Raw genomic sequence first — 57,671 nt, 5'->3', positions numbered from 1 at the left:
TTAACTGCTGCCGGAAATTTTAATAGTGGGACTTCGATCAATGTAATTGGTTCAAAAGTATATGTTGGAGGAACGAAAGACCATTCAGGCTACTATGGGTTATTTCTGTGGACAAATGGCGTAGAATCCAGAAAGGCTTGTTGTCTTGCCTCATCCACTTTGACTTCCATTACGGAATCGAACGGTAAACCAGTATTGGCAGGTCGATTTAATAGTAATGCCCACATGTTCAAAGATGGTTATGCGATTGCGCTTGCTGGTCCAAATACCTATGCCGATTATGTCCATGCAATTGGTTCGGATATCTATGTGATCGGTAAAGAAAACTTTGCTAAGGACGGCGATGCGGCCATGGTTTGGAAAAACGATGTGCAGGTTTTTAAAATGCTATTGGGTGGTTCTGCTACGGATGTCATTGGTACGATGTCTGGTCAGGATTATTATTATGTAGCCAATTTTTACAACAACAATAAGGGTACTGCGGTAGTCTATAAAAACAGAACAAAACTCTATCAATTGAATCCTAACCAAAGTCTTGCCGCAACGGCGATTCAAGTTGTTGCTGGCAAAGTGTATGTGCTAGGGAATTATTTGAACGGTACGAAATCCACTGCTGTCCTATGGACAAACGGACAACCTAAGGTGCTTTTTGCAGAATCAAAAAAGATCTACCTGAATGATTTTGTGATAAGAAATTAGTGAAAATAATTAACGGGGCTACTTTGCATCGGTTTTCAAGCAAAGTAGCCCCGTTAAATTAAATTATAGCTCAGCTTTAGCTGAAAAAACTTAACTCAACAATTGAGGTTTCTCCTTGTATAATTTCCATAGCAACTCACCAAACAGCGTATTTGTCCACGCAAACCAATGTCTGGTAAATTTCTTAGGGTCATCTTTATGGAAGGACTCATGCATAAATCCAGTTCCACCATGTGTTTTCTTTAAGGTCTGAACACAGGTTCGGATCTCTTCATCATTCGAAGAAGTGAAAGCACGCATGATAATGGACATCGGCCAGATCATATCACGACCAATATGCGGTCCGCCGATTCCTTCTGCAAATTTCCCCTTAAAGAAGAACGGGTTTTTGTCCGATAGTATATACGCTCTTGTGCGTTGGTAAACCTCATCATTCTTATCCACTGCCCCCAAATAAGGTAAAGCCAATAAACTAGGGACATTCGCGTCATCCATCATCAGGTAACTTCCGAAGCCATCCACCTCAAATGCATATACACGCCCATGCGTAGGATGGTCGATGATACCATATTTCTTCACGGCAGCATCCACTTCATTGGCCAAAGCTTCCATTTTGGCCGCCAAATCGGTATTGTTCTTTACTTTCCTTAAAATCTCTGCCGATTGCCTCAAACTGGTAACCGCAAAAAGATTTGAAGGGATCAGGAATGGGAAAATACTGCAGTCATCTGAAGGACGGAAACTGGAAACGATCAGACCAACGGGATTGACCGGATAGCCATATCCATCTACCTGAAGGGTATCTGAACCACGGGAAGTCGTCCGTTCAAAACGATAGGGGCCAAGATTCTCCTTCCGTTGCTGTTCGATAAAAGTCTGCAAGGTTTTTTCCTGTGCTTGCACCCATACTTCATCAAATGGGGTATTATCATTGGTTTCCTTCCAATAATGATAGGCCAATCTAATAGGGTAGCAGAGCGAATCTATTTCCCATTTACGTTCATGCAGACCGGGTTTCATGTCGGTATGATCCTTGAACCATTCTCCTTTTTTGGTCGGATCATTATAGAAAGCATTGGCGTAAGGGTCTATATTGATACATTCCGATTGCTTATTGATCAATCCCAGGATCAGATCCTTCAATTTCGGATCCTTTTTCATGAATTGAAGATAAGGCCAAACCTGCGCACTACTATCGCGCAACCACATGGCATCGATGTCTCCGGTGATTACATAAGTTCTCTTGCGGTTGTCCTTGGTTTCATCATAGATGGTGGTATCCAAGGTATTCGGCAAACAGTTGTTGAACATCCAGCCCAATTCCTTATCGGCTACATTCTTCTGGAATTCCTTGATCATATCTTCGATCGGCTTACTTCGGAAATGACGGTCTTTTTCCGCCACCCGCACCACCGGAAAATCGGCTGGAGGCATGGCAAAGCTGAATTTACTAGCCAGCATACCGGCGCCTAACGCGGCCGAATTTTGTAGAAAAGTTCTTCGCTTCATATTTAGTTTATAGGGGTTTCACGATGATTTATTACCGCAATATACAAATTGTACTGTAAAATAAGAAGTTTGAATTAACGTTTTAGCTACTTATTGAACTTAAAATAGGGGAAGCTTAATTATTAAAAGTAACTTGCGGGATATTTAGGAATAGAATTTGATAGAATAGCGCAAATAAACGGAAATTTATTTATGAAACAGTCATTAACCTATGTGTTTGCTGGATTGTTGGGCATGGCCTATTTCAATACCTCGCAGGCACAAGTAAAAAATCAACCATACTCGTACCAACATTACCAAAAATACGACGAAGAGTTATATTCCGTAGATACCCGATACCATACGTCTTCCAAGCCTTATTTGTTCAAAGGCCGATTATTGGAGAAAATGGATTCCATTCAATCCCTGCATCCTGTCAATTCGGATAATTGGTTCATGCGTAAGGTCTTTAATGAACATTTGATAGAGGTGGAAAAAGATGACCATACTTTTTACCTGGATGTTCTACCGGATTTTATGATCGGTAAGGAATTGATCAACGCCGATAAAAGAACAACCTGGTTGAATACCCGCGGTATACAAGCTGGAGTAAATATTAAAGATAAATTTACCTTTTATGGTAATTTCTTTGAAAACCAAGCCGTATTCCCGCATTATATCGATGAGTATGTGCAGAAATCCATGGTCGTACCTGGCCAAGCAGCTTCAAAGAACCACCTCGGCAAGGAAAAGGATTGGATGTATGCAACAGCCAACCTGACCTATGATTTCAGTGATTACCTGCAGGCGACATTGGCCTATGATAAGAACTTCATCGGTGATGGTTACCGTTCCGTGTTATTATCCGACTTTTCCTCCAATTATGCTCATCTGAAATTAACCGGTAAAGTAGGAAATGTCCAATATACCTCCATTTGGGCGTATATGAACGACCCTCGCAACCCAAGGATTGATTCCATGAACTCTGGAAACCGTTATGGTGATGGCATCAAATGGGGAGCATTTCAATATTTAGATTATAACGTGACCAACCGTTTATCCATTGGTTTTTTCCAATCGGTGGTTTGGGCGAATAAAACACAGGCTGGAAAAAGAGGTTTTGATTTTAATTACCTGAATCCGGTCATGTTCATTAGAGCCGTAGAAAACTCCAACCGATCCTCACCAGATAAAATGTTCCTAGGGCTGAATGCCAAATACAAGGTGCTTAATAATGCAACCGTATATGGACAGTTTTTATTGGGTGAATTCACCGCTAAGGAATTCTTTGCCAATAATGGCTATGTACATAATAAATGGGGTGCTCAGTTAGGAGCTAAAGCCTTCAACATCTTTGGCGTACAGAACCTGAATATCTTGGGTGAATACAATATGGTTCGTCCTTATACTTACCAGCACTTTGTGTCCATCTCCAATTATTCCAACAGGGGAGAGCCATTGGCACACCCTCGGGGTGCTAACTTCCGTGAGCTCCTTGGTTTAGTGAACTACTCTTGGAACCGTTTCGATTTCTCTGCCCAAGGCTTATATAGCCGTTACGGTACAGACCCAGCAGACGGTATGGGTGGTTTTGTAAATTATGGTGGAGATATCTTCCAGAGCTATCAAACCGCACCAAATACCTATGGCAACAAAATCGGTCAAGGTATACAGAACGATCTGTTCTATGCGGATATGAAAGTTGCCTATGTATTGAACCCGAAATATAATCTTCGTTTTGAAGTGGGCTATACCCAACGATACAATAGAATCGAAGGCGCAGCAACACAGAAATCAGGCGTGATCAATGTAGGTCTACGATCTAGTTTCCGTAACTTCTATGGAGATATGTAGGGATTATAGTATCTTTAGCGCTTAACATTATCTTTAGAGCATATCTTCAATTCATGAAAAAAATATTAATCCTCAATGGTCCAAACCTAAACTTGTTAGGTGTCCGTGAAAAAGGTATTTATGGCGATCAATCTTTTGAATCCTATCTGGAGGAATTAAAAGCGAAGTTTCCAGGTTTGGAGCTGAGCTATTTTCAGAGTAATTCCGAAGGTGCGATCATCGATAAATTACACGAAATCGGATTTAATTTTGATGGGGTGGTGTTGAATGCAGGAGCTTATACGCATACTTCTGTAGCAATAGCCGATGCCATTGCAGCCATCACTACGCCGGTCATTGAGGTGCATATTTCCAATGTACATCAACGCGAAACATTCCGCCATCATTCTTATCTTTCCAAGAACTGTAAAGGTATAATCGTTGGTTTCGGATTGGATGGATACCGATTGGCCTTAGCAAGTTTCTAGGCCAATTCTGTATTTGTTTTCACAAACCTTCTTACAAACAGGTGCAATACTAGGGAAGCCACGGCCCCAAATGCCATCACCGATAGCATAGGCCAGGCTGTACTGTTATGCAATAGGCTCACCACCGCCGAAGCCAATGCGCCAATAGCCATTTGAATACATCCCAATAGTGCCGATGCACTGCCTGCTAAACCTTTGAATGGGGATAACGCGATGGCAGAGGTATTCGGAAAGATAAATCCATACCCGAACAGAAACAAAAAGATCAGGATCAACAGGGTCGGAAAGGTCAGCAGATTCAAGCTTAAGGCGATGACCATACAGATGCCGATACATGCCTGCCAGATATTAGCAATCAAAGAAATCCTCGCAGAGCTGTGTTTTTTCAATAACCAGCGGTTGATCTGGGTGGCAATGATCATGGCCGAAGCAATGAACGCAAAGGCCAATCCATATTGACTTTTGCTCAGTCCGAACAAGGTTTGCATGATGAAGGAAGAGCCTGCCAAATAAGCGTATGTTCCTGCGGAGGATATGGATCCGATCAAACAATAGGAGATAAAGGTATTATTGGAAAGGACCTGCCAAAAGTTGGAAAGGATGGATTTTGGTTTGAGGGACAGCTCTTTGTTCCCGGCATAACTTTCCGGTAAAAGGAACTTGGTACCCAATAAGATCACTGCCGCCAAAATGGTCAGGAATATAAAGATATAATGCCAATCCAAGTGTTGAAGCATAAAAGCACCTATGCTGGGTGCTAGGATAGGCGATACCCCGATCACCAACATTAATAAACTGAATACCCGTGCTGCTTCTCTGCTGGAATAATAGTCCGCAACCATCGCTCTGGCACCAACCATCCCCCCGCAAGAACCCAATGCCTGCAGAAAACGTAATAAGATCAAGTGATTGATGTCTCGGGTAAAGGCACATAGAATGGATGCGACTACATAAATACCTAAACCCACCAATAAAGGCTTCTTCCGACCGTACTTATCCAATAAAGGACCATATATCATCTGTCCGAAGGCAATCCCGATGAAAAAGGAGGTCAGGGATAATTGTACATTTTCTACATTGGTATTAAAATCTTGCGCAATGATATCGAATGCCGGCAGGTAAAGATCGATGGAAAAAGGACCTATTGCAGATAGAAGCCCTAGAATCAATAATGTTGTTTTTCTGTTTTTCAAGGTGTAATGAGCTAAAAAAGCCCTGCCTAATGGCAGGGCGAAGATTATCTTTTATTCTGAACTTTTTGCGGTTCTTTTGGTGTTCTCAATAAAAAGTAGAACCCTAGTAGGATGAATGGAATACTTAACCATTGTCCCATGTTCAAGGCCATGCCTGCTTCAAAATCCACTTGGTCCAGTTTCACAAATTCAATCACAAAACGGGCGGTGAACAATAGAATCAACATCAGACCGAATAGTTTACCAGGTTTTGGATGTATGTTTTTCTTATAGATGCCCCATAGGATCAAGAAACTGATCACGTAAGCAAGTGCTTCGTATAATTGCGCCGGATGACGTGGAATATTATCCTCATGGCCAAAAACAACTGCCCAAGGAAGGTCGGTTGGATTTCCGATCATTTCCGAATTGAAGAAGTTCCCCAAACGGATAAACGCACAGGCAACCGGGATAACCAAGGAAAGGCGGTCGGCCACCCACATGAAATTCGTTTTACTTTTCCGGGCGAATAACCACATGGCGGTCAAAATCCCTACGGCACCACCATGACTTGCCAAACCCGTAAAACCGGTCAATTGCCAAGAGCCGTTCACTTTCTGCATGGGAATGAAGATCTCAATGAAATGATCCTTAAAATATGCCCAATCGTAAAAGAAACAGTGTCCTAAACGAGCACCAACCAAAGTACCTATAAAAATATAGATGGTCAATTGATCTAACAGGTCCTGGGATTTTCCTTCACGTTTGAAAACATTCAGCATCAAGAAGTAGGATGCCACAAAAGCCAACAACCAACAAAGCGAGTAATAACGTACGCCAAAGCTTCCTATGCTAAATATTTCGGGTTTAGGCTCCCAATGGATAAAACTTAACAGGTCAATCATGTTGAATAATAATATGCGGTAAAGATAAGGTTTCGGATTTATTTTTGCGAAAATTAAGGAAATACTTATTTTGTGCAGCATAAACGAATACAAATGGCAAAAAAGAAAGTATTAGAGGAAGAAAGACCAAGTGTGGTAACCGCCGAATCACTTCAGTTTTTTGAAAAATATATCAATAATCCTTCCCCAACAGGTTTCGAATGGGCTGGACAACGTATGTGGTTAGATTACCTAAAACCTTATGTGGATGAAACCTACATCGATAATTACGGTACTGCAGTGGGGATCATCAATCCGAAGGCAACTTATAAAGTGGTCATCGAGGCGCATGCGGATGAGATTTCCTGGTTTGTCAATTACATCTCCAAGGATGGGTTGATCTATGTGATCCGAAATGGTGGTTCTGACCATCAGATCGCTCCATCCAAAAGAGTGAACATCCATACCGATAAGGGCATTGTAAAAGCAGTCTTTGGCTGGCCGGCTATCCATACCCGTTCGGGTGAAAAAGAAGAATCTCCATCGTTGAAGAACATCTTCCTGGATTGCGGATGTACTTCCAAGGAAGAGGTGGAAGAATTGGGTATTCATGTGGGTTGTGTGATTACCTATGAAGATGAATTCATGGTATTGAACGATCGTTATTATGTTGGTCGCGCGATGGATAACCGTGCAGGCGGTTTTATGATTGCGGAGGTAGCTCGTTTATTGAAGGAGAACAAGAAGAAATTGCCTTTCGGATTGTACATAGTAAATTCTGTTCAGGAAGAGATCGGACTTCGTGGTGCGGAAATGATCTCCCAATACATCAAGCCGAATGTGGCGATCGTAACGGATGTTACGCATGATACCAATACCCCAATGATCAATAAGATTACACAAGGCGATCTTGCCTGTGGGAAAGGACCGGTGGTTTCCTATGCGCCGGCAGTGCAGATCAACCTGAACAGGCAACTGATCGAGGTGGCTCAGCAAAATAATATCCCCATCCAGCGCCAAGCTTCCTCCAGATGGACAGGAACGGATACCGATGCCTTTGCCTATTCCAATGGCGGGGTTCCTTCTGCGCTGATTTCCTTACCTTTGCGCTATATGCATACCACGGTGGAGATGATCCATAAGGAAGACGTAGACAATGTCATCCGATTGATTTATGAAATGGTACTTTCCATTAAAAAGGATCAGGATTTTAGAACATTCAGCAAATAATTATTAACGATTTATAAACATGGATAACAACAATCAGAACTTACCCGAAAACCCAGAGATCAGTATTGAACTAACCGAGGAGATGGCAGAAGGGGTATATTCAAATTTGGCGATCATTACGCATTCGAATACAGAGTTTGTATTGGATTTTATACGTTTGATGCCTGGAGTTCCTAAGGCTAAGGTAAAATCGCGGGTGATTTTGACACCAGAGCATGCCAAACAATTATTGAATGCATTGCAGGAAAATATACAACGTTTCGAAGGGCAGAATGGACCGATCAATTCCAAGGATTTTCCATTCCCATTGAACTTTGGAGGACCTAAAGGCGAAGCATAAGCAGCCTTCTTGGTTCGCCCTGAAAGTATGGTGAAAGTATACCTAAAGTATGTTTTTCGTATGTTAGGTATACTAAATCATGCTTTAAGTATGCTAAGGCCTTGATTTTACCCCGAAAACATAGGTTTAGCATACATTTCGATCAATATTCTGAAAAGCAGAATTATTAGCTGTTGTTTGGTTTTTTGGAATAGGATTTGTTTTAGAATAGTATTGCCGTTTTCAGGCATTGAAAGCAAATAATATATGGATATTAAAGTAAGGAACCTTAGTAAGAAAGATTACAAGGATTTAAAAAACTCTATGACCGAGGCATACCAAGGGTTAGGGGATGTGTGGACAAAAGAGAATATTGTTGATCTGGTGGATATTTTTCCGGATGGACAGATTGCGGTGGAAGTGGATGGAAAAGTGGTGGCCTGTGCCTTATCCATTCTTTTGGATTCGCAAAAAACCAATATATACGATAAATACTACGCGATAATCGATGATGGTACCTTTGAGAAACACGATAATGAAGGGGATACCCTTTACGGGATCGAGGTATTTGTGCATCCGGATTTCCGTTCGTTACGTTTAGGCCGTCGATTGTACGATGCGCGTAAGGAATTATGTGAGGCGATGAACCTTCAACGGATCATTGCAGGTGGTCGTATCCCGAATTACCATAACTATGCGGATAGCATGACCCCGCGTACCTATATCGAAAAGGTAAAACGCAAAGAAATCTATGATCCGACCTTGACCTTCCAGTTGTCGAATGATTTCCACGTGAAGAAGATTTTGAAGAATTATCTTCCGGAGGATTCGGAATCCATGGAGGTGGCTACCTTATTGGAATGGAATAACATTTACTATGAACCTTTGTCCAAATCGTTTTCGGCCTCTAAGCAGACGATACGTTTAGGATTGGTGCAGTGGCAGATGCGTTCTTTTAAGGATCTTCAGGAATTTTATGATCAGGTAGAGTTTTTCGTGGATACGGTGAGTGATTATAACACGGATTTCATCATGTTTCCGGAGTTTTTCAATACGCCGTTGATGAGTCCTTACAATGAGCTTCCGGAGCGTTTGGCGATGGAGAAGTTGGCAGAACATACCAAGGAGATCATTGAGCGGATCCAGCAGTTTGCGGTTTCGTATAATGTGAACATCATTGCGGGATCCATGCCGATCATGGAGCGCGGAAAGTTGTATAATATTTCTTACCTGTGCCATAGGAACGGTAGTTTGGATTCGTACAAGAAGATCCATATTACACCGAATGAGTTTAAGTATTATGGCTTGGTAGGTGGAAGTGAAGTAAAGGTGTTTGATACGGATTGTGGTAAGGTGGGTTTATTGATCTGTTATGATGTGGAATTTCCGGAGGTGAGCAGGATCTTGGCGGATCAAGGGATGCAGATTTTGTTTGTGCCTTATATGACAGATACGCAGAATGGATATATTCGGGTGAGGTCTTGTGCGCAGGCTAGGGCGATTGAGAATGAGTGTTATGTGGCGATAGCGGGATCTGTGGGGAATTTGCCACGGGTAAATAATATGGATATTCAATATTCGCAATCGGCTGTTTTTACGCCTTCTGATTTTGCGTTTCCGAATAATGCGATCAAGGCGGAAGCAACACCGAATACGGAGATGGTGTTGATTGCGGATGTGGATTTATCAGCGCTGAAGGATTTGCATGAGTATGGGACGGTGAAGATCTTGCAGGATAGAAGGAAGGATTTGTATTCAGTTAATTTGTTGAAGTAGGCTGGGGTAATTTTTTAAGGCTTAGCGTCATTGCGAGGAGGTTTTTGCGTCATTGCGAGGAACCACGTCATTGCGAGGAGGTTTTTGCGTCATTGCGAGGAACCACGTCATTGCGAGGAGGTACGACGAAGCAATCTTTGGCCTTTGTCACGTTGCGCACCCTTTGTCATCCTGAATGCCCTTTGTCATCCTGAATGCCCTTTGTCATCCTGAGCATCGTCGAAGGATCTGTACGGTTACTAACGAACAGATGCTTCGACTACGCTCAGCATGACATGATGGAAGATTGCTTCGTTCCTCGCAATGACGAGGGTCCCTTCATTCAATTCCCCTCCATTCAATTCCCATCACTTCAATTCTCTTATCCAAATATTTCTAAAGGAAACCAAATCCCCATGATCCTGTAAAGCAATTGGCCCCCTTCCATGGGCTACCATTTTTGGCATTCCAATATACTCCGTTGTTCCCTGCAGCTCCGTATTATTCTGCACCAAAACCCCATTATGCAAAACAGTAACCATCCCCCGCTTAATCAATCTCCCATTTTCATTAAACCTTGGCGCCGAATAAATAATATCATAACTATGCCAACCATTTTCCGGTTTCCTGACTTCCACCAATGGCGCACTCTGCTTATATAAACTTCCAGCCTGCCCATTCACATAGGTCTTATTATCATCATTATCCAATACCTGCACCTCATACTTCCCCTGCAGGAATACCCCAGAATTACCCCGTCCCTGGCCTTCACCCTTTATCACCTCCGGACTCCGCCATTCCAAATGCAATTGAAAATCCTCAAAATCCCTTTTGGTCCTAATCCCTCCGGTCTGCGGTTTTACCGTCAGCATCCCATTCGATATAGTCCAAGCCGCAGGCGATTTCCCATCTTTCTCACTTACCCATTCCCCCAAATCCTTCCCATCAAATAAAATTATCGCATCACTGGGCGCTTTATTGGCAAATGTTTTTACAACAGGAGGTACAGGGCTATAAAACTCCGTATCCTGTGGTTGGAATTTTGTTTGGGCCTGGCAGATCCCTGCCATTCCTAACATCGAAATGATTAACGTTTGTTTGAGCATAGGTTTTAGATTTATTTGTGTTAATATAAGAATATTGATTAATTTTAAGCTATCCATCATTAAAACTTTACAGAAATGGCCCAAATCATCCAGCAAGTTTCCCTAGAAGACGTTCGATTTTATTCTCCCATTGGATTTTACGAAGAAGAACAGATTTTAGGAAATGAGTTCTTTGTTACCGTCTCTGTAAGTTTCCCTTTTAAAAACCCCGACTCGGAAGTCCTCGAGAACACCATCAATTACGAGGAAATCTATCGGATATTGGTAGAAGTGATGAGTCCACGCCGTAAACTTTTGGAATCCGCAGCGGAAGATATCCTTAATAAATTGGTAGAAACCTATTCTTCTGTACAAAAGATAGATGTTCGGATCCGTAAGTCCAATCCTCCTTTCGGTGGTGATCTAGCGAATTCCGTTGTTTCCCTGCATTACAGCAAAGATTAGTTGATTCTCCTGCAATACTGCAAAGGATAACACCCTTATCCCTACGGCTTAATCTCCCTTAAAATGTCATTTTGTCTTTTATTGCAAAACAATATCTGTCAATTTGTCCTTTAAATAATGAAAATAACACTTGGTACGTTCATTGAACAAGAGCTAGTGTATTTGAATTAAAAAAAATAAAAACATTACATTATTAATAAGGAGGAATTAAAACATGGCATTAATTAAATTACCTGGAAAATCGTACAATACAGACGCTGTAAACCCATTCGTTAACAACGTATTCGACAACCTATTCAATGATTCATTCATCAGTGATCGTTTGGTTACCCGCGTTCCTGCGGTAAACATCACCGAATCACCAGAGGCATTCCAAATTGAATTGGCGGCTCCTGGATTGAAAAAAGAAGATTTTAAAATCAACGTAGATAAGAATATCATCAGTATTTCCGTTGAGAAGAAAGAGGAGAAAGTAGAAGATGGAAAAACCTATAGCAAAAAAGAATTTAGCTATACTTCATTCTCCCGTTCATTTACCTTACCAGAGGTAGTGGATTATGCGAATATCGATGCGTCTTACGAAGATGGCGTATTGGCAATCAAAATTGGTAAAAAAGAAGAAGCAATTGTTGTTAAAAGACTTATAGAGGTGAAGTAAGATTAGTTGTGGTTAGTTGATGAAGGGTAGCTTAGGCTACCCTTTTTTGTTACAATTAAATTCCCTCCAAACTCGGTAATCAAACCGCTTTTTACCCCTATAATCAGTCATTTTTTTTCAGTTTTTAATTTTTTTTAAAAAAAATGACTGATTCTTCTTAAAAACTTAACGGTGTTAAGTAGTTTTGTTCTGTATTCACTAACTCCATGAAAAAACAGAAACAAAAAGAAGATTTAAAGGTATTGATCCTTGAAGCAGCAAAAAAATTGTTTGTGCAACAAGGATATGAATCAACCTCCATCCGTAAGATCGCCCAAGAGATTGGTTTCAGTCCGACCACGATCTACCTCTATTATAAAGATAAAAATGATTTGATCTATGCACTGCATCAGGTGGGTTTCACCATGATGCGTGACCGTTTTATGCCCTTGGGAGTCGTGGAAGATCCATTTGAACGGTTAAAGGCCGTTGGTAAGAATTATATTGAATTTGCCTTGGACCATCCTGAATATTACGAAGTTATGTTTATGATGAAAGAGCCCATGGATTTCCTGGACCAGCAATGTGGTAGTGAACAATGGCAGGAGGGAGAACGCGTGCTGGAATTTCTGAAAATGACCGTTGCCCAATGCCAACAGCAGGGCTATTTTAAAGGGATGACTGTAGAGGCAGTCACTATGCAGGCCTGGGCGGCGGTCCACGGACTGGTTACCCTACATGTTACCCAACATCTGGAAAAGATCATTGATGTGGTGGGATTTCAAGAAGGCGTAAAGGACATGATGTATGCCTCCTTTGAGGCTTTTGTTCAAATGATGGGAAGCACGAAATAAAAAATTTGATCACTTACTTAACACTGTTAATAATGAAAACATGTTTTAAATGCTTAATTCTTTGCCTCTTTTTAGTGGGGATTTCGGGCAGTAGTAAAGCCCAGAATCCTATATTGGATAGGTATGTGAAATTGGGATTGGATAGTAACCTCACGTTGGTTTCCAAGAACCTATCCCTGAAAAGGGCCATGAATGGTTTGGAGGCTGCCCGGACGATGTATTTACCCGACATCTCTTTCGAATTAACCTATACACATGCAGATGGTGGTCGTTCCATTGACCTTCCGGTTGGGGATATGCTGAACCCGGTGTATACCACACTGAACCAGTTGACACAGAGCCAGGCTTTCCCGCAGATCGAAAACCAACAGATTAATTTCTTGCCCCAACATTATTACGATGCCAAGGTGAGGACTTCCGTGCCGATCATCAATACGGATATCAAACATAACCGACAAATACGGGAAACGATGGTGAAGATGAACAAGCAGGAGCTTGAACAATATAAAAGGGAATTGGTGAAGGATATAAAAATAGCTTATTTCAATTACCTCAGCGCCCTAGAAGCGAAAGCTATTTATGAGAATGCGGCAAGCTTGGCTAAAGAGGGAAGAAGGGTAAACCAGAAATTATTGGATGCGGGGAAAGGACTTCCGGCCTATGTGGTTCGAGCTGATGCGGAGATTGCCCAACAGGAGGCAAAGATCGCTGAAGCGGAGCAGCAGGTTAAAAATGCGCAATACTATTTCAATGCCTTATTGAATCGAGATGCCGAAGCGCCAATAACAGAAAGTGAAGGGAAATCGGAGGCGGTTCAGACTATGGGTCAGCCCCTTCAAGTGGATATTTCTGCCCGGGAGGAATTAAAGTCCCTACAGGATAATATCCAGATCCAGGAGACCATGTTGGATATGAATAAGCAGGTGTACATCCCGAAATTGAATGCTTTTCTTGATCTGGGTTCCCAGGCCGAAGGAATGAAAGTAAGTAGTCAATCGCAATATTATATGGTCGGTGCACAGTTGAGCTTTCCGATTTTTGCCGGAAACCGGAATAAACTGAAGATCCAGGAAAGCCAGATCGCTGTTGCCGAAGCCCAGAACCAATTGGTACAAGCGAAACAGCAATTGGAATTAGTGGCGAGGATGTCGAAGAATGAAATGCTGGCCATGCAAAAGAATTATGAGAGCTCCAAGGTACAGCTGGAAGCTGCCGCCACCTATCAACGATTGATCCTTCGGGGATTTCAGGAAGGGGTAAATACCTATATCGAGACCATCGATGCCCGCTCGCAGTACACCAATGCCCAATTGGCAAATAACATTGCCGCTTTTAAGCTCTTATCGGCTCTGGCAAAATTTGAACGTGAAAATGCTTCTTACCCTTTAAACTAAACGATATGAAAACCTTATATACAGCTCTTATAGCAAGTGCAAGTTTAATCTTTTTTGTGGGATGTGGACCTTCGGAGCGGAAATCTGCATTACCTGTACAGGATACCATTCCCGTTAAATTAATCAGTTTACAAGCCTCCGGTGGGGTCAATGAAATTGAAGCAACGGGCGTTTTCAGCACCGATGATGAGACCATTCTGGGTTTTAAGAATGGCGGGGTGATCTCCCGAATTCTGGTGAAAGAAGGAGATCCGGTCCGGAAAGGGCAGTTATTGGCCTCCGTTCATAGCTCGGAGGTGGATGCACGTGCAGGTCAGGTCAACCTGTCGGTCGAGAAGGCACGGCGGGATTATGAACGCGCCAGCAAATTATACCGTGATAGTGTCGCTACGTTGGAGCAATTACAGAACGCCAAAACAGCTTTGGATGTAGCCTTGCAGGATGTGAAATCGGTGGGTTTCAATCAACAATATTCCAATATCTATTCACCCGTTTCGGGCTATGTACTGGCAAAGCTGGCGAATGATGGGCAGGTTGTAGGTCCTGGAACACCGGTATTACAGGTCAATGGCGCTAGCAATGCCAATTGGAAACTGAAGGTAGGTGTAGGAGATCAACAATGGGCGCAGATCAAGATCGGGGATCAGGCAAAGATCAGTACCGATGCGATGCCCAATGATACCTTGGCGGCGGTGGTTTCCAAGAAATCCGAAGGATTGGATTCGCAATCCGGTACTTTCACCATCTTCTTGGAGCTGCGGGAAAAGCCTGCCTATAAATTGGCATCAGGGATATTTGGCCGTTCGGTTATTCAATCGGTTCAGCCTTCCAAAGAACCTTATTGGAGGATTCCATACAGCGCCCTACTGGATGCCGATGGGCAGGACGGCTATGTGTTTGTCACCTTTGATGGCAAAAAAGCAAAAAAGCAGCCAGTGAAGATCGCCAGAATGGAAAAGGATGAAGTGCTGATCAGTTCTGGACTTGAGGGAGCTCAAGGATTGATCGTTGCTGGGAGTGCTTATCTCCAGGACGGATCACCTATCCAAATTCGTAAATAATCAAAAGCAAAGATCATGAGTTTAATAAAATATCCGATTCGGAATTATCAATTCACCCTGATCATGGTTCTGATGATTATGGTGGTTGCGGTGAGTTCGATCCTGACCATGCCCCGGGCAGAGGACCCGGACATGAAAGCGGTTAGTTTTCCCATAATTGTTATCCATCCGGGAACCAATCCAAAGGATATGGAGCAATTGATTGTAAAACCTTTGGAAACGCGGTTCTATTCCTTGGACAATGTTAAGAATATCAAAACTTCGATTAGCAATTCTGTAGCTTCCTTTTTTGTGGAGTTTGAGTACGGGGAGGGCTATGATGAAAAGTACCAGGAATTGGTGCGGGAGTTGAATGCCGCTCGTCCAAGTCTGCCGGACAATATTTACAGTATGGAGGTGATGAAGATTGATCCTACGAATGTAAGTGTGGTGCAGATGGCCTTGATCTCCGAGAGTGCTTCCCTCAGCAAAATGAAGGAATTATCCGACAAGCTGAAGCAGGAACTCGAGAAGGTAAAAGCCTTAAAAAATGTGGAAGTTTCCGGATTAGCCGATCAACAGGTTCGAATCGATATCGATCAGGCTAAATTAGCGGAATTAAAGATCCCCTTGAACCGCGTGATTCAGGCGGTGCAGACGGAGAACCAGAATATTCCTGCCGGAAGTATAAAGGCCGGTACGCAAACCTATAGCGTAAAAACATCGGGAAATTACCAGGCTATAGAAGATATTTCCAATACGATCATTTCCAGTAATGGTGGCAAGAATATCATGCTGCGGGAAGTGGCAAATGTATATCCGACCTTCGCGAGTGCAAGCCATAAGACCCGTTTGAATGGGTTCCATTGTTTATTGATCAATGCGGCCCAAAAAGAAGGGATGAACATTTCCGACACCCAAAAGGAATATTTGGCTGTCCTGGCAAAATTCAAGGAGAGCCTACCGAAGGATGTGGATCTGCAACTGAATTTTGATCAGGCCGAGAATGTGAACAAACGGCTGAGCGGCTTGGGGATTGATTTTGCCATTGCCATTACCTTGGTATTGATCACCTTGCTTCCTTTAGGGATTAGGGCATCAGCAGTGGTTATGATTGCTATCCCGCTTTCTTTGGGGCTAGGGGTAATTGCCATGAATTCCTTTGGTTATTCCCTTAATCAATTGAGTATCGTAGGTTTTGTGGTAGCCTTGGGTCTGGTGGTGGATGATAGTATTGTGGTGGTGGAAAATATTGAACGATGGATGCGGGAAGGATATAGCCGATTTGAAGCCTCCATCAAAGGAACAGAACAGATTGCTTTGGCAGTTGTTGGCTGTACGGTGACCTTGGTGATTGCATTTATGCCATTGGTGTTCATGCCGGAAATGGCGGGGGAATTTATTCGGAGTATGCCTATTGCCGTGATTTCATCGGTGGTGGGTTCCATGTTGATCGCGTTATTGGTGGTGCCTTTCTTGGCGAGTAAACTTTTGAAACCGCATGAACATGAAGGAGGAAATGCTATCCTAAGGGGGATGCAGAACATTATCCATAAAAGCTATGGGGTTTTCCTAGACAAAGCCTTGAAGCATCCGGGACGCACAACCTTGATTGCTTTGGCGATTTTCCTGGGATCTTTGGCGCTGATACCGGTGGTAGGCTTTAGCCTCTTTCCGCCTTCGGAGAAACCGCAGTTCATGATCCACATCAATACGACTTTGCAGGCAAACATACAGCAAACGGATAGTATAACCAAGCAGATCGAGGCGGAATTGAAGCAGATCCCTTCGGTCAAGTATTTTACGAGTAACGTAGGGAAGGGGAATCCGCGGGTGTATTACAACATGCAACAAGGGAGTGAGGATCAGGCCTATGCGGATATTTTTGTTCAATTGCATGAGGATGTAAAGTATAAGGAAAAATTGGCGCTGATTGAATCTTTACGGGCTAAATGGACACCTTATTTGGATGCTAAGATCGAGGTGAGGGATTTCGAACAGGGAGTTCCGGTTATTTCTCCGGTGGAGGTACGGATATTTGGGGAAAACCTGGATACGCTTCAGGCCTTATCCTATCGGGTAGAGGAATTGTTGAAGAATACCGCGGGTTCGGAATATGTCAATAACCCGATCAAAAACAATAAAACGGATATTAGGGTTGATATCAATAAAGAGAAGGCGATGGCTTTAGGTGTGCCAACTTCTTCTATCGACCAGACCATCCGTATTGCATTGGCGGGGTATTCGGTTGGAACTTATACGGATCCTAATTCGGATGATAATGAGTATGATATTCTAGTGACGGTGCCTCGGGGTAAGGAAGCTGATTTAAGTACCTTGGAGCAGGTTTTTGTGGATAATGTAGCGGGTACTTCCATTCCTTTATCGCAGTTGGCAAGCTTTAGCTTTGAAGTATCCCCGGCCAATATTTACCACCAGGATAAGATTCGGATGGTCGCCGTGAATTCCTTTGTTGCAAAGGGTTTTGGAAATGATGAGGTGATCAACGATGTGATCAAGCAGATGGATGAGTTTCCTTTTCCAGCTGGGTACAGCTATGAAATGGGGGGTGAGGTGGAAAGCCGGGAAATGGCCTTCGGTGGATTTGGAACCATCATCATGATTACGGTTTTTATGTTTATTGCGGTGTTGATCTTGGAATTCAAAACGTTTAAAAGTACCTTGATTGTCTTGTCGGTGATTCCTTTGGGAATTGTTGGGGCGGTAATTGCCTTGTTGGTTACTGGAAATACCTTGTCTTTTGTGGCTACGATCGGAATAGTTGCCTTGGCCGGGATAGAGGTGAAGAATACCATTCTTTTGGTTGATTTTACTAATCAGTTGCGAAGGGAAGGGGTGGAGTTGAACGAGGCGATCGAAAAGGCAGGGGAGTTGAGGTTTTTGCCGATTATCTTGACATCGCTTACGGCTATTGGTGGATTGTTGCCCATTGCATGGTCTTCAAATCCGTTGATCTCGCCATTGGCTATTGTGATGATTGGTGGTTTGATCAGTTCGACCTTATTATCGCGGGTAGTGACTCCGGTGGTGTATAAATTGATTCCACCAAAGATTGATGTGGAATCCGAGAAAACAATTTAGGGGTTACTGTGTTCTATGGATAAGAAATCTTATTCTATGTTAAAGAATAAGAGGTAATTAAAGAAAAAAAAGATGAAGTTACTTAGTGTTTTAGGATTCGCTTTATTGATGATATCCTGTAATAATCAGAATAGACAAGAAACGGTTACTACGACAGATCCGGCGGGTAATGTGGAGACAAAACCTGTTAACAGCAATGCTTCAGCGATGGATAATGGAGAGATTCCTGATGCGGCTAAAAAATTTATTGAGCAGCATTTTGGGACAACAGCTATTAGCAAAACCGAAAAGAAAGGGGTAGCTGATGCAGATGGTACTTTATATGAGGTTAAGTTGGCCGATGGAACAGAATTGGATTTTGATGCGGATGGTAATTGGATGGAGATTAGCGTAGAGGATCAGAAGAATGTTCCTTTATCTGCAATACCGACAGCTATTCAGGATTATTTAAAGACTAATCATGGAAATGTAGCCGTGCATATGATTGATAAGGAACCGACTGGTTATGAATTGGAATTGGCGAATGATGTGGATCTTTATTTTGATTTGAATGGGAAGTTTGTTCGGGAAGAGAAGTAGGTTTTTGGAGGGATAAGAAATTAGATTGTTGAAAGAATTTAGATTTTTAAAAGAATAATTAGAATTTAGATTATTGAATAAATTTAGATTGTTGAAAGAATAAAAATTGGATAAGAATAATAGAAATAGCCTCAGTGTTTTGCTGAGGCTATTTTTTTGTTTGCATGTAATTGTTATACTCTGCGTCATTGCGAGGAGGTACGAGGAAGCAATCTTTGGACTTTGTCACTCTGATCATTCTTTGTCATTCTGATCGGTCTTTGCCATCCTGATCAGTCTTTGTCATCCTGATCGGTCTTTGTCATCCTGAGCGTAGTCGAAGGATCTGTACGGATACCATATTTAGATGCTTCGACTTCGCTCAGCATGACATGGGTGAAGATTGCTTCGTTCCTCGCAATGACGGTTGAAAGATTGCTTCGTTCCTCGCAATGACGCAGTCCTCGCTCACGAGCTCACGCATTGACGGGGTTTAATAACTACCTCACACTACCCCAAACTCGCCAAACTCTCTTCCAAGATCTTGATCTTCGCTATCGCGTCATCTTTCTTATTCTGCTCGTTCTGAACAACCTCAGGCTTCGCATTCTGAACAAATCGCTCATTAGAAAGCTTTTTCTCCACAGAAACCAAAAATCCTTTCAAATACTCAATTTCCTTCCCAATCCTTTCCTTTTCCGCATCCACATCAATATTATTCTCCAGGGCAATATAACACTCATCTTTTCCCGCCAAGAAGCTTACCGCTCCAGCAACCTTCTCCTTCACAAAAGTCAGCTCCTCAATATTCGCTAACTTCTTAATACTATCCTGGTACTTACTATAATCGATATTACTTGCATTGATCGCCAATGGAAGAGCCACTTTCGGCGAAATACCCTTAGAATTACGGATATTCCTCACCTCCGAAATAATCTGTTGAACCGTAGCAAACTCCTTGATCTGCTCCTCATCAAAACCCTGAGGTTCCGGGAACTCCGCAACAATAATACAATCCTTTTCTTCTCTAATTCCAAAGATCTCATCATGCCACAATTCCTCTGTTAAGAAAGGCATAAACGGATGTGCCAACTTAAGCACTTTTTGGAACAATCCTAATGCCGTATCCAAAGTCTCCCTTTCGATCGGCGATTGATAAGCCGGTTTGATCAGCTCCAAATACCAAGCACAGAAATCATCCCAGATCAATTTATAGGTTGCCATTAAGGCATCTGATAATCTATAGTTTGCAAAATGCTCATTGATCTCTACCAAGGCCTGGTTAAACCTGTTTTCAAACCAATCAGCAGACATTTTCTGCGCCTCAGTCGCAGGAGAATCCACAACTTCCCATCCTTTTACCAAACGGAACGCATTCCAAATCTTATTGGCAAAATTCCTTCCTTGCTCACAATAGGACACATCAAACATCAAGTCATTTCCTGCAGGAGAGGACAACAACATACCTACGCGAACCCCATCGGTACCATACTGCTCCATCAATTCGATCGGATCAGGTGAGTTACCTAAGGATTTGGACATCTTCCTACCCAATTTATCCCTTACGATACCCGTTAGATACACATTTCTGAAAGGAGGTTTCTGCGTATAATCATGGCCCATAATGATCATTCTCGCCACCCAGAAGAATAAGATTTCAGGCGCGGTTACCAAATCATTGGTTGGGTAATAATATTGGAATTCCGGATTCTCCGGATTACGGACACCATCAAAAACCGACAATGGCCATAAGCCTGACGAAAACCAGGTATCCAATACATCGTCTTCCTGCCGGATACCAACCGAAGTTTTTCCCTGTTGCTCGAATTCAGCAATTGCTTCTGCTTCGGTTTTTGCAACTACGAATTCATTCTTCTCATTGAACCATGCCGGGATACGTTGTCCCCACCATAATTGACGGGAGATACACCAATCCTTCACATTTTCCATCCAATGTTTATAGGAAGCAAAGAATTTCTCTGGAATCAATTTAATGGTTCCATCTTCCACATATTCTAGGGCAGGCTTCGAGAGCTCGTCCATTTTCAGGAACCATTGCATGGATAGCTTTGGTTCGATGGCGGCGTCTGTACGTTCCGAAAATCCTACCTGAGATTTGTAATCTTCAATCTTTTCAATCTGACCTGCTTCTTCCAACAGCACAGCCACTTTCTTACGAGCAGCAAAACGATCTTCACCGATCAGGATCTCTGCCTTTTCATTCAAAGTACCATCATCGTTCAAAATATCGATAACTGGCAGATTATGTTTTTGACCCAATTCGTAGTCATTCAGATCATGGGCAGGAGTAACCTTTAAACATCCTGTACCAAATTCCATTTCTACATATTCATCCTGGATGATCGGAATTTCCCGATTGATCAATGGAACCAATACGGATTTACCTTGAAGATGGGTATAACGCTCATCGTTCGGGTTGATACAAATAGCCGTATCGGCCATAATCGTTTCAGGACGTGTGGTCGCAATGATCACGTATTCCTTACTATCCTTGATGTTATAGCGGATATAATACAGTTTTTGGTTCACTTCCTTGCGGATAACTTCCTCATCAGAAAGGGCTGTTTTTCCTTGCGGATCCCAGTTTACCATTCGTACGCCACGATAGATATAGCCTTCCTTGTAGAACTTGATGAAAGTATCTAAAACCGCTTCAGAAAGGTCCGGATCCATGGTGAATTTGGTTCTTTCCCAATCGCAGGATGCACCTAACTTCTCCAGTTGCTTCAGGATGATGCCACCATACTTCTCTTTCCATTCCCAAGCATATTTCAAGAACTCCTCCCTGGAGATGGATTTCTTGTCGATGCCCTTTTCTTTCAACATAGCGACGACTTTAGCCTCCGTAGCGATGGATGCATGGTCAGTTCCAGGTACCCAGCAGGCATTTTTACCTTGCATGCGGGCACGACGGATCAACACATCCTGGATCGTATTATTCAACATGTGGCCCATATGCAATACTCCAGTCACATTCGGTGGAGGCATCACAATTGTATAAGGCTCACGATCGTCTGGTACCGAACGAAAAAATCCATTCGACATCCAGTAAGAATACCACTTCTCTTCGGCTTCTTTGGGACTGTAGGTCTTTGCTATGCTCATTACGTATTAAATAGATTCTAAAAGGATACAAAAATACGCAATAATCGCCGCTTTTCACATGCCTGAGGTATAATTTAATGCATGGAAAGCCTTCCAATTGTAAATTATTGTTAAGAAAGTGTTAGCTAAAGATTATTAAGTGTATTTTTGGCGGTCAAAATAGCAAGACTCATGCAAAGACTTGTCCATGAATTCAATATTTTACTGCGGTATTTTGCCTTTTGGTTAATCATCTGTTTTATCGACAGGGCGGTATTTATTGCTTCATTTTCGGAGAAGATCGGAGAAGATGGGTTCATGGATGTATTGGAGATTTATTGGCATGGACTATCCCTAGATTTTTCCGTAGCGGCCTACATCTGCGCTATTCCCTTTCTTTTTTATTTCCTTTCCTATTTTATTCCCAAGATGAGATGGGGGCTGAAGCCATTACATGTATATACCATGTTGGTCTTAATTCTCTTTTTCCTGACCATGTTTATCAACGTGAATATCTACCGAGAGTGGGGGGATAAGATTTCTAAGCGTGCTGTTGATGCCGTTCTGGAAGATGCCATGGGCGCTTTAGCTTCTGCAGAATCGACGCCAATATTCATACCGATAATGGGGATAATTCTGGGAGTAGGACTTTCCTATTGGTTATATACAACGCTGTTCAAGAACTTGCGCTATCGTAATTTCCATAAACCAACCGCTGTTGTGTTGCTGTTTGTTCTTATAGCTGGATTGTTGTTCACTTTTATCCGCGGAGGATACGGAAGAGCACCACTAAACCCCAGCAGGGCCTATTTCTCCTCCGAAGCATTCTATAACCACGCTGCGGTGAATACCCAATATGCCTTGTTGAAAGAATATTTCAGCAGCAATAGAAGAAACCATTCTCCTTATCTCTATTTTGAACCGGAGGAAAGAAAGGAAATATTAAAACCTGTTTTTACCCAAGCCCAAGATTCCAGTCTTCAGATCTTGACCAATACCCGGCCAAACATTGTTTTATTGGTTCTGGAAAGCTTTACCGCAGATCTGGTTGAATCGCTTGGCGGGGAAAAAGGGGTAAGCCCTAACCTGGAGAAAATAATGCAGCAGGGTGTATTCTTCCAGCATATCTACGCCACTTCCGATCGTTCGGACAAAGGCATCATTGGTATATTCAGTGCTTTTCCGGGCCAAGGGCCAGAAAGTATTATCAAATACATCGACAAGCATGAGAACCTCCCAGGAATGGGGCAGGAATTGGATAGCTTAGGCTATCGGTCGGCTTTTTACCATGGTGGGCAATCCGAATTCTACAATATGAAATCCTACATGTTGGCCCATGGGGTGGAAGAGGTTATTGATAACCATAACTTCAATCCATTGGAAGAACGATCCTCTTGGGGAGTTTATGATCATGTGGTTTTCAATCGGATGTTGAAAGATATCCAAAAAGAAAAACAACCATTTTTCTATAGCTTGTTCACTTTGAACAACCATGAGCCATTCACCTTAAACAACGGCTATAAATTTGGTGATAAATCCAATGCCGACAAATTTCGGAGTACGGCTTATTATACCGATTCCGTTATCATGGACTTCTTGGAACAGGCCAAAAAAACAGCCTGGTATAAAAACACCTTATTTGTGCTGGTCGCTGATCATGGACACCGTTTGCCGAGTGAAAAATTTGATATTACCCACCCCAACAGGTTCCATATTCCGATGGTTTTCTTTGGAGAGGTGATCAAACCTGCCTACAGAGGGTTAAAAGTGGAGAAAATTGGTAACCAGAATGATTTGCTGGCCACACTGTTCAAGCAATTAGGAATACCTGCATATCGGTACAGATGGAGCCGAGATCTCCTGGATCCCCAAACGCCTTCTATCGCCTTCTACAATTCCAAAAATTCCTTTGGAATCATTCAGCAGGATCAAGAAATTTCCTACGATCAAGTAGGAAACTCCATCAATTATATGAAAAACAAGGACTATCCAAAATCGAAAACCGATAGTCTCTTGAATATTGCAAAAGCATATTACCAAGAAGTCTACCAAGACTTTATGAATTATTAACATGATTAAGTTAAACAGCTGGTTCGGACCCTATATCGCTATTACCCTACGAATTCTAGGGATGCTGATAATTTATGCCGTATTACGATTGGGATTCTACTGGATCAACCTCAGCCAATTTCCTGGGATAAGTACCAGTGAGCTGATGTACATGATGTTTGGGGGGATCCGTTTTGATATTGTGGCGCTTTTCTACATCAATATCCTTTATATTTTGATGTTCGCCTTGCCCATTCCGTTCAAATACCATCCAAAATATCAAAAGGTTGGCAAATGGCTATTTGTAGTCAGTAATTCCATCGGAATTGGATTGAACCTTATCGATTATGCCTATTACCCTTTTACCCTGAAAAGAACAACAGGGACCGTTTTTAGCCAGTTCGCTAACGAAGATAACCTCTTGAGGCTCACCATAGATTTTCTGATCGATTACTGGTACCTGCTGATCGTATTTGTCCTGATCGCCTGGTTGTTGGCGAAAGGTTATGACCTGATCAAATTACAGCGTCCCAAAAAACTGGCTTGGCCATTCTATGCGGTTCAAGCGGTAGGTCTACTGCTGGTTGCTTTTTTCTTTATTGGAGGCGTTAGGGGAGGATGGGCGCACAGTACACGACCAATTACCTTGAGTAATGCCGGAGACTATGTCAAATCTCCGGAGGAGATGAACATTGTGCTCAACACTCCTTTTTCCGTTCTGAAAACCCTTAAAGCAGTGACCTATAAGGAGAAAAATTATTTTTCCGAAAAAGACCTGGAAAACATTTATCCAGTTATCCATCAGCCCAAAGATTCCAGCAACTTCAATAAGCTGAATGTGGTTTTCCTGATCCTGGAAAGTTTTGGAAAGGAGCATATTGGTTTTTATAATAAACAATTGGATGGAGGAAACTATAAAGGCTATACCCCCTTTTTGGATTCCTTGATTACCCAATCGTATACCTTTAACCGTTCCTATGCCAATGGTCGCAAATCCATCGATGCACTACCTTCCGTTATTACCGGAATCCCGTCCATCGGAGAACCGTTTGTGCTCTCCATCTATTCGGGCAATAAAACAACCAGCATCGCCAAACTATTAGGCGATAAAGGCTATGAAACCGCTTTCTTTCATGGTGCACCAAACGGTAGCATGGGCTTTTCCGCTTACATGCAATTGGCGGGTATCAAAAAGTATTTCGGAAAAACGGAATACAACAACGATGCAGATTTTGATGGGATCTGGGGTATTTGGGATGAACCCTTTATGCAGTACATGGCCAATGAAATGGATCACCTAAAAGAACCTTTCTTCAGCAGTTTCTTTTCCCTATCCTCCCACCATCCCTTTAAAGTCCCTGAACAGTACGAAGGGAAATTTCCGAAAGGAACCTTGGCCCTTCATGAACCGATCGGCTATGCGGATCATTCCCTGAAACGTTTCTTTGAGACCGCAAAAACAAAGCCTTGGTACAAGAATACCCTGTTCGTGATCTGTGCAGACCATGCCAGTATGAGTTTTTTCGATGAATACCATACTTTACCCAATTCATTTTCCATTCCTATCATCTTTTATTATCCAGGAGGAGAGCTGAAAGGAATGTCGGATAAATTGGTGCAACAGATCGATATCATGCCTACCGTATTGAATTACCTGGGCTATGACCAGGCCTATTTTTCCTTTGGCTTTGATGCCTTTGCACCGGATACCAACAATTTCCTTATCAGTAATATTGGCGGTGGCTCCTATAATATTTTCAAAGGCGATTATTTCATGACCTATGACAATGATGAGGTGAAATCCCTATATAATCTGCGCCAGGATGCTTTATTGAAGAAGAACTTATTGGGTAAGGAAGCAGACGTACAGGAAGATATGAAGATTACGGTCCAGGCATTCATCCAACAATACAATTACCGGATGATCCATAATAAACTAACTGCCAAATAGGGGAAAAATTACCAATCCTTCCCGAATCGATACCGGAGGGTAAACTGTTGCTGGTTATCAAAGAAACCATCCGAAATATGGAAGGAAGCTGAAAACTTTCCTTCTATTCTATCCGTTTGGAAAGGGATCCAACCCAGATCCAATCGGTTATAGGTATCGCGATGGTAGAAAGGATCTCCCTGAGGTAGGTTTACCGCTTTCCCCAAATAGAGACTATTCGCCAAGAAAAACCGCTTATAGCCCAGGTAAAGATTAGCTATAAAACCCGGTGATTTCTGCATGTCATACACCGATCTTACGCGGTCGAATCCATAGGTAGCTCCAGCATCCAAAGTCAAGGAATCTAACAGCGTTTTGTCACTCAGATCCAGTCCTAACCTTAACATCACCACCGCATTGTCCTGGATATGTTCATCAATACTATCGTTGGATGTCAGGGCATTATGGTATAAGATTCCTTCATTCTGAACATAGAAAATACCGGTCTGGTATTTTCCGGATATCCCTGCAATAAACTGTTCCCGATGACTGTACCCCTGTTTGCTGGTCCAATCAATAAATACCGCCTGCTGGAAACCATTCTTCTTGTACTGAAAATACATCCCTTCCAGATTAGGCCGGTCGTATTGAAAAGTATCCGCTAGCACCATGCGATGAATATCCTTGGTTCGTTCATAGCGAGGGATAAATCCTAGCGCAAAATCAATATGTTCGGTTTTATAATTGTAATAAGCGATGGGGTTTATTCGGCTTTTGTTTTCCTTGTTTATTCCAAATTCCTGATTGAAATGCACCCCGCCATACAGTCGGTGGTTTTCCTCCAGTTGAAAATAGAGTTTGGGGGAGATGGTCGCTCCAAAAAATGTCTTCGCCTGGGTATAAGGCGCTTTATATTCCCTATTATCTGCGTAGCCAAGAAAATCTACTTTTAATCCGATGTTTTGGGCAGAAACCGTATGTATCCCCAAGAAAACAGAAAACAGGATAAGGGTTAGTTTTTGGAATGATGAAGCCTTCATAGGCGGCAATATAGCAATAAAATAGAAAAAGGCAGCCGATTTAATTCGACTGCCTTTTCCTTATATCTGGTAGGAATTATACTTCCAACAATAAACGAGCTGGATCTTCCAACAATTGTTTAACACGTACCAAGAAGCTTACCGACTCACGACCGTCGATGATACGGTGGTCATAAGAAAGTGCAATGTACATCATCGGACGGATTACCACTTGACCATTCTCCGCGATAGGGCGTTGAATGATGTTGTGCATACCTAAAATAGCTGATTGAGGTGCATTGATGATAGGTGTAGACATCATGGATCCGAATACACCACCATTGGTAATGGTAAATGTACCACCGGTCATTTCGTCGATTGTTAATTTATTGTCGCGTGCTTTTCCAGCCAATTCAGCAATTGCTTTTTCAATTTGGTGAAGAGACATCGCATCTGCATTTCTGATCACTGGTACTACCAATCCTTTAGGTGCAGAAACAGCGATGGAAACATCAGCGAAATCAGAATAAACGATTTCATTTTCATCGATACGAGCATTTACTGCAGGCCATTCTTTCAAGGCAGTTGTTACCGCTTTAGTGAAGAAAGACATGAATCCTAGTCCGATACCGTGTTTCTCTTTGAAAGAGTCTTTGTATTTCGCTCTTAGATCCATAATCGGCTGCATGTTCACTTCGTTGAACGTAGTCAACATAGCCGTTTCGTTCTTCACTGCTACCAAACGCTTAGCGATGGTTTTACGCAATGAACTCATTTTTTCACGACGTTCAGCACGTTCACCAGCTACAGCAGGAGCTGCAGGTTTTGCAGCGGCAGGTGCAGCGGCAGGTTTTGATTCTGCTTTTGGAGCAGATGCTTGAGCTTTTTCAGCATCTTCTTTGGTGATTCTTCCATCTTTACCAGTTCCCTTGATGCTGGAAGGATCGATACCTTTTTCCCTAAGGATTTTTGCAGCAGCAGGAGATGCGGTGCCAGCAGCATAGCTATCTGGGTTTTCATCAACCGATGCAGCAGTTTCGCCTTTTGCAGGTGCAGCAGCTTCTTCCTTCGCTGGAGCGGCTTCTGATTTCTCAGATCCACCAGCAGCAGGAGCATCGCCTTCTTCAATGGTACATACAACAGCTCCGATCTCTAAGGTATCACCCTCTTGTGCGATGATACGTAGGATACCAGCTTTCTCTGCTGGTAATTCAAACGTTGCTTTGTCTGATTCCAATTCGGCAATATTCTCGTCCATTTCAACGTAATCGCCATCTTGTTTTAGCCATTGGGCCAAGGTTACCTCGGTGATTGATTCGCCTACCGAAGGCACTTTGATTTCTAAGCTCATATAGTTCTTTTTTAAAACCGTCCGTTACATATTCCTTATATATAACGGACGGTCTAACATTTTGTTTATTCGAATGATTTGTTAATTATTGCTTCTTGTTGTGCTACGTGTTTTTTCATGTAACCTGTAGCTGGGCTACCGCTTGCTGTACGTGCGATATAATCCGTGAATTCAATATCCGTTCTGCGTAAGGTACGGCAGTAATATGGCCAAGCACCCATGTTCTCATTTTCCTCCTGAACCCAGATAAATTCTTTGGCATTTTTATAGCGCTTATGGATCGCTTGCAATTGCTCGACTGGTGCCGGATAAATTTGTTCTATCCTCACGATTGCTACATCTGTACGTTTATCCGCCTGTTGTTTTTCCAATAGATCGTAATAAATCTTTCCGGAACAGAACAATACGCGTTTTACCGTAGTTGGTTTTGCGTAGCTATCATCGATTACCTCTTGGAAATTCTCTTTCGTAAAGTCTGTTAATTTAGAAACCACTTTCGGGTGGCGCAACAAACTCTTCGGTGTAAATACGACCAATGGTTTACGGAAGTTTCGAACTAATTGACGGCGCAATAAGTGGAAGTAGTTTGCTGGTGTAGTACAATTGGCAATGATCATATTGTCGTTTGCACATAATTCCAAGAAACGCTCAATACGTCCTGAAGAGTGTTCTGGACCTTGACCTTCCATACCATGAGGCAACATCATCACCAATCCGTTCGAACGCTTCCATTTGGTTTCAGCGCTGGAAAGGTATTGGTCTACGATGATTTGTGCACCATTGTAGAAGTCACCGAATTGGGCTTCCCAAATGGTCAGGGCTTGCGGATTAGCCAATGCATAGCCATATTCAAAACCTAAAACTGCATACTCGGAAAGTAGGGAGTTGTAGATATTGAAACGCTCACCACCATTTACATTTGCCAATGGGATGTATTTTTCTTCTGAATCTTCTAGGGTTAATACGGCATGGCGATGCGAGAAAGTACCACGTTGAACATCCTGTCCGGAGATACGAACGCGTTTTCCTTCATCCAATAAAGTAGCATAAGCCATTAACTCGCCCATTGCCCAATCGTAACTGTCATTTTTGATCATGGCAGCACGGTCTTCGAACAATTTCGAAATCTTACGGAAAAACTTCTTGTCTTTTGGAAGGGAAGTGATCTCACCAGCCAATTTCAAGAATTCCTTGTCAGATACCTTGGTGTCAACCGTGGTATGGATCTCTGCTTTTTTACCGGCATGTAATCCTTTCCAAGCACCACCAAACATAGGGATCTCTTCTTCCAGGTTCTCTACTTTTTTGGCAGCATCCAATTGCTCCTGCAGATAATCCTTGAATTCTTTTTCAATCGCTTTGGAGTACTCCGTATCCACCGATTTCTCGTCGATTAATTTTTTAGCATAAACCTCTTTCGGGTTCGGATGCTTTTCAATGGCTTTGTACAATAATGGCTGTGTGAATTTAGGTTCATCAGCCTCATTATGGCCATAACGACGGTAACATAATAGATCGATGTAAACATCGGTCTTATATTTTTGACGGTATTCTACCGCAAGATTAATCGCATAAACTACTGCTTCTACATCATCACCATTCACATGGAATACAGGTGAGGAAGAGATTTTTGCTACGTCTGTACAATAGGTGCCAGAACGTGCATCTTTATAGTTGGTCGTAAATCCAACTTGGTTGTTGATAACGATATGAATGGTACCACCAGTGCGGTATCCTTCAAGCTTCGACATCTGTGTAACTTCGTATACCACCCCTTGACCAGCGATAGCTGCATCACCATGGATTAAGATCGGTGCAATCTTGGAAGAATCACCATCGTATTTCATATCGATCTTAGAACGTGTAATACCTTCAACGATCGGATCTACAGTTTCTAGGTGAGAAGGGTTTGGTGCTAAAGATAAATGAATGTGTTTTCCATCTTCAGTGGTAACATCCGAAGAATAACCTAAGTGGTACTTCACATCACCACCAAATTGTAATTCCGGATCTTCTTCCGCATACATCTTACCTTCAAATTCGGAGAAGATGGTTTTGTATGGTTTACCCATGATGTTGGAAAGCACGTTCAAACGACCACGGTGAGCCATTCCGATCATGAATTCCTGAATACCCAAGCTTGCTCCAGTTTCGATCACCGAATCCAATGCCGGAATCAAACTTTCTGCACCCTCTAGGGAGAAACGTTTTTGACCTAAGAATTTAGTACCCAAAAAGCTTTCAAAAACGACAGCACGGTTCAATTTCTTGAAGATGCGTTTTTTCTGATCGATGGAATAATTGGGTTTGTTTCTATCCGCTTCCATACGGTCTTGCAACCATTTGATTTTTTCAGGGTTACGGATATATTTGAATTCCGCACCGATAGATTCACAATAGGTATCTTCGATTAATTGGCGGATATCACGTAGTTTCGCAGGACCTAAGCCTACCTCTACACCAGCGTTGAACACCGTGTCCATATCGGACTCGGAAAGACCAAAGGTCTCCAACTCTTTGCCAGGGTAGTATTTACGACGCTCGCGTACAGGGTTTGTGTGTGTGAAAAGGTGTCCACGGTCTCTGTAACCATGGATCATGTTCAATACGTCAATTTCTTTTAACGCGTGTTCTGAAACATTATCAGCTGCAACAGTGCCTGGGTCTGCACCTTGTCCGAAATCAAATCCTTCGAAAAATTTCTGCCAACCGAAGTCTACGGAGTTCGGGTCTGCTTTGTACGATTGATATAACCCGTCGATGTAACTCGAATCGGCATTACTCAAATATGTCATATTGTCCATGCTGGATACGTAAGATAAAATTTTGCCAAATTTAGCAATAATAATATAAGTTTACAGCCTAATATTAGGCTAGTTTTAATAATTTACAACTTTTTTCCGAAACTCGGTCCAGTCCTGGGAAACATTTTCCTTGGCACTAGTTCCTACGGAAGCCATATGCGACCAGAACCCATACGTGGTAGCTGGCGCATAGTCCAATAGGTATTCCTCAAAAAATGCGGCACCTATCAACCAATTCGAAGAAACGTTTTGCGTAAAATACCTCGCTAACATTCTTCTCACTGCGTAGGTTATATTTCCTTCTTCCTTCAGTTTTGCAATTCCTTCATCCACCGCTTGGTCACCTGTGGTTCCCGATTTCCATTGTTCCAGTTTGTACTCATCTAAAAAGGGACTCGGTTTTTCCGATTGACTGCCTTTCAATTTGAAGAATACATTTGGATATTTCTTCAACATGAAGCGGAAATAATCCCGCCATAAAAGGGTCGTCATCAAACGGTCGTACCGGCGTTTGTTCTGGATGAGGTTGGAGTTGCGCATCTGATCGTAAATGTAGATCGGCGACAGGGCACCAACGGCTATATAAGGTGAAATTTCGGTGTAATTCGCTAAGGATTGAAAAGTTGGATCCAACAGCTGCTGGAGTTTTTCCATGGCGTGGGTTTCGCCTGCCGGAATCAGCTGGTCGATCCCTTCAACAGTTGTGCTGTAGCCCAGTTCTTCTAAAGAAGGTAACTTGGTAGCCTCTAGGTGAGTCGGCGACGGGATGGCTCTAGGTTCGTCAAATGGCTTGCGAACACTGCTTTCCCGTTCTATTTTTTTTCTGAAAATATTAAATTTATCAGGTATATCTTTGATAGGGAAGGGTAGATCTTCCTTATGGTATAGCGTGTGGCCAATAAAGTGCCTCAGGTTTATTTTTTGTTCCCATAACGCTGCTTCCACCATTTCGGAGATCTGTGTTTCCCGAGTGGCTACTTCACGGTGATGGTACACCTCCGAAACCTCATATTTAGCACATAACTTGGGGATAATCTCTTCTGGATAACCCACGAAGGTCATCAGATCACTCTGTAAAGCCTGTAATTTATCTTTGAGATGGGAAACGGTTTCACGTTGGAAAAGAGCCCTATTTAAACCGGTATTATACTGGTCAAATTTGTTCTTGTTGTAGTATCGCGGATCAAAACAAAAGACGGGAATAACGAGGTCGAATTTATGAAGTGCTTCCGTTAACACTTCATTATCGTGTAATCTTAAATCATTTCTGAACCAAACAAGAACTACTTTTTTACTCATGTTGTTTTTTTCCCAATATGCGATGCTAACAAATATAGCCTTTTAGATAGGTTTATAGTGCTTTTAACCCCAATTTTTACACGATATAGACAATATGTATTTTACTAAATGTTTAATATTGTTAAATTTTAAAAATGATTAAACTTTCATAAAAATAATCTGTTTCATATGGTAAAGTTGTTTACTAAAAAATAGGAGGACTGATGGAGATACTTTTATCCGGACTCAATTCATATTTAGGCAAAAGGGCCATGAGCAACCTAAATGCAGATGAGTATCATGTCCATGGGATTGCACGTGATGTCGATCTCTATAGAGCGAAGCAGATTGAAGAGCCAACGGCGAGTTTAGATATGGTAGACCTGTTGAGAAAAGGTCAGGAATATGAAGATTACAAAGTAGTAGGTGGAATCCAATTGGGAATCTATATTACCCATGTTCCCACCCTGTCAGAACATGTCAACTTGAACATGGAACTGATTACCTTGAATAATTTTGTTCAATTGGCCGAACGAAATGGTTGTAAGCGTATTGTTTACATCGCCCGTTTAATGGATAAACCCTATATAAAATTTATAAAGCAGGTTTTGGAACATTCTGGCCTAACCTATACCATCGTATTGAAAAATTTAGCGATCGGGAAAGGAAGTGTACTCGATAAGTACATGCACAAATTGATCAATTCGAAGTACTTGGCCTACGATACGGATTTTGCTAAAATAAAATTCAATCCCATTTCGGCTTTAGACCTTATTCGTTGGATCTATAATGTAGACTGGGAAAAGAATTTCAAGAATGAGATCATAGAAATAGGTGGTGCCAAAACGGTGACCATCCAGGAAATGTTCAGGCTTTACAAAAAAACGCTATACCCGAATAGTAAGGTGCAGAGTGTTAAAGTACCAGGTATTTTGATGAACATGTGGTTCAAAAGATTATATAGGATCAATAAAGAGGACTTGATCGAATTCAAAAGGTTGATGTCTATGGAATATCCTATAGATAACAGTACTTGGAAGAATATCATGTTGTTCTCCTTTACTCCTTTGGACGAAGTGATCCAATTTGACCAATAGCCTTAAACTTTAATTATTGCCTTCTTTCCATTACATTTGTAGCTATTTGCTATTACTATGGGATATAAAAGTTTACGTGATTGTGTTCAGGATCTGGAGCAGCATGGACATTTGATTCGAATCAAAGAGGAGGTTGATCCTTATCTTGAAATGGCGGCAATCCATATGCGTGTATATGATGCGCAAGGGCCGGCTTTATTCTTTGAACGGGTCAAAGGTTCCAAATTTCCAGCGGTTTCCAATCTTTTCGGTACGTTGGATCGTTCCAGGTTCATGTTCAGGGATTCCCTGGATCATGTGAAAAAACTAGTGGATGTAAAAATGAATCCGATGTCGGTGCTCAAGAAGCCGTTCCAATATGTAGGCTCATCTATGGTGGCGCTGGGGGCATTGCCTTGGAAAAAGAAGTCAGGGGCTCCAATCCTTTATGGACAGACCCAGATATCCGAACTTCCCCAGATCGTCAACTGGCCTATGGATGGAGGTCCATTCGTGACCATGCCACAGGTTTATACCGAAGATATCAGTAAGCCGGGAATCATGAATGCCAATCTGGGCATGTACAGGATTCAATTGGCAGGCAATGATTATATTCAAGACCAGGAAATCGGTCTTCATTACCAACTTCACCGAGGCATTGGTGTACATCAGACCAAGGCCAATCAATTGGGTAAACCTTTAAAAGTCAGTATTTTTGTTGGAGGTCCGCCTTCACATCCCTTGTCTGCCGTGATGCCACTACCGGAAGGTCTTTCGGAAATGATATTTGCCGGTACATTGGGAAACAGACGCTTCCGTTATTTTTATGATGAAGAGGGTTTCTGTATTTCAGCGGATGCTGATTTTGTGATCACAGGTACCGTATATCCCAATGAGAACAAACCGGAAGGGCCATTTGGCGACCATATCGGCTATTATTCCTTGGTACATCCTTTCCCTTTGATGAAAGTGCATAAAGTGTACCATCGGAAGGATCCAATCTGGTCTTTTACAGTAGTTGGAAGACCCCCACAGGAGGATACCAGTTTTGGTGCATTGATCCATGAGATCACGGGGAATGCGATTCCACAACAGATTCCGGGCTTACATGCCGTCCATGCGGTGGATCCGGCTGGAGTTCATCCCTTGTTGTTTGCCATCGGAAGCGAAAGGTACACCCCTTATCAAAAGGTGGAAAGACCACAGGAGCTATTGACTATTTCGAACCTAATCTTGGGAACCAACCAGTTGAGCTTGGCGAAATTCCTATTCATTTCTGCAAAGGAGGATAATCCAGGATTGGATATCCATCATATCAAGGATTTCTTTAGCCATATTTTTGAACGGATCGACCTGAGCAGGGACCTACATTTCCAGACCAATACCACAATCGATACATTAGACTATACCGGTGATGGATTGAATACGGGATCTAAAGTTGTTTTTGCTGCTGTGGGCGATAAGAAAAGAGAGCTGGCTACGGAACTGCCGGTAGATCTGGATCTACCAAGGCCGTTTAACCATGCGAAATTAGCTTTGCCAGGAATTATTGTGGTAGATGGGAAAGGATTTAGTACCTATGAGGAGGAGAATAAGGCGATTGCAGCATGGGCGGAGGCAGTCAAAGATAAGAATTGGAATGGGATTCAGTGTATTGTATTGGCTGATGATGCGGGGTTTGTGGCAGACAATGAGAATAATTTTGTTTGGGTTACTTTTACAAGAAGTAATCCTTCGCATGATATACATGGTGTTGGGGCATTTACGGAATTTAAGCATTGGGGCTGTAAGGGTCCAGTGATTATTGACGCAAGAAGTAAACCTCATCATGCACCAGATTTGATCAAGGATGAAAAAGTGGAAAGAAGAGTGGATGAGTTGGGTGCCAAAGGAGGATCATTGCATGGGGTTATTTAATATGTCATCCTGAGCGTATTTATATTGTCATCCTGAGCGGAGTCGAAGGATCTGTACGCCATATAACGAGGCCGAATCAAGTAGTTGATTCGGCCTTTTTTTTAAATGCTTGGTTCGTGGTGTAGGCAGGATTTAAGTGATATGTAAGTGAGTTGTAAGTGACTTTTAGCACTTACAACTCACTTACAAGTCACTTACACCTCACTTCCAGAAAGAGGCAAATCGTGTCATTGCGCCCTCCTCGTCATTGCGCCCTCCTCGTCATTGCGCCCTCCTCGTCATTGCGCCTTCCTCGTCATTGCGAGGAACGAAGCAATCTTTCCGTATGTCATGTTGAGCGTAGTCGAAGCATCTATTCGTTAGTAACCGTACAGATCCTTCGACTACGCTCAGGATGACAATGGTAGTGCTCAGGATGACAGGGTTCAAAGATTGCTTCGTCGTACCTCCTCGCAATGACGAGGTGTACCTCCTCGCAATGACGCGTCTATCATCTATCATCTATCATCTAACATCTACAATCTAATTACAATATATTCAACAAAAATTAAAAAATATTATGAAATTAATTTTATAATCATTTTATTTGTATCATTATATCAATAAAACAATAAAAACATTAATAAAATTTTAATATTATGTGTGGAATAGTAGGAGCTTTTGAAATCATACAACCTGTGTCCGAATTAAGACCTCAAGTATTGGAAATGTCGAAACGCATTCGTCATCGTGGTCCAGATTGGTCAGGAATTTACAGTTCAGAAAAAGCAATTTTAGCGCATGAGCGGTTAGCGATCGTTGATCCAAAATCGGGAAGCCAGCCTTTGTACAGTCCGGATGGACAAGTAATATTGGCGGTAAATGGTGAAATCTACAATCACCAAGCGCTACGAAATTCCTTAGCACATTATAACTTCACAACCCAATCCGATTCCGAAGTCATCCTTGCCCTCTACCTCGAAAAGGGTCCAGCATTCGTTGAAGACTTGAACGGCATCTTTGCCTTTGCCTTATACGATGCCCGTGATGATTCTTTTTTCATTGCCCGAGATCATATGGGTATCATTCCACTTTATTACGGTAAGGATCAATACGGTCAATTATTTGTAGCCTCCGAGTTAAAGTCTCTGGAAGGATTCTGCGAGCAGATCGACCAATTTCCTCCGGGACATTACCTGCACAGCAAGGAAGGACAGGAACCTATCCAGTGGTACAAACGGGATTGGGAGCAATATAGCACGGTAAAAGATAAGGAAACCGACCTGGGAAAATTACGCCAGGGATTGGAAGATGCCGTACATCGGCAATTGATGTCGGATGTTCCTTATGGAGTTTTATTATCTGGAGGATTGGATTCCTCGGTTATTGCTGCCATCACCAAAAAATTTGCATCCAAAAGGATTGAATCCGAAGATCAGGAGGAAGCCTGGTACCCCCAATTGCATTCCTTTGCCGTAGGTCTGAAAGGATCTCCGGATCTTATTGCTGCGCAAAAGGCAGCAGATCACATCGGCACCATCCATCATGAAGTTAACTTCACGATCCAGGAAGGCTTGGATGCCATCCGTGACGTGATCTATTATTTGGAAACCTATGATGTGACCACTATCCGTGCCTCTACACCGATGTACCTTTTGGCCAGGGTGATCAAGTCTATGGGCATCAAGATGGTGTTGTCAGGCGAAGGGTCGGATGAACTTTTTGGAGGTTACCTATATTTCCATAAAGCACCAAACGCGCAGGAATTTCATGAGGAAACGGTTAGGAAACTGAAAAAATTATACCTCTACGATTGCCTTCGCGCCAATAAATCATTGGCAGCATGGGGTGTGGAAGGTAGGGTTCCATTTTTGGATAAGGAATTCATGGATATTGCGATGCGCATCAACCCACAGGATAAAATGATCACTTCCGAACGCATGGAGAAATGGGTTGTCAGAAAAGCATTTGAGGATTACCTTCCGGAAAGCATCGCCTGGAGACAAAAGGAGCAGTTCTCGGATGGAGTGGGCTATTCCTGGATCGATACACTGAAAGCGCAAGCGGAGGAGAAAGTGACGGATACGGAATTTGAGGCCGCAGCCAAACGCTTTCCGATCAATACGCCAAAAAACAAGGAAGAGTATCTGTACAGAAATATATTTGAAAGCCATTTCCCGTCGGACGCGGCAGCCAAATCGGTTCCATCGGTAAAGTCCGTGGCCTGTAGTACGCCTGAAGCCTTGTTATGGGATGCTTCTTTCCAGAACATGAACGATCCATCAGGAAGAGCGGTTGCTTCTGTCCATAACAGCACCAGTAGTAATGCCGTATTGAGCTAGCATATAGCTGCTCATGATCATGATGCCGGAATCGGGAACATAAGCCACAAATTTATTGATGGCTAAAATGGAATCAGAGGCTATAAATAAGAGAGAGCCGATAAAGATGAATAAAAAACTGGCCAAATTGGTCTGCTGTTTTCGGGTAAAAGCGAACAAAGCCATGGCAGCTATCACAAGGATATAGGCAATGACTGGTATTTCCAATACACCTAAACTGGGTTTCAGAACGCTGTACAGGTAATAGGAATAACTGATGAGCAGACAGGCAATGAAGATATAACCTTTATGTTTGGTCAGACTTAGGCTGGACGTTTGTGTAAGAAAAGCCCAAGCATAAAGGATATGGCCTATCAGAAAAGACCCTAAACCAAAGATAAACATGTTGTTCATCATGAGAAAGACATCGCCGGCCAGGCCAAAGACCAATCCGGCAGCTATCAATCGATGGAATTTTCTCTTCAAGCCTGTCTCATTCCAGAGGAACAATACCAATACGATACATATCAATGGTTTTGTCATGGTCCTTAATCCATCCATATGCTGTTGTATGGCTACCAGATGGCAGATAAACAGGATGGCAAAAACGATATGAAATATGAACTTTTTAATGATCGATCGAATTATTGATTTCTTTTTTCGCTCTATTCCTTTTGATCAGCAGGTAGGATATCCAAAGGAGGATCAACCAAACAGGAATCAATTCAACAGATATCTTCAGTCCTGTAAACCACATCATCACTAATACACCCACAAGGAACAAGAGACTAAAGTAATTACTGATCGGATAAAGGATGGTTGGAAACTTGGTTTTCACACCTTCCTTATCCTTTTGTTTCCGGAAGAACATATGTGTCAAGGTGATCATGATCCAATTGATGATCAGGGAAGATACCACCAGCGACATCAGGATGCCCAATGCTTCCTTAGGGATCACTTTATTGATTACTACCGTAATGGCCACAATGGCTGCTGATGCTAGGATAGCCGCAATAGGAGAGTGGTTCTTGTTTAGTTTTTTAAGGAACCTCGGTGCATTGCCCTGTTCTGCCAATCCATACAACATCCTGGAATTACTGTACACACAGGAGTTATAAACGGATAGTGCGGCGGTTAATACGATTACATTCAGTACATTGGCGATCACATTGGTGAAATAGAAGGTATTCCCAAACATTTCAAATTGAAAGCCTTTCAGGGTGGCAAATACTTCCACAAAAGGGCTGGTTTCTGCCGTAATGGTACGCCATGGCATTAGGGAAAACAGGATGAACAGAGCACCCACGTAAAACACCAAAATACGCCATAAAACTTGGTTGGTCGCTTTAGGGATGTTCTTTTCCGGGTTCTCCGCTTCAGCTGCTGTGATACCTACCAGCTCCAATCCACCGAAGGAGAACATGATGATCACCAGGGCGGCGAGGAGCCCTGAATAGCCCATTGCTGCATTTCCACTGAGCCAACCATGGGGGAAAAACCCACCGTCGTTGACGAGGTTCTCTACCGTTGCCCTTTCTCCGCCATTGCCGGAAATCAATAGATAGGCACCGAAGATGATCATGGCAATGATCGCCACGACCTTGATGATGGAAAACCAGAATTCGGTTTCCCCATATACTTTTACAGATGCGAGGTTGATCGCGTTTATGACGAAAAAGAAAAAGAGGGTAGAGACCCAGAGGGGGATTTCTGGCCACCAAAATTGTACATATTTTCCAATGGCGGTCAATTCGGCCATGGACACCAGGATATAGAGGATCCAATAGTTCCAACCGGATGCGAATCCAGCAAATGGACCCCAATATTTGTTGGCGAAGGTACTGAAGCTACCGGAAACAGGCTCTTGAACGACCATTTCCCCCAATTGCCGCATGATGAAAAAAGCGACCAAACCAGCAATGGCATAGCCGAGGATAACCGATGGTCCAGCTAGGATGGCAGCTTGGCCAACGCCTAAAAATAATCCGGTTCCTATGGCTCCACCAAGAGCAATTAATTGAATATGACGGTTGCTAAGTCCTCTTTTGAGTTCCTTTTCCTTGTTTTCTTGCACGTTGTTGACAGGTTAATTACTGATTATATGTTTTATAACGGTACAAGATAATTTTTTCCAATAACATATAAAACAAAAGCTCCCTTTATTTTAAAGAGAGCTTTTAAATACTTTTTTATCTATTGTTTATTTCTTCGGATCCATTTTTACATCGCAGGAGCATCCCTTACCACATCCTGAGTTACTTTTTTTACTGAAGAAGGGTTTGAAGATGAAGTATAAAGCCCCAATAAAAAGGATGAAAATAATGATGTACTGAATGATTAAACCCATGATGTTCTTATTTTAGAAGTTGATAAGCAATTAATGCGGCTACATAGGCAAGACCTGTCATGAACAAGGTCTGTATCAAGGTCCATTTCCAGGAGCCGGTTTCCTTACGCACCACACCGATCGTTGCCATACATTGCATAGCGAAGGCGTAGAACAATAATAACGAAATTCCGGAAGCCATATTATAAGCCGGTTTGCCAGTATTGGCGTTGATTTCTGAACGCATCTTATCCAATAGCGATCTTTTCTGACCATCGTCTTCGATATCCACTTCATCCCCCAGGCTGTAAACAACTGCCATAGTGCCCACAAATACTTCGCGTGCCGCAAAGGAAGAAATCAAACCGATACCCATTTTCCAATCGTAGCCCAATGGTCTTACGAAAGGCTCTATACCCATTCCGAGGTAACCCAAAAAGGAGTGCTCCAATTTATAAGAGGCCACTTCTTTATCAAACTGCTCCTCTTCCAGATTAGGTTTCATGGCCGTTACATATTCGTCGGCCTTATAGAATTTATCGTTCGGACCAAAATTACCCAATACCCAAAGGACAATGGAAATCATCAAGATGATCTTACCGGCATCCCATAGGAACCCTGAAGCTTTATCCCAAACATTGGTCAATACATTTTTCCAATCTGGCGCTTTATAGGTCGGTAATTCAAAGATCAGGTATGACGAACGAACGCTTTTGATGACTTTGTTCAGTATCCAAGCAGAGCCCAAGGCACCAATAATTCCTAATAGGTACATGGCAAAAAGAACCATACCTTGCAGGTTGAATCCTAATACGCTGGTTTCTGGAATGACCAGTCCAATAATAACGATATAGATCGGTAAGCGTGCGGAGCAGGTCATGAATGGGGTTACTAACATGGTCAATAACCTTTCTTTCGGGTTCTCGATGTTCCGCGCCGACATCACCGCCGGGATAGCACAGGCAGCACCTGACATCAATGGGATCACCGATTTTCCGTTTAGACCAAAAGGTTTCAACCAACGGTCCATTAAGAATACGACCCTACTCATGTAGCCTGATTCCTCCATTAAGGAAAGGAATAGGAAGAGAATAACGATCTGAGGAAGGAAGATAACGATTCCACCAACACCAGCTACTATACCGTAAATAAATAAGGAAGCCAAAGGTCCATCAGGAAGGGCGGCATCCAGCTTCTCAGTAATGTCTGCAAATAAGCCATCGATCCAATCCATCAAAGGACCTGACCAGGCAAAGATCGCTTGGAAGATCACGAACAATAGACCAAAAAAGATGATGTATCCCAGAATAGGATGTAAAAGGATGCGGTCTATTTTTGAGGTATTGTTCAGTTTTTTGTTCTCCGCTTTCTGGATGATTGGTTTAAGATCCTCCGTAATGGCATCATGGCGAATCTGGGATTCCAGTTTTTGCATCTCATGGATATTCAATTGATGCTTGGTCCTGATCTCTTCCAAGGCCTTTTGTTGCTCAGCTGTTAGACTGGAAATTCTTTCTTGAGCGAGATATTGCCAAGTAAGATACTCCGTTGCCAATGGAAAAATCCGTTTAGCTTCATCAAGGGCGGCTGAGTATGTTGCAGGAATCTGAAAATTCCCGAAGTATGTTACAGGACTTTGTGGAAATGCAGCTACAAGTTCGTCAATTCCTTTACCCGTTCTGGCGTTCGTTTTATAGACTTTCGTCTTCAGGTAAACCTCCAATTTTTGGATGTCGATCTGCATCCCTTTGCTCTCGATTTCGTCCATCATATTGATGACAAAAATGGCAGGAATTCCTAATTCACGAGCTTGTTGATAGAGGATGATTGACCGTTTGATGGTAGCAGGTTCTGCCACGACCAAGGTCAGATCGGGGTGATATGGATTGTTCTTATCACTTAATATTTGAAATACGATTTCCTCATCCAAAGAGTTGGGGAACAAGGTGTATGTTCCGGGAAGATCGATGATATGGTAGGTTTTGTTATGTGCTTTAAGGGTTCCTTCGCGCTTTTCAACGGTGATTCCGGGGTAATTCCCTACTTTTTGGTTCAATTTTGTCAACCTGTTGAACAAGGAAGTTTTACCAACATTGGGGTTTCCTAAAAGTACAATATTTGGATTTTTCATTAAATTTTTTCTACAGTTATTAACTTGGCTTCAGACTTGCGGATGGCAATTAAGGAATTGTTTTCAATGATATTTACACAGATCGGTCCACCAAATGGAGCTTTGTGTTTTATTTCAATGAGCGAACCTGGATAAAAGCCAAGCTCAAAGAATTTTGCCGGAATTTCCAAGGAATCTATGGTTTGAATTTTTACGGTGTCGCCAATTTTTAGTCTGTCGAGGCTAATATTGTTCTGCATTTGTGAAGTTGAACGGTTTAAAAAAATACGTTTTGAGCAAAGATAAATAATTAAAATCTTTTAAATTGCGGATTAAGTCACACTAATGTATTTTTAAAGTTATGCCAAAGATTGAAGAACTGGTAAGAGTGAAGCAATTCGCTAGCCCTTGGCATCGCGTTACGGTCAATGTTATCTACACGAACAACTGGCTGAATGTGATGCTCGAAAAGAGAGCAGGAGCTAAGCAGCTTACACTACAGCAATTTAATGTGTTGAGGGTATTGCGAGGTCAGTTCCCAAATCCCGTAACAAACAATTTATTGAAGGAGCGTTTGCTGACAAAGACGCCTGACATCAGCCGCTTGGTGGATCGAATCGTTGGAAAAGGCTTGGTCTCTAGGACGAAGAATGGCAGTGATAAACGGGCGGTGGATCTGTTGATCACCGACAAAGGGTTGAAGCTGTTGCATGATATCGAGAACGATATGATGCTGGATGATGTCTTGGCGCCAAATCTGACCACCGAGGAATTTATGCAACTAAGCGAACTGTTGGATAAATTCCGCGGTGAATCGAATGGGCAAGCAGGCTAATTAATGCTCATGATCGTGATCATGGTCATGGTTGTGATCATGATCATGTTGTTCTGTTCCTGTTGCCGGACCGTGGGATCCATGGTCATGCTCGTGTGGGAAAAGGAAGTTTGCCAACGAAACCAGTACCCCACAAAGAACCGCCAACATTTTCTTTTTGTTGAAGGTATGATGGTCTGCCGATCCTGACTCAAATAGGATGGTGGTGGATATATGTAAGAATATACCGATTACCACGGCCATGATCTTATCAAAATATTGTCCAATATTTCCAATGTCTCCACCGCTGATACCTTTACTGGTCAGGAAACCTAGTGGAGTCATGGCTGCAAATATGGCAATGAAGAGGATAATATTCTGTTTGTTCAACTTCGTGTTGATCAAAAGACTACCTAAAGCAAAAGCCGCCGGAATATGGTGGATGGCTATACCGAATACCAATTCATTACGATGCCCTGATGCTAATGGAAAACCTTCTAAAAAGGCATGTAAACACAAACTGATCAATATGGCGATAGGGAATGCTTGCTTATGTTCTGCATGCCCATCGGAATGTATATGACCGTGTTCCATTCCTTGGGAAAAATGCTCCAACACCAATTGGAACAAGAATCCGCCTAAGATGTATAATCCGATGATTTCTCCTGGAGTTGATCCGCTATGGTATACCTCAGGGATCAGGTGCAGTACAGTGATGGCAAAAAGATAGGCACCACTGAAAGAAAGGATAAGCTTGAGTAATTGTGTATTGTCTCTTTTTACAAAGAAAACAGCGACACCACTAATTAAAGCTGAAAAAAATAAAATAGAGACAATTAAGAAACTACTCATGTGTTATTGGTATTGGGTTATTTGGGGATTCGAAAAATTTCGGATAAAATCGTTTGAATAGATAGCCGGTGCCTAAACCGATCAATGTTCCTAGGATGGCACCACAGATGATATCAAAAGGATAATGTACGCCTACATAGATCTGCGAAAAGGCGATGGACGCGGCCCAAAGGATACAGAGCCATAGGGCGTGTCGCCATTTACGACGGAACAGTACAATCCAGAAGAAGGCCATCCCAAAATGGTTCGTTGCATGGGAAGAGGTAAAACTGAAACCGGATCCACAACGTGCTCTTAAGTTTACTTGATCTTTAAAAACCACATCATTACAAGGTCTGACCCTCTTGACCGTCTTTTTGATCAGATGGGAGGAGGTGAGATCGGTTATACCAAAGGTCACTAAGGTACAGGCAACGATCAGCACGCCTGTCTTGCCATAATGTTTAATAAAAAAGATAATGAGGAAGAGGTAAAGTGGAGACCAAGTATATGGGTTCCTTAAAATTGGTAATAGCCAGTCAAACACCGGATTACTTAATCCTTGATTGATGGCTAAAAAAAACTCTTTATCGAATGCAATAATATTTTCTAACATATAGTCTAAATAGAATGGTCCATTTTTTCAGACCAAATCTATAAAAAATCAACCTTGCTTCCTAATGTCCCTGCTGAGCTAAAAGAAACAATGTTGCAACAAAAGTAGGTAAATAATTGAAAAAAAGAATAAAAGTCACTAATAAATATTTTTTAGATTAAATTTACGGCGAACAAACAATCAAATATGGCATTAATAAAATCTATTTCAGGAATTAGAGGAACCATAGGCGGAAGACCAGGCGATAACTTAACTCCGGTTGATATCGTCAAGTTTACAGCAGCGTATGGAAAGATTATTACAGCAAACTCAACGAATAAAACGATCGTTGTCGGTCGTGATGCACGTATTTCTGGCGAGATGGTCGCGAACTTGGTGATCGGGACTTTACAGAGTATCGGAGTTGATGTGGTTGATCTAGGGCTGTCGACAACACCAACGGTGGAGATCGCTGTTCCAAAATTGGGTGCTGCAGGTGGAATCATTTTGACTGCTTCCCATAATCCTGGCCAATGGAATGCCTTGAAATTGTTGAATGAAAAAGGAGAGTTTATTTCTGATGCAGAAGGGAAAGAGGTATTGACTTTAGGGGAGAGCTTGGATTTTGATTTCGCAGAGGTGGAGGAATTAGGAAAAGTGACCAAAGATGATTCTTTCTTACAGAAACATATTGATGATGTACTTGCCTTGGAATTCGTGGATGTAGAAGCTATTAAAAAGGCGAACTTTAAGGTAGCGGTTGATGCGGTGAACAGTACGGGAGGTGTTTTTATTCCCACATTATTGGAAGCTTTGGGCGTACAGACCGTTTATAAAATACATTGTGAGCCTAATGGTCATTTTCCACATAACCCGGAACCATTGAAGGAACATTTAACGGATCTTTCGGAAGCGGTATTGAAGAATGGTGCTGACCTGGGGATTGCCGTGGATCCGGATGTGGACCGTTTGGTGTTCATGATGGAAAATGGGGAATTGTTTGGTGAGGAATATACCTTGGTGGCAGTTTCTGATTTTATTTTGACCCATAAAAAAGGGAATACGGTTTCTAATTTGTCTTCTACCCGCGCGTTGCGCGATGTGACGCTGAAGCATGGTGGTGAATATTTCGCAGCAGCAGTTGGTGAGGTGAATGTGGTGACCAAAATGAAGGAAGTTGATGCGGTAATGGGTGGTGAAGGTAATGGTGGAGTTATTTACCCGGCTTCTCACTATGGCCGTGATGCTTTGGTGGGGGTTGCTTTGTTCCTGACGCATTTGGCGCAATTAGGGAAGAAAGCTTCGGCATATAGGGCAGAATTACCGCAATATTATATGTCGAAAAATAAGATCACTTTGACACCAGAGTTGGATATTGATGATCTTTTGGCGAAAATGCAGGCGAAGTATTCGCATGAGAATCATTCTACAATTGATGGGTTGAAGATTGATTTTGAAAATGAATGGGTGCATTTGCGTAAATCGAATACAGAACCTATTATTCGAATTTATTCGGAAGGTGGATCTGTGGAGGCAGCAGAGGCAATAGCGAAGAAGATTATGCAGGAGATGGAGGAAATCGTAGGGAAATAGGTTATTTTTTGAGGAACATACGTCATTGCGATGGGTTTAGGGTCTTTGCAAGGCCCCTATGTCATTGCGATATGCACGTCATTGCGAGGAACGAAGCAATCTTTCGATAAGTGTAAAGATTGCTTCGTTCCTCGCAATGACGTTTTTAATTAATAACGTTTTTAATTAATAACGTTTTTATTTTCAAACGTTTTTCCATTTCCCATGTAACATTCCCCAAAATCAATTACTAACCTTATAAAAGCAAATTATCTTCAAAACAATTTATCCAAACAGTGAATTCTTTAGAGCAGCAATTCCTTCAAGAGATAGACACCCATAAAGGCATCTTATTCAAGTTGTCAAAAATTTATATGGATGATATCTTGGATCAGGAAGATCTCTACCAGGAAATGGTATTCCAACTTTGGCGTTCCTATGGAAATTTTAAAGGAGAGAGCAAGTTCTCCACTTGGATGTATCGGGTGGCACTCAACACTGCGCTGGTCTACGTCAAGAAAGATCAGCGAAAACCAAAGACCAATACCATCAATGATCAGGTAGACCTACCAGATCATAGCGACCACGCCCAAAAAGAGGAGCAATTGGATTATTTCTATCGAGCGGTAAAGGAATTGAATGAAGTGGAAAAGGCAGTAATCTTCTTATTCTTGGAAGGTTTGTCTCATCGAGAGATCAGTGTACAGCTAGGTATCTCAGAGGTCAACGCGCGGGTAAAATTGAATAGGACGAAGGATAAATTACAGGAAATCATAAAAAAACAAGGTTATGAATTTTGACGATTTAAAAAAAGATTGGCAAGCGGACAAAAATGAGGATCAGGATCTGAGTATCAACCTGTCCAAGAAAAGGGAGGCGAGTACCGCGATCGACCTGATCAGAAAATATATGCGTCAGGAATTTTGGGTAAACCTGATCCTTACTGTTGTTTTCTTGGGTCTTTTTGGGTTCTTTATATACGCAGAGAACCTCAAGATATTTACCATATTGGTATTATCCATTTATATCTTGGCAACCACGATGATCTGGATTCATTATTATTCCCAATATTGGAAGTTTTACCATAAAACCTATCACCTGGAATTTAATTCCCTGGAGAATCTGCTTTGGTTTTCCTACGAGATGAAATTAAATATGATGTCCTATCGATCAACCACTTTCCATTCCATGATAATTGGCTTTGGCGGTGCCATGATTTACACTGGACTGGAAAGGGGAGACCATTATACTTTAAGGTTGAACGATTTGTTGAATGGTACTACAGCAGTGGACATTGGACCAATTATCTTCTTTGCCATTTATTTTGGATTATTGTTGTTTGCTGCCTATGCTTTTGGCCGGCTAGTCATCCGACGGTATGAAAAACAGATTAGGCGGATCGATCAGTCTATTGCATATTTAAAGGAATTTGAAGAATAGTTGATGAACCGTCATTGCGAGGAACGAAGCAATCTTTTCGTCATTGCGAGGTACGAAGCAATCTTTAACCATGTCATGCTGAGCGAAGTCGAAGCATCTACATTTGGTACACGTACAGATCCTTCGACTACGCTCAGGATGACATGAAAGAAAGATTGCTTCGTCGTACCTCCTCGCAATGACGTATAGTTCCAAAAATTAATCATTTTCAAGGTAATTTTTTGGTTTGGAAATAACATATTAAATATAAAAAATAATTGGATGAATAGAAATAAAGTTTTATCTTTGCCGTTCATTAAATAATTAACAAATCATTAATAACAATGTACGCAATAGTAAATATAGCAGGACAGCAATTTAAGGTTGCAAAAGACCAATACCTTTTTGTACACCGTTTACAAGGAGACGAAGGCGCTAGTATTGAATTTGACAATGTATTGTTAGCAGAAGACGGTGGTAAATTCACTGTAGGAACACCAAGTATTTCAGGTGCTAAAGTTTCGGCTACTATTTTGTCACATTTGAAAGGTGAAAAAGTTATCGTTTTCAAGAAAAAACGTCGTAAAGGCTACAAAAAGAAAAACGGTCACCGTCAACACTTCACAAAAATCCAGATCACTGGTATTAGTTTATAATCGAATTTTTTAATCTGACGCAAGTCATAAATTAAGATAAAGAAATGGCACACAAAAAAGGTGCGGGTAGTTCCAAGAACGGCCGTGAGTCACATAGTAAGAGATTAGGTATCAAAATTTTTGGTGGTCAGCAAGCTATCGCTGGAAATATCATCGTTCGTCAACGTGGTACACAGCATAACCCTGACAATAACGTAGGTATCGGTAAAGATCATACATTGTATGCTTTAGTTGATGGTACTGTTGTTTTCCGTAAGAAAGCGAACAACAAATCCTACGTTTCAGTATTACCTGCTGAACAAAACTAAGATACGGAAGATATCTTCAACAAAAAGAGGTGATCATTTGATCACCTCTTTTTTTGTTTCTATACCTAATTTTACTATAAGTGTTTTGGTGGAGAATACCAGATTCGAACTGGTGGCCTCTTGCCTGCCAGGCAAGCGCTCTAGCCAACTGAGCTAATCCCCCAAGGCAAGCCAAATATAGGATAATTTTTTATTTTTTATCAATTAATGGTAAATTATATCGAATATCATCACTTTCTTTTGCGAATCTATTCAGGTTCACGAAGGCTTCATATTTATCAGCGGGATAGGTACCTTCCTTGATTTCAATTTTTCGATACGTTTTAATGGTTTTCCCTTCCACTTTGGTCGTCAATTTATAGGAACCAATCTCATTCTCCATTATTTTTTCGGCTGGGATGATCTTTGTGTCGACCACATCATCCATAACAATTTCGATTTCATCAATATCCGTATAACCACGGGAAATTTTCAATACTTCTTGCCTATTTCTGATTTCGGGGACAGCGGTGGTTTTGTTAAAGATATTTGGGATCAGTACAAGTATATTTCCATTCAATAGGCCATAATTATCGATCGTTAGGCCTATTTTCTCATTCAATTGATGCTTTTTGTTCTGCTCGATCTTATACTCGACCTGATTAAACCCAATCCGGTTGATGTTATACCATCGTCTGAGGTTTTCGATCTGTTTATCTCTATTCTCCTTCACATTGGCAAAATGGTTCTCAAACTGCCAACCTGTATAGGTTGTTTCCATTTCTCCAGTTAATTTTCCGGTTTTATCCATGCGGAACTTCCCAACTCGGTGTTGAATGCTCTCATGATAAGGATAGGATTTGCTGCGCATAACTTTACCTCCCTCAGGCGTACAGGCCAATACCAAACGATCATCCGTGAAATCGCCTAAGTAACCAAAAGGCATATCCTGGTTAGTACATTCTAACCAAGTAGTGTCATTGGCAAAAGGAAGACATAGGATGATGTGATTGCCATCCTGCAGGTTGGCAAAGGTAGGGTTGATATCCACTTTTTCATTACCCGCTTGTACGATGGTATAATAGGAGGGGATATCCACCGCTTCCAATAGGGCCTGCATATAGTTTACCAACGCCTTGCAGTCTCCATATCCTAAGCGATCTACCATTTCGGCAGGGAAAGGTTCATTACCTCCTATACCAACCTGTATGCTGATGTACCTGGTTTTCTTTTGCATGAACTCATATAATGCTTTGGCTTTAGCTTTTGGATCTTCCAGGTCTTTCACGAGGTTTTTAGCCATGGCAACCGTTGCCTCTGGCAAGATCCTTTTTCCCTTCAATAAATTTTCATTCATCCAAAGGCCATAACTCTTCCAATCGTTGAACTGTCCACTTTTCTTGTAGAATTGGAATTCCTCAGGAACCACCATCACCTCAATCCCAGTGATATGTCTTCCAGGGCTATAAGCTTCGTTACGTATAGCTTTAAGGTTTTCTGCCTGCCAGGTGTAGCTGCTCCATTTGTCTACATGCTCCACTTTGGGCTGTCCATCAAAATTCTGGCTATTGATGCGCAGTTTGCTGTTCTTAGGGACGATGATTTTGTAGGTGCTTTTTTCCACCGATACATCCTTGTGCCAATTTGGATTCCAGCTGGGCATGGCCAGGTTCTGCGAACTCTTGTATTCGTAACTATAGGAAATACTATAAGGATAAGTATTGATGTGGGGTTGATAAGATTTATACCGACTATCATCAAAAAGATTGGAACCTGAACTGGCACTCTGATCATCAAAATCCCTTAAACTGAATTTTTTGATCTGTTTGCCAAATTGGTCCAGGATTTCCCCTTTGATTTCCTTAATCTGTTTAGATTTATCATAGAATACCACAATCGGCGCATATTCATCCCCACTTTGATTATGGATGGTCAATACTTTATTGCCCTTGATGATCACATCTGTCGGCGATTTCATATGGATCTCCATATTGTCTTCCCGATAGGTTGCAACCGCACGGCTCAGTAATTCCTTGGGGATGGATTCCACTTGGTATTGTCCAAAGGAATAATGGCAAAGACCAAGTAGCAATACGATTATATATAGGATATTTTTCTTCATTATTTAAGGAATGTAAATGCAGTTTGCTGTTGTTGGATAATTCTGGAGAAAAATTCTTTCAGGTGGAAGTATTCTTCTGGAGAATAGATAGGATGGTTCAGATTGGTAGTCTGTTGGACCATGATCGAATTGCCTTCGATGGCAGAACGATAAACATAACGGGCAGCATTTTCTGGTAGTGATAGGGCGGTATTCTTAGGGCCATTATCTAATTTATAGCCTTCTGGAATCATAATGTTAACATTATACACTTCAGACATGACCGCGCCTAAATCTACATGGTAGTTCCGTTCTTCCAATAAAAAGGGATTTTTCGTCATCCTTTCAATCAGGATAGGGTTGATGACCAATCGATTTCCTTTCATGTTTTCCTTAAGGTCCAATTCAAAATCCAATACTTCGACCAGATCTTTATCCAACGAGTCTACATAACTGACCGTACTTTTAAGGATTTTAAAATCGGTGGTCTTCTCCATCAACTTTTCTTCGTATTCTTCATGACTTGGATATTCAGTGATATCCTGTCTTTTTCTATAGGCATCCAATCCACTTAACTGCGTTCTTATCGTACCTTTCAATTTCCCATCAGGACTGATGTTGGCAAGAATATTGAAAGTTTTTTTAGCTACTACCTCGTTTTTCAAAGGTACCCAATCTGATTTCCCTTTTCCGTACATTGCACGGCCGCGATCGTTGATCATCAGCAAGGAGAGCTGGCCGAAAGGCAAGAATTTGTTGGTCGCATCCAGTAGATAATCTTTCCCATCTATTTTAGCCAAGCAGATGACCGCATTGAAATCGGCGTTTACGGGATATATATAACTCGGAATTCCCCTATTTCGGGTGGCTGTAATAACAGGGTATGCCTCTATATCCATGGCATTTAATCCCGCAACTAAACCTAAATTGATATCTGCCAAATTGCCCCTTTTATCTTCTAAGGTTTTCTTAACCCCAAATTCTGCGTATTTACCAAAGTTTTTGTTCCATACCACATTTCGCTGTAAATAACTATATAGCGCTTTCGCCTGATCAAGTTTGGTCTGATGTTCGGCCATGATCTTGGCGTTTATCTCCTTGAACGGCCCCTTAGCTTTTATTTGCCCACCAAAATCCTTATCATTTAGCAGTTCCGTGTCGATATTATCCCAGGTACGGGTGTAATTCTGTTTGGCACCGTTCGGATCGGTATAGGTCCTTAATTCAAAATCAATGGCAGAAATATAATTTATGGGTGCCAACATAAAGGACTCCTCCTTAAATGCAGGCATATTCTGCATGATATAGGTCATCTTCGAGCAGTCAAAACGAGCTCCGTTCCAAAGGAAATGCTGGTTCAACACTTCCGATTTTTGACCGGATAAAGGTTGATGACCTTTCAAAGTCACATTATATTCGAAATTGGATGGGATGACCGCAATATATTCACTATAGAGATTGGGGATGGATCCCTGGAATTGCCAATCTTCAAAATGATGAACGAGCGGTGAATACTTTTTATAGGAATACTCAATGATGGAGTTTTCTTTGATGTTTGGTAGGGTAAATTTCGTGGTGTTATAGAACTCCGATGTCTTTTCATAAAATATGTTTTTTCGTTGGAGTTCCGTTTCCTGTATCGTATTGTTTTCCAGGTTCAAGGTCCTGGCTTTGATTTCTGTTAGGTACTCCTCGGTTGAGCCTGATTTGTACAAGGGAATCTCCACGGTAGCATATTTATCGCCATCCTTATTCAAGATCTTTAATCGAACATTATAGGTATGCACAACCATCAACCTTCTTTCAGCATCTAATACTTCAAGTTCAGTTCTACCGTATTCATGCAGGATAATTGCATCGGCGGAAGTATCTATTTTAGAATGGTCTTTTCTGAATTCTTCCTGTTGGAGTTTGGGTAAGAAAGCATCTTGCCCATAGGTAATACAGCATGCGAAAAGCATACTAAGGCTAGTTAAAAGAAATCTCATAATAATTGATAATAATTAGTCTAAAGTACGCTGGTTAAACGAACTGAAGGTTAAATTTAGTTTAATAATTTGTTTAAAAACCCACTGTTAAATTAAGCAAAAAATAGGAATTGGCAAATTATGATTCTAATAATTGTTTTTCATACAAGGAAGCATATTCTCCTTGTTGGTTAAGTAGCTGAGTATGCGTCCCTTGCTCGATTATTTTACCATCCTCTAGGACAAGGATATGGTCTGCATTTTTAATGGTGGAAATACGGTGGGCAATGATGATGGAGGTTTTGCCTTCCATGATACGGCCTAGGTTATGGAGTATTTCTTCCTCTGTTTTGGTGTCTACGGCCGAAAGACAATCATCGAAAATGAGGATCTTAGGATCTTTTACCAAAGCCCTTGCAATGGAAACACGTTGTTTCTGGCCACCGGATAAGGTAATTCCGCGTTCTCCGATATGGGTGTCAAAACCTTCTTCAAAACCTATGATATTATCATATACCACAGCGTCCTTAGCCGCCTGTTCTACGGCCGGCATATCGACCTTATCTAAACCGAAGGCTATATTTCTGGCGATAGTATCCGAAAATAGGAAAACCTGCTGTGGAACAAAACCAATCTGTTCGCGAAGGGAATCCATTTTAAGGGATTGGATCTGATGTTGGTCGAATTTGATGGCTCCCTTATCCACATCATACGTGCGAAGAAGGAGATTGGCCAAGGTTGATTTCCCTGATCCAGTACGGCCAATAATGGCCATCGTCTTCCCAGCGGGGATATAAAAACTGATGTTGTCGATAGCCTTGATTCCAGTATCTGGATAGGTGAAAGATACATTGTCGACTTGGATGTCGCCGTTCAGATCTGCTTCGATATGCCCGTCCTTGATCTCGGACTTCGTCATTAGGAATTCGTTGATGCGTTTTTGGGAAGCTGCTGCCCGTTGGAAGAGGGAAGTTACCCAAGCTAGGGACATGGCCGGAAAGGTCAATTGATTGACATAGATAATGAACTCGGCAATATTACCTGCTGATATGGTTCCTTTGTTCACTTCCAAACCACCCACATATACGGTGATGATGGTACTGAAACCTACAAGGAATATGATAAGGGGAAAGAAGATTGCCTGTACCTTCACCAGATTCAGGTTGATGTCTTTGTAATTATCGCTTTCCTGTTTAAAATTTGCCATCTTATCGGCTTCCAGGGTATAGGTCTTGACCACACGGATGCCTGAAAAAGTTTCCTGTACAAAGGAAGATAATTGGGATAATTGCCTTTGTATGCGTTCGCTTCGTCTATTGATCACCTTATTGACAAAAAGAATGATCACGGATATGATGGGAATAGGGATCAATGAATAGGTAGCCAACGTAGCATTGACACTATACATCGCATAAATGATCATAATAGAGAGTACTACGGTGTTGATGGCATACATGATGGCGGGCCCCAAGTAATTCCTTACCTGGTTAACATCTTCCGTAGCACGGTTCATCAGGTCACCGGTATTGTTCCGCCGGTAAAATGCAAAATCCAATTGCTGGTAATGCTGGTAGATCTCGTTCTTGATGTCGTATTCGATATGCCTGGATGTCAGGATCAATGTTTGGCGCATCATGAATAGAAATATACCCCTAATGATGGATAAAATCAAAACCACTGCACCAAAAAAGAGGAGGCTATTACCAAAAATACGATAGATGAGATCCTGTCTGTCGAAACCATCGTACAACCTATACATATCGATGTTTTCCTTCACCAGGTCAAAAGCCTCGCGGATGACCTGCGCTGGAAGGATTCCAAAATAGTTGGAGATAATTACGAAAATCACCCCTGGGATAATCTTCCAGCGATATTTATAGAAAAACTTGTTTAGGTATGACAGTTCCTTCATTGAAGCAAAAATAGGTTATAATTTTAAATATCTGCTGTTGATTTATCGGCTATCTGTCATGAATTAATACTTTTATTAATATTTTACGCCATTTCGCCGAAGAAATAAATAATTTGCTAATTTTGTAGCTGTAAATTTTTATAAATTTTATGGATAAGGAATCTACCTCGCTATTTGATTTGATGCGTGTGTCTGATCATCAGAACATTTTCATTTGTAATGATAAAGAAGTTGGCTTGAAAGCTATTGTGGCTATTCACGACACCACACTAGGCCCAGCCATCGGCGGTGTCCGCATGTTGCCGTACGAAACGGAGGCAGATGCCATCGAAGACGCATTACGTTTATCTAAAGCTATTTCCTATAAAGCATCTTTAGCAGGGTTGAACCTTGGAGGCGGATCTGCGATTATTATTGGTAATAATCGTACTGAGAAATCAGAAGTGTTGATGCGCCGTTTCGGTCGTTTCATCAACGGATTGAATGGTAATTTCATTGCATCTTCCGATGTGGGTACTACCCAAAAAGACCTGGAATATATCTACGCTGAAACTAATTATGTTGCAGGATTGCCAACGTCCTTAAATGGGGCAGGTGATACCACGGTATTTGCGGCAAAAGGTGTTTATTACGGTATTAAAGCGGCTATCAAGGAGCTTTATGGTGATGATAACCTGGCAGGTAGAAAGATTGCTGTTCAAGGAGTAGGAAGCGTAGGCGAGCATTTGGTTTCCCTATTGCGTGCTGAAAATGCCCGTGTATATGTTTCGGATATGACCGAAGAGCGCAAGATGAAGATTGCTGCTAAATACAAAGCAGAGCCGATCACCTATTCAACCAGCTTTGAATTGGACGCTGATGTCTATGCACCATGTGCATTGGGAGGTACGGTTAATCCAGATACTGTTCCACGCATGCGTTGTAAGATCATTGCAGGTTCTGCCAATAATCAATTGTTGGAAGAGGATCGTACATTGGAGTTATTGAAAGAGAATAACATCCTTTATACACCGGATTTCTTGATCAATGCCGGTGCATTGATCTCTTGTTTCTCCGAATTGGAAGGATACGGTGCAGACCGTACCGATCACTTGATCCGTTATATCTATACAATGACGCGCCACGTGATCCAAAAGGCCAAAGAAGAGAATATCTCTACGCATCAAGCAGCGAAAGAGCTAGCTGAAAAGCGTATTCATGATATGAAAAAATTAAAATAAGATAGTATAATTTCGTTCTTTATTACCAATCGTTCTTTTTAAATTATTATGCTAAATAGAAGACACCTACGCGTAAAGGTCATGCAGACGCTGTATGCCTACAGCTTGTCGGAAGACAAGAGTATCGTCAATTTTGAAAAAGGTTTGCTCAAAAATGTCGAAGAAGTTGATGAGATGTATATCTGGACACTGAATCTTTTGGATGAAGTGGCAGAATATGTTTTGGTCGACGTGGAAGGCATTGCCAATAAATGGATCCCTTCGGATAAAGATAAAACTTATTCATCCACCAAGTTGAACAACAATACCTTCATTGATTCCCTACGTCAGAATAGAGAATATCTGGAGAAAGTAAAACGCTATAAGGTCGACTGGAGCTATGATCCTGAGATTGTGCGTTCCATCTATTCCCAATTAAAAGATTCGGCAGAATACTTGGCTTATTTGGAGTTGGAAGATCGTTCCATTGCCGTAGAGAAGGATATTATCAAATATATTTTCAAGAAGATCATTTTGAAATCTCCGGATATCGAGCAGGCTTTGGACGAGCGTTTCATCAATTGGCAGGTCGATAAAGAGGTGTTGCAGGCGATGATCGCCAAAACGTTCAAGAATTTCAGCAGTGAGGTTCCGGCGAAGAATAAATTGGCAGATCTTACACCAAGCTGGATCGAGGACAAGGATTTTATCCTAGACCTATTGAAGCTTTCGGTTAAATATGCCAACGAATATCAAGAAATGATTGCTGGAAAAACCAAAAACTGGGAGTCGGATCGTATTGCTTTGATCGATAACCTGCTGATGAGCATGGCGATTACCGAATTGATCAATTTCCCAACCATTCCGGTGAAAGTGACGATCAACGAATATATTGAATTATCCAAGTCTTTCAGTACCTTGAAAAGTAGCACCTTTATCAATGGTATATTAGATAAAATCTTAGCAGATCTTAATACCCAACGTCGTATCAAGAAAGAGGGTAGAGGTTTGATCGCTTAAAAGCAAGCTTATGAAAAAATTAATTTTACCCCTAGCTGCCCTGGCATTCATGGCATCTTGTAATAACGCCCCAAAAAATGAGGCATCTGATTCAAATGCGACTACTGAAACTTCAGCAGCCACTGCCAATGAAGGTATTGGCGTGATCAAGTTCGAGGATGCAGCTTTTGATTTTGGATCTATCAAAGAAGGGGAAGTGGTAAAACACGATTTCATCTTTACTAATACTGGGAATGCTCCAGTAATTTTGGCGCAAGTATCGGCCAGTTGTGGCTGTACCACACCGAAATATACTTCTGAGCCGGTTCTTCCAGGTAAAGAAGGCGTGATCACGGTTGAGTTCAATAGTGAGAACCAAGTCGGTCAACAACAAAAAATTATTACGGTTGCTTCCAATGCAGAGTCTAATATCATGACCGTGCAATTGAAAGGAACAGTAAATCCTAAATCTTAATAAATCAATAAAAATAAAATAAATACATATGATCTCTACAATTTTATTGCAAGCAGCAACAGGTGGTGGTATGATGCAGTTTCTTCCCATGATCTTAATCGTCGTGGTTTTTTACTTCTTCATGATCAGACCTCAGATGAAGAAACAAAAAGAACATAAAAAATACATTGAGGAAATTGGTGTTAATTCAAGAGTAGTTACTACAGCGGGTATCCATGGAAGAATCGTTGAAGTTAGCGAAAAAACCTTTTTAGTTGATGTAGGTTCTGGAGTGAAGATTCGTTTTGATAAATCTGCCATTTCTTTGGAAGCTTCTAAAGCTTTAAATCAAGAAAAGACAGCTTAATTTTTTAAGCCTTAGAAATAAAAAAGCCATGTATGAATTTTGAGGGCACTGAAAAAGTCCCCTTTTAGAATGGGCTAAAAAAAGGAGTGGAAAACAACAGTTTTCTGCTCCTTTTTTCGTATCTTAAAGTAGGCTTTAACGGATATCAGGATGCTTTCTACCCAACAAAAAATTCAGTTCAGTTCCTATTCGGGATTGTACGATATCATTGTTCCAAAAGACAATCTACT

General features: G+C 41.7%; 47 protein-coding genes and 1 tRNA gene (1 of these 48 running past the window's edge). 28 read left to right on the top strand and 20 right to left on the bottom strand.

The genetic code is table 11. The features are described from left to right. Window positions 1–699, top strand: the 3' portion of a protein-coding gene (locus tag VJ786_RS04370) for a hypothetical protein (RefSeq protein WP_099365325.1). 381 nt of this gene lie to the left of the window's left edge; only the last 699 of its 1,080 coding nucleotides appear in the window; its start codon lies beyond the left edge, outside the window; the stop codon is at window positions 697–699. A gap of 90 nt (window positions 700–789) precedes the next feature. Here VJ786_RS04370 and VJ786_RS04365 read toward each other — a convergent pair whose 3' ends face one another. Continuing rightward, complete coding sequence (locus VJ786_RS04365) at window positions 790–2,208, bottom strand: glycoside hydrolase family 125 protein (RefSeq protein WP_134776947.1); 1,419 nt, start codon at window positions 2,206–2,208, stop codon at window positions 790–792. Between the two features lie 192 nt (window positions 2,209–2,400). Between VJ786_RS04365 and VJ786_RS04360 the strand changes: the two genes are divergently transcribed. Then, window positions 2,401–4,041, top strand: coding sequence for a gliding motility protein RemB (locus VJ786_RS04360; protein ID WP_134776946.1), 1,641 nt, complete (start codon window positions 2,401–2,403; stop codon window positions 4,039–4,041). Window positions 4,042–4,094: 53 nt separating this feature from the next. Then, window positions 4,095–4,508: a type II 3-dehydroquinate dehydratase gene (gene aroQ, locus VJ786_RS04355; RefSeq protein WP_134776945.1), complete on the top strand. Its 414-nt coding sequence runs from the start codon at window positions 4,095–4,097 to the stop codon at window positions 4,506–4,508. Here aroQ and VJ786_RS04350 read toward each other — a convergent pair. Together VJ786_RS04350 and lgt are read right to left on the bottom strand one after the other, a co-directional pair. Then, complete coding sequence (locus tag VJ786_RS04350) at window positions 4,505–5,701, bottom strand: multidrug effflux MFS transporter (protein WP_134776944.1); 1,197 nt, start codon at window positions 5,699–5,701, stop codon at window positions 4,505–4,507. The genes aroQ and VJ786_RS04350 overlap by 4 nt on opposite strands. A gap of 44 nt (window positions 5,702–5,745) precedes the next feature. Next, window positions 5,746–6,585 carry a prolipoprotein diacylglyceryl transferase gene (lgt, locus tag VJ786_RS04345; protein ID WP_134776943.1) on the bottom strand — a complete coding sequence of 280 codons (840 nt, stop codon included), beginning with the start codon at window positions 6,583–6,585 and terminating at the stop codon, window positions 5,746–5,748. Between the two features lie 93 nt (window positions 6,586–6,678). On the opposite strand from lgt, the gene VJ786_RS04340 reads away from it, so the two are divergent. The 3 genes from VJ786_RS04340 (at window position 6,679) to VJ786_RS04330 (ending at window position 9,889) form a co-directional block, all read left to right on the top strand. Further along, window positions 6,679–7,794: a M42 family metallopeptidase gene (locus tag VJ786_RS04340; protein WP_099365330.1), complete on the top strand. Its 1,116-nt coding sequence runs from the start codon at window positions 6,679–6,681 to the stop codon at window positions 7,792–7,794. A gap of 19 nt (window positions 7,795–7,813) precedes the next feature. Continuing rightward, window positions 7,814–8,134: a DUF3467 domain-containing protein gene (locus VJ786_RS04335; protein WP_099365331.1), complete on the top strand. Its 321-nt coding sequence runs from the start codon at window positions 7,814–7,816 to the stop codon at window positions 8,132–8,134. 246 nt (window positions 8,135–8,380) lie between these two features. Further along, window positions 8,381–9,889, top strand: a complete 1,509-nt coding sequence (locus tag VJ786_RS04330; RefSeq protein WP_134776942.1) for a carbon-nitrogen hydrolase family protein — start codon at window positions 8,381–8,383, stop codon at window positions 9,887–9,889. A gap of 347 nt (window positions 9,890–10,236) precedes the next feature. Here VJ786_RS04330 and VJ786_RS04325 read toward each other — a convergent pair whose 3' ends face one another. After that, entirely contained in the window at window positions 10,237–10,974 is a 738-nt protein-coding gene (locus VJ786_RS04325; protein WP_134776941.1) for a 3-keto-disaccharide hydrolase, read from the bottom strand. A gap of 75 nt (window positions 10,975–11,049) precedes the next feature. On the opposite strand from VJ786_RS04325, the gene folB reads away from it, so the two are divergent. From folB to VJ786_RS04290, 7 genes are all read left to right on the top strand, one after another. Continuing rightward, window positions 11,050–11,418, top strand: a complete 369-nt coding sequence (gene folB, locus VJ786_RS04320) for a dihydroneopterin aldolase (RefSeq protein ID WP_134776940.1) — start codon at window positions 11,050–11,052, stop codon at window positions 11,416–11,418. A gap of 214 nt (window positions 11,419–11,632) precedes the next feature. Then, the gene (locus VJ786_RS04315) at window positions 11,633–12,076 is read left to right on the top strand and encodes an Hsp20/alpha crystallin family protein (protein ID WP_134776939.1); all 444 of its coding nucleotides are present in this window, start codon (window positions 11,633–11,635) and stop codon (window positions 12,074–12,076) included. Window positions 12,077–12,282: 206 nt separating this feature from the next. Then, window positions 12,283–12,909 (top strand): TetR/AcrR family transcriptional regulator, encoded by a 627-nt coding sequence (locus tag VJ786_RS04310; protein WP_134776938.1) that lies wholly within the window; start codon window positions 12,283–12,285, stop codon window positions 12,907–12,909. Window positions 12,910–12,941: 32 nt separating this feature from the next. Beyond that, the gene (locus tag VJ786_RS04305; RefSeq protein WP_134776937.1) at window positions 12,942–14,303 is read left to right on the top strand and encodes a TolC family protein; all 1,362 of its coding nucleotides are present in this window, start codon (window positions 12,942–12,944) and stop codon (window positions 14,301–14,303) included. Between the two features lie 5 nt (window positions 14,304–14,308). After that, window positions 14,309–15,364 carry an efflux RND transporter periplasmic adaptor subunit gene (locus VJ786_RS04300; RefSeq protein WP_134776936.1) on the top strand — a complete coding sequence of 352 codons (1,056 nt, stop codon included), beginning with the start codon at window positions 14,309–14,311 and terminating at the stop codon, window positions 15,362–15,364. A gap of 15 nt (window positions 15,365–15,379) precedes the next feature. Beyond that, the gene (locus VJ786_RS04295; RefSeq protein ID WP_134776935.1) at window positions 15,380–18,445 is read left to right on the top strand and encodes an efflux RND transporter permease subunit; all 3,066 of its coding nucleotides are present in this window, start codon (window positions 15,380–15,382) and stop codon (window positions 18,443–18,445) included. Between the two features lie 72 nt (window positions 18,446–18,517). Further along, window positions 18,518–19,024: a PepSY-like domain-containing protein gene (locus VJ786_RS04290; RefSeq protein ID WP_134776934.1), complete on the top strand. Its 507-nt coding sequence runs from the start codon at window positions 18,518–18,520 to the stop codon at window positions 19,022–19,024. A 489-nt stretch (window positions 19,025–19,513) separates the two neighbouring features. Here the strand turns inward: VJ786_RS04290 and VJ786_RS04285 are convergent, their stop codons facing one another. Beyond that, window positions 19,514–22,129 (bottom strand): valine--tRNA ligase, encoded by a 2,616-nt coding sequence (locus tag VJ786_RS04285; protein WP_134776933.1) that lies wholly within the window; start codon window positions 22,127–22,129, stop codon window positions 19,514–19,516. 171 nt (window positions 22,130–22,300) lie between these two features. On the opposite strand from VJ786_RS04285, the gene VJ786_RS04280 reads away from it, so the two are divergent. Both VJ786_RS04280 and VJ786_RS04275 read left to right on the top strand, forming a co-directional pair. Beyond that, the gene (locus VJ786_RS04280; protein WP_336557347.1) at window positions 22,301–24,178 is read left to right on the top strand and encodes an LTA synthase family protein; all 1,878 of its coding nucleotides are present in this window, start codon (window positions 22,301–22,303) and stop codon (window positions 24,176–24,178) included. 1 nt (window position 24,179) lies between these two features. Beyond that, a complete protein-coding gene (locus VJ786_RS04275) occupies window positions 24,180–26,108 on the top strand; it encodes an LTA synthase family protein (protein ID WP_134776931.1) in 1,929 nt (642 codons plus the stop codon). Window positions 26,109–26,116: 8 nt separating this feature from the next. On the opposite strand, the gene VJ786_RS04270 is transcribed toward VJ786_RS04275, so the two are convergent. The 4 genes from VJ786_RS04270 to VJ786_RS04255 all read right to left on the bottom strand — a co-directional run bounded on the left by VJ786_RS04270 (window position 26,117) and on the right by VJ786_RS04255 (window position 32,560). Next, entirely contained in the window at window positions 26,117–27,127 is a 1,011-nt protein-coding gene (locus tag VJ786_RS04270; RefSeq protein WP_134776930.1) for a lipid A deacylase, read from the bottom strand. A 76-nt stretch (window positions 27,128–27,203) separates the two neighbouring features. Continuing rightward, window positions 27,204–28,457 (bottom strand): 2-oxoglutarate dehydrogenase complex dihydrolipoyllysine-residue succinyltransferase, encoded by a 1,254-nt coding sequence (gene odhB, locus VJ786_RS04265; protein WP_134776929.1) that lies wholly within the window; start codon window positions 28,455–28,457, stop codon window positions 27,204–27,206. Window positions 28,458–28,522: 65 nt separating this feature from the next. Next, entirely contained in the window at window positions 28,523–31,261 is a 2,739-nt protein-coding gene (locus tag VJ786_RS04260) for a 2-oxoglutarate dehydrogenase E1 component (protein ID WP_134776928.1), read from the bottom strand. 75 nt (window positions 31,262–31,336) lie between these two features. Next, window positions 31,337–32,560, bottom strand: a complete 1,224-nt coding sequence (locus VJ786_RS04255) for a deoxyribodipyrimidine photo-lyase (protein WP_336557346.1) — start codon at window positions 32,558–32,560, stop codon at window positions 31,337–31,339. A gap of 251 nt (window positions 32,561–32,811) precedes the next feature. On the opposite strand from VJ786_RS04255, the gene VJ786_RS04250 reads away from it, so the two are divergent. The 3 genes from VJ786_RS04250 (at window position 32,812) to asnB (ending at window position 37,853) form a co-directional block, all read left to right on the top strand. Continuing rightward, window positions 32,812–33,636 (top strand): SDR family oxidoreductase, encoded by an 825-nt coding sequence (locus tag VJ786_RS04250; RefSeq protein ID WP_134776926.1) that lies wholly within the window; start codon window positions 32,812–32,814, stop codon window positions 33,634–33,636. Window positions 33,637–33,693: 57 nt separating this feature from the next. After that, entirely contained in the window at window positions 33,694–35,532 is a 1,839-nt protein-coding gene (locus tag VJ786_RS04245; protein WP_134776925.1) for a UbiD family decarboxylase, read from the top strand. A 638-nt stretch (window positions 35,533–36,170) separates the two neighbouring features. Beyond that, window positions 36,171–37,853 carry an asparagine synthase B gene (asnB, locus tag VJ786_RS04240; RefSeq protein ID WP_336557345.1) on the top strand — a complete coding sequence of 561 codons (1,683 nt, stop codon included), beginning with the start codon at window positions 36,171–36,173 and terminating at the stop codon, window positions 37,851–37,853. Here asnB and VJ786_RS04235 read toward each other — a convergent pair. The 5 genes from VJ786_RS04235 to VJ786_RS04220 form a co-directional block, all read right to left on the bottom strand. Beyond that, the gene (locus VJ786_RS04235; RefSeq protein WP_134776923.1) at window positions 37,794–38,393 is read right to left on the bottom strand and encodes a lysoplasmalogenase; all 600 of its coding nucleotides are present in this window, start codon (window positions 38,391–38,393) and stop codon (window positions 37,794–37,796) included. The two genes, asnB and VJ786_RS04235, sit on opposite strands and share 60 nt — an antisense overlap. A gap of 67 nt (window positions 38,394–38,460) precedes the next feature. Next, entirely contained in the window at window positions 38,461–39,906 is a 1,446-nt protein-coding gene (locus VJ786_RS04230; protein WP_134776922.1) for an amino acid permease, read from the bottom strand. Between the two features lie 126 nt (window positions 39,907–40,032). Next, complete coding sequence (locus VJ786_RS16665) at window positions 40,033–40,179, bottom strand: FeoB-associated Cys-rich membrane protein (protein WP_209023118.1); 147 nt, start codon at window positions 40,177–40,179, stop codon at window positions 40,033–40,035. Between the two features lie 7 nt (window positions 40,180–40,186). Then, complete coding sequence (feoB, locus tag VJ786_RS04225; RefSeq protein WP_134776921.1) at window positions 40,187–42,289, bottom strand: ferrous iron transport protein B; 2,103 nt, start codon at window positions 42,287–42,289, stop codon at window positions 40,187–40,189. Then, on the bottom strand, window positions 42,289–42,528 hold the full coding sequence (locus VJ786_RS04220) for a FeoA family protein (RefSeq protein WP_099367632.1): 240 nt from the start codon (window positions 42,526–42,528) through the stop codon (window positions 42,289–42,291). The genes feoB and VJ786_RS04220 overlap by 1 nt, the downstream gene beginning before the upstream one ends. Before the next feature lie 101 nt (window positions 42,529–42,629). Here VJ786_RS04220 and VJ786_RS04215 point away from each other — a divergent pair, with 101 nt between their 5' ends. After that, window positions 42,630–43,103, top strand: a complete 474-nt coding sequence (locus VJ786_RS04215) for a MarR family winged helix-turn-helix transcriptional regulator (protein WP_099367633.1) — start codon at window positions 42,630–42,632, stop codon at window positions 43,101–43,103. Here VJ786_RS04215 and VJ786_RS04210 read toward each other — a convergent pair whose 3' ends face one another. Together VJ786_RS04210 and VJ786_RS04205 are read right to left on the bottom strand one after the other, a co-directional pair. Then, window positions 43,104–43,934, bottom strand: a complete 831-nt coding sequence (locus VJ786_RS04210; protein ID WP_134776920.1) for a ZIP family metal transporter — start codon at window positions 43,932–43,934, stop codon at window positions 43,104–43,106. Further along, window positions 43,927–44,529, bottom strand: coding sequence for a phosphatase PAP2 family protein (locus VJ786_RS04205; RefSeq protein ID WP_099367635.1), 603 nt, complete (start codon window positions 44,527–44,529; stop codon window positions 43,927–43,929). Before VJ786_RS04205 ends, VJ786_RS04210 begins: the two co-directional genes overlap by 8 nt. A gap of 186 nt (window positions 44,530–44,715) precedes the next feature. Here VJ786_RS04205 and glmM point away from each other — a divergent pair, with 186 nt between their 5' ends. From glmM to rpmA, 5 genes are all read left to right on the top strand, one after another. Then, window positions 44,716–46,101 carry a phosphoglucosamine mutase gene (gene glmM, locus VJ786_RS04200; RefSeq protein ID WP_134776919.1) on the top strand — a complete coding sequence of 462 codons (1,386 nt, stop codon included), beginning with the start codon at window positions 44,716–44,718 and terminating at the stop codon, window positions 46,099–46,101. A gap of 275 nt (window positions 46,102–46,376) precedes the next feature. Beyond that, the gene (locus VJ786_RS04195; protein ID WP_099367637.1) at window positions 46,377–46,880 is read left to right on the top strand and encodes an RNA polymerase sigma factor; all 504 of its coding nucleotides are present in this window, start codon (window positions 46,377–46,379) and stop codon (window positions 46,878–46,880) included. Next, on the top strand, window positions 46,870–47,520 hold the full coding sequence (locus tag VJ786_RS04190; protein ID WP_134776918.1) for a hypothetical protein: 651 nt from the start codon (window positions 46,870–46,872) through the stop codon (window positions 47,518–47,520). Before VJ786_RS04195 ends, VJ786_RS04190 begins: the two co-directional genes overlap by 11 nt. Window positions 47,521–47,843: 323 nt before the next feature. Next, complete coding sequence (gene rplU, locus VJ786_RS04185; protein WP_099367640.1) at window positions 47,844–48,155, top strand: 50S ribosomal protein L21; 312 nt, start codon at window positions 47,844–47,846, stop codon at window positions 48,153–48,155. A 44-nt stretch (window positions 48,156–48,199) separates the two neighbouring features. Next, a complete protein-coding gene (gene rpmA, locus VJ786_RS04180) occupies window positions 48,200–48,463 on the top strand; it encodes a 50S ribosomal protein L27 (RefSeq protein WP_099367641.1) in 264 nt (87 codons plus the stop codon). Window positions 48,464–48,549: 86 nt separating this feature from the next. On the opposite strand, the gene VJ786_RS04175 is transcribed toward rpmA, so the two are convergent. The 4 genes from VJ786_RS04175 to VJ786_RS04160 all read right to left on the bottom strand — a co-directional run bounded on the left by VJ786_RS04175 (window position 48,550) and on the right by VJ786_RS04160 (window position 54,422). Beyond that, window positions 48,550–48,626 (bottom strand) — tRNA-Ala (locus VJ786_RS04175). Window positions 48,627–48,653: 27 nt separating this feature from the next. Next, window positions 48,654–50,564, bottom strand: a complete 1,911-nt coding sequence (locus VJ786_RS04170; RefSeq protein ID WP_134776917.1) for a DUF3857 domain-containing protein — start codon at window positions 50,562–50,564, stop codon at window positions 48,654–48,656. Then, window positions 50,564–52,531: a DUF3858 domain-containing protein gene (locus tag VJ786_RS04165; RefSeq protein WP_134776916.1), complete on the bottom strand. Its 1,968-nt coding sequence runs from the start codon at window positions 52,529–52,531 to the stop codon at window positions 50,564–50,566. The genes VJ786_RS04170 and VJ786_RS04165 overlap by 1 nt, the downstream gene beginning before the upstream one ends. Window positions 52,532–52,649: 118 nt before the next feature. Next, the gene (locus VJ786_RS04160; protein ID WP_134776915.1) at window positions 52,650–54,422 is read right to left on the bottom strand and encodes an ABC transporter ATP-binding protein; all 1,773 of its coding nucleotides are present in this window, start codon (window positions 54,420–54,422) and stop codon (window positions 52,650–52,652) included. Between the two features lie 149 nt (window positions 54,423–54,571). Between VJ786_RS04160 and VJ786_RS04155 the strand changes: the two genes are divergently transcribed. From VJ786_RS04155 to yajC, 4 genes are read left to right on the top strand one after another with little or no spacing between them, the layout of a single operon-like run. Beyond that, the gene (locus VJ786_RS04155) at window positions 54,572–55,642 is read left to right on the top strand and encodes a Glu/Leu/Phe/Val family dehydrogenase (RefSeq protein ID WP_134776914.1); all 1,071 of its coding nucleotides are present in this window, start codon (window positions 54,572–54,574) and stop codon (window positions 55,640–55,642) included. Window positions 55,643–55,690: 48 nt separating this feature from the next. Continuing rightward, on the top strand, window positions 55,691–56,641 hold the full coding sequence (gene nusB, locus VJ786_RS04150) for a transcription antitermination factor NusB (protein ID WP_167554256.1): 951 nt from the start codon (window positions 55,691–55,693) through the stop codon (window positions 56,639–56,641). Window positions 56,642–56,651: 10 nt separating this feature from the next. Continuing rightward, complete coding sequence (locus VJ786_RS04145; protein WP_099367823.1) at window positions 56,652–57,095, top strand: DUF1573 domain-containing protein; 444 nt, start codon at window positions 56,652–56,654, stop codon at window positions 57,093–57,095. 28 nt (window positions 57,096–57,123) lie between these two features. Beyond that, window positions 57,124–57,441, top strand: coding sequence for a preprotein translocase subunit YajC (gene yajC, locus VJ786_RS04140; RefSeq protein ID WP_099367824.1), 318 nt, complete (start codon window positions 57,124–57,126; stop codon window positions 57,439–57,441). The last annotated feature ends 230 nt before the right edge of the window (window positions 57,442–57,671 follow it).

This window comes from Sphingobacterium tenebrionis (assembly GCF_037126265.1).
Classification (GTDB): Bacteria; Bacteroidota; Bacteroidia; order Sphingobacteriales; family Sphingobacteriaceae; genus Sphingobacterium; species Sphingobacterium tenebrionis.
This window is presented reverse-complemented; position numbering and strand designations above follow the sequence as displayed.

What these genes read in the sequence shown, in the direction of transcription:
- VJ786_RS04365 (WP_134776947.1), bottom strand. Translation starts at nt 2,208, where the DNA reads ATGAAGCGAAGAACTTTTCTACAAAATTCGGCCGCGTTAGGCGCCGGT.
- VJ786_RS04360 (WP_134776946.1), top strand. Translation starts at nt 2,401, where the DNA reads ATGAAACAGTCATTAACCTATGTGTTTGCTGGATTGTTGGGCATGGCC.
- aroQ (WP_134776945.1), top strand. Translation starts at nt 4,095, where the DNA reads ATGAAAAAAATATTAATCCTCAATGGTCCAAACCTAAACTTGTTAGGT.
- lgt (WP_134776943.1), bottom strand. Translation starts at nt 6,585, where the DNA reads ATGATTGACCTGTTAAGTTTTATCCATTGGGAGCCTAAACCCGAAATA.
- VJ786_RS04340 (WP_099365330.1), top strand. Translation starts at nt 6,679, where the DNA reads ATGGCAAAAAAGAAAGTATTAGAGGAAGAAAGACCAAGTGTGGTAACC.
- VJ786_RS04335 (WP_099365331.1), top strand. Translation starts at nt 7,814, where the DNA reads ATGGATAACAACAATCAGAACTTACCCGAAAACCCAGAGATCAGTATT.
- VJ786_RS04330 (WP_134776942.1), top strand. Translation starts at nt 8,381, where the DNA reads ATGGATATTAAAGTAAGGAACCTTAGTAAGAAAGATTACAAGGATTTA.
- VJ786_RS04325 (WP_134776941.1), bottom strand. Translation starts at nt 10,974, where the DNA reads ATGCTCAAACAAACGTTAATCATTTCGATGTTAGGAATGGCAGGGATC.
- folB (WP_134776940.1), top strand. Translation starts at nt 11,050, where the DNA reads ATGGCCCAAATCATCCAGCAAGTTTCCCTAGAAGACGTTCGATTTTAT.
- VJ786_RS04315 (WP_134776939.1), top strand. Translation starts at nt 11,633, where the DNA reads ATGGCATTAATTAAATTACCTGGAAAATCGTACAATACAGACGCTGTA.
- VJ786_RS04310 (WP_134776938.1), top strand. Translation starts at nt 12,283, where the DNA reads ATGAAAAAACAGAAACAAAAAGAAGATTTAAAGGTATTGATCCTTGAA.
- VJ786_RS04305 (WP_134776937.1), top strand. Translation starts at nt 12,942, where the DNA reads ATGAAAACATGTTTTAAATGCTTAATTCTTTGCCTCTTTTTAGTGGGG.
- VJ786_RS04300 (WP_134776936.1), top strand. Translation starts at nt 14,309, where the DNA reads ATGAAAACCTTATATACAGCTCTTATAGCAAGTGCAAGTTTAATCTTT.
- VJ786_RS04295 (WP_134776935.1), top strand. Translation starts at nt 15,380, where the DNA reads ATGAGTTTAATAAAATATCCGATTCGGAATTATCAATTCACCCTGATC.
- VJ786_RS04290 (WP_134776934.1), top strand. Translation starts at nt 18,518, where the DNA reads ATGAAGTTACTTAGTGTTTTAGGATTCGCTTTATTGATGATATCCTGT.
- VJ786_RS04285 (WP_134776933.1), bottom strand. Translation starts at nt 22,129, where the DNA reads ATGAGCATAGCAAAGACCTACAGTCCCAAAGAAGCCGAAGAGAAGTGG.
- VJ786_RS04280 (WP_336557347.1), top strand. Translation starts at nt 22,301, where the DNA reads ATGCAAAGACTTGTCCATGAATTCAATATTTTACTGCGGTATTTTGCC.
- VJ786_RS04275 (WP_134776931.1), top strand. Translation starts at nt 24,180, where the DNA reads ATGATTAAGTTAAACAGCTGGTTCGGACCCTATATCGCTATTACCCTA.
- VJ786_RS04270 (WP_134776930.1), bottom strand. Translation starts at nt 27,127, where the DNA reads ATGAAGGCTTCATCATTCCAAAAACTAACCCTTATCCTGTTTTCTGTT.
- odhB (WP_134776929.1), bottom strand. Translation starts at nt 28,457, where the DNA reads ATGAGCTTAGAAATCAAAGTGCCTTCGGTAGGCGAATCAATCACCGAG.
- VJ786_RS04260 (WP_134776928.1), bottom strand. Translation starts at nt 31,261, where the DNA reads ATGGACAATATGACATATTTGAGTAATGCCGATTCGAGTTACATCGAC.
- VJ786_RS04255 (WP_336557346.1), bottom strand. Translation starts at nt 32,560, where the DNA reads ATGAGTAAAAAAGTAGTTCTTGTTTGGTTCAGAAATGATTTAAGATTA.
- VJ786_RS04250 (WP_134776926.1), top strand. Translation starts at nt 32,812, where the DNA reads ATGAGCAACCTAAATGCAGATGAGTATCATGTCCATGGGATTGCACGT.
- VJ786_RS04245 (WP_134776925.1), top strand. Translation starts at nt 33,694, where the DNA reads ATGGGATATAAAAGTTTACGTGATTGTGTTCAGGATCTGGAGCAGCAT.
- asnB (WP_336557345.1), top strand. Translation starts at nt 36,171, where the DNA reads ATGTGTGGAATAGTAGGAGCTTTTGAAATCATACAACCTGTGTCCGAA.
- VJ786_RS04235 (WP_134776923.1), bottom strand. Translation starts at nt 38,393, where the DNA reads ATGGATGGATTAAGGACCATGACAAAACCATTGATATGTATCGTATTG.
- VJ786_RS16665 (WP_209023118.1), bottom strand. Translation starts at nt 40,179, where the DNA reads ATGGGTTTAATCATTCAGTACATCATTATTTTCATCCTTTTTATTGGG.
- feoB (WP_134776921.1), bottom strand. Translation starts at nt 42,289, where the DNA reads ATGAAAAATCCAAATATTGTACTTTTAGGAAACCCCAATGTTGGTAAA.
- VJ786_RS04220 (WP_099367632.1), bottom strand. Translation starts at nt 42,528, where the DNA reads ATGCAGAACAATATTAGCCTCGACAGACTAAAAATTGGCGACACCGTA.
- VJ786_RS04215 (WP_099367633.1), top strand. Translation starts at nt 42,630, where the DNA reads ATGCCAAAGATTGAAGAACTGGTAAGAGTGAAGCAATTCGCTAGCCCT.
- VJ786_RS04210 (WP_134776920.1), bottom strand. Translation starts at nt 43,934, where the DNA reads ATGAGTAGTTTCTTAATTGTCTCTATTTTATTTTTTTCAGCTTTAATT.
- VJ786_RS04205 (WP_099367635.1), bottom strand. Translation starts at nt 44,529, where the DNA reads ATGTTAGAAAATATTATTGCATTCGATAAAGAGTTTTTTTTAGCCATC.
- glmM (WP_134776919.1), top strand. Translation starts at nt 44,716, where the DNA reads ATGGCATTAATAAAATCTATTTCAGGAATTAGAGGAACCATAGGCGGA.
- VJ786_RS04190 (WP_134776918.1), top strand. Translation starts at nt 46,870, where the DNA reads ATGAATTTTGACGATTTAAAAAAAGATTGGCAAGCGGACAAAAATGAG.
- rplU (WP_099367640.1), top strand. Translation starts at nt 47,844, where the DNA reads ATGTACGCAATAGTAAATATAGCAGGACAGCAATTTAAGGTTGCAAAA.
- rpmA (WP_099367641.1), top strand. Translation starts at nt 48,200, where the DNA reads ATGGCACACAAAAAAGGTGCGGGTAGTTCCAAGAACGGCCGTGAGTCA.
- VJ786_RS04170 (WP_134776917.1), bottom strand. Translation starts at nt 50,564, where the DNA reads ATGAAGAAAAATATCCTATATATAATCGTATTGCTACTTGGTCTTTGC.
- VJ786_RS04165 (WP_134776916.1), bottom strand. Translation starts at nt 52,531, where the DNA reads ATGAGATTTCTTTTAACTAGCCTTAGTATGCTTTTCGCATGCTGTATT.
- VJ786_RS04160 (WP_134776915.1), bottom strand. Translation starts at nt 54,422, where the DNA reads ATGAAGGAACTGTCATACCTAAACAAGTTTTTCTATAAATATCGCTGG.
- VJ786_RS04155 (WP_134776914.1), top strand. Translation starts at nt 54,572, where the DNA reads ATGGATAAGGAATCTACCTCGCTATTTGATTTGATGCGTGTGTCTGAT.
- nusB (WP_167554256.1), top strand. Translation starts at nt 55,691, where the DNA reads ATGCTAAATAGAAGACACCTACGCGTAAAGGTCATGCAGACGCTGTAT.
- VJ786_RS04145 (WP_099367823.1), top strand. Translation starts at nt 56,652, where the DNA reads ATGAAAAAATTAATTTTACCCCTAGCTGCCCTGGCATTCATGGCATCT.
- yajC (WP_099367824.1), top strand. Translation starts at nt 57,124, where the DNA reads ATGATCTCTACAATTTTATTGCAAGCAGCAACAGGTGGTGGTATGATG.